This window comes from Microbacterium sp. K24, assembly GCF_004794465.1.
Taxonomy (GTDB): Bacteria; Actinomycetota; Actinomycetes; order Actinomycetales; family Microbacteriaceae; genus Microbacterium.
On sequence record NZ_SSDJ01000107.1, the window covers coordinates 57672 to 106171 of the forward strand.

Annotated in this window: 47 protein-coding genes (1 of these 47 only partly in view); 16 read left to right on the forward strand and 31 right to left on the reverse strand. The window is 68.3% G+C overall.

Annotation, left to right across the window (positions count from 1 at the left end):
- The 5 genes from DW306_RS10160 to DW306_RS10180 form a co-directional block, all read right to left on the reverse strand.
- Nucleotides 1-259, reverse strand: partial view of a PAS domain-containing sensor histidine kinase gene (locus DW306_RS10160; RefSeq protein WP_240747147.1) — the 5' end (the start) only. It extends 1343 nt beyond the left edge of the window; the window shows 259 of its 1602 coding nt (coding positions 1-259); it begins with the start codon at nucleotides 257-259; its stop codon lies beyond the left edge, outside the window.
- Nucleotides 260-462: 203 nt separating this feature from the next.
- The gene (locus DW306_RS10165) at nucleotides 463-1269 is read right to left on the reverse strand and encodes a response regulator transcription factor (RefSeq protein ID WP_136055480.1); all 807 of its coding nucleotides are present in this window, start codon (nucleotides 1267-1269) and stop codon (nucleotides 463-465) included.
- Nucleotides 1266-1748 (reverse strand): tRNA (adenosine(37)-N6)-threonylcarbamoyltransferase complex ATPase subunit type 1 TsaE, encoded by a 483-nt coding sequence (tsaE, locus tag DW306_RS10170; RefSeq protein ID WP_240747148.1) that lies wholly within the window; start codon nucleotides 1746-1748, stop codon nucleotides 1266-1268. The genes DW306_RS10165 and tsaE overlap by 4 nt, the downstream gene beginning before the upstream one ends.
- Complete coding sequence (gene alr, locus DW306_RS10175; RefSeq protein WP_136055481.1) at nucleotides 1745-2851, reverse strand: alanine racemase; 1107 nt, start codon at nucleotides 2849-2851, stop codon at nucleotides 1745-1747. Before alr ends, tsaE begins: the two co-directional genes overlap by 4 nt.
- Nucleotides 2848-3207, reverse strand: a complete 360-nt coding sequence (locus DW306_RS10180; protein WP_136055482.1) for a holo-ACP synthase — start codon at nucleotides 3205-3207, stop codon at nucleotides 2848-2850. The genes alr and DW306_RS10180 overlap by 4 nt, the downstream gene beginning before the upstream one ends.
- Before the next feature lie 254 nt (nucleotides 3208-3461).
- Between DW306_RS10180 and DW306_RS10185 the strand changes: the two genes are divergently transcribed.
- Nucleotides 3462-4292 carry a DUF559 domain-containing protein gene (locus tag DW306_RS10185; RefSeq protein ID WP_136055483.1) on the forward strand — a complete coding sequence of 277 codons (831 nt, stop codon included), beginning with the start codon at nucleotides 3462-3464 and terminating at the stop codon, nucleotides 4290-4292.
- Nucleotides 4293-4427: 135 nt separating this feature from the next.
- Here DW306_RS10185 and glmS read toward each other — a convergent pair whose 3' ends face one another.
- Both glmS and coaA read right to left on the reverse strand, forming a co-directional pair.
- Nucleotides 4428-6275, reverse strand: a complete 1848-nt coding sequence (gene glmS / locus DW306_RS10190; RefSeq protein ID WP_136055484.1) for a glutamine--fructose-6-phosphate transaminase (isomerizing) — start codon at nucleotides 6273-6275, stop codon at nucleotides 4428-4430.
- Between the two features lie 75 nt (nucleotides 6276-6350).
- Nucleotides 6351-7295, reverse strand: a complete 945-nt coding sequence (gene coaA, locus DW306_RS10195; RefSeq protein ID WP_136055485.1) for a type I pantothenate kinase — start codon at nucleotides 7293-7295, stop codon at nucleotides 6351-6353.
- Between the two features lie 36 nt (nucleotides 7296-7331).
- Between coaA and DW306_RS10200 the strand changes: the two genes are divergently transcribed.
- The 4 genes from DW306_RS10200 (at nucleotide 7332) to DW306_RS10215 (ending at nucleotide 11062) form a co-directional block, all read left to right on the forward strand.
- The gene (locus DW306_RS10200) at nucleotides 7332-8276 is read left to right on the forward strand and encodes a Ppx/GppA family phosphatase (protein ID WP_136055486.1); all 945 of its coding nucleotides are present in this window, start codon (nucleotides 7332-7334) and stop codon (nucleotides 8274-8276) included.
- A gap of 35 nt (nucleotides 8277-8311) precedes the next feature.
- The gene (locus DW306_RS10205) at nucleotides 8312-8785 is read left to right on the forward strand and encodes a VanZ family protein (RefSeq protein ID WP_136055487.1); all 474 of its coding nucleotides are present in this window, start codon (nucleotides 8312-8314) and stop codon (nucleotides 8783-8785) included.
- On the forward strand, nucleotides 8782-9510 hold the full coding sequence (locus DW306_RS10210; RefSeq protein ID WP_240747149.1) for a low molecular weight phosphatase family protein: 729 nt from the start codon (nucleotides 8782-8784) through the stop codon (nucleotides 9508-9510). The genes DW306_RS10205 and DW306_RS10210 overlap by 4 nt, the downstream gene beginning before the upstream one ends.
- Before the next feature lie 94 nt (nucleotides 9511-9604).
- Nucleotides 9605-11062 (forward strand): polysaccharide biosynthesis tyrosine autokinase, encoded by a 1458-nt coding sequence (locus tag DW306_RS10215; RefSeq protein WP_136055488.1) that lies wholly within the window; start codon nucleotides 9605-9607, stop codon nucleotides 11060-11062.
- Here the strand turns inward: DW306_RS10215 and DW306_RS10220 are convergent.
- On the reverse strand, nucleotides 11053-12141 hold the full coding sequence (locus DW306_RS10220) for a PqqD family peptide modification chaperone (RefSeq protein ID WP_136055489.1): 1089 nt from the start codon (nucleotides 12139-12141) through the stop codon (nucleotides 11053-11055). The genes DW306_RS10215 and DW306_RS10220 overlap by 10 nt on opposite strands.
- 328 nt (nucleotides 12142-12469) lie before the next feature.
- Here DW306_RS10220 and DW306_RS10225 point away from each other — a divergent pair, with 328 nt between their 5' ends.
- The 3 genes from DW306_RS10225 to DW306_RS10235 all read left to right on the forward strand — a co-directional run bounded on the left by DW306_RS10225 (nucleotide 12470) and on the right by DW306_RS10235 (nucleotide 15149).
- The gene (locus tag DW306_RS10225; protein ID WP_136055490.1) at nucleotides 12470-13366 is read left to right on the forward strand and encodes a helix-turn-helix domain-containing protein; all 897 of its coding nucleotides are present in this window, start codon (nucleotides 12470-12472) and stop codon (nucleotides 13364-13366) included.
- Nucleotides 13367-13563: 197 nt separating this feature from the next.
- Nucleotides 13564-14067: a hypothetical protein gene (locus DW306_RS10230; protein WP_168429281.1), complete on the forward strand. Its 504-nt coding sequence runs from the start codon at nucleotides 13564-13566 to the stop codon at nucleotides 14065-14067.
- Between the two features lie 89 nt (nucleotides 14068-14156).
- Nucleotides 14157-15149: a MauE/DoxX family redox-associated membrane protein gene (locus tag DW306_RS10235; RefSeq protein WP_136055491.1), complete on the forward strand. Its 993-nt coding sequence runs from the start codon at nucleotides 14157-14159 to the stop codon at nucleotides 15147-15149.
- Between the two features lie 6 nt (nucleotides 15150-15155).
- Here the strand turns inward: DW306_RS10235 and DW306_RS10240 are convergent, their stop codons facing one another.
- Nucleotides 15156-16232 carry an acyltransferase family protein gene (locus tag DW306_RS10240; RefSeq protein WP_136055492.1) on the reverse strand — a complete coding sequence of 359 codons (1077 nt, stop codon included), beginning with the start codon at nucleotides 16230-16232 and terminating at the stop codon, nucleotides 15156-15158.
- Between the two features lie 48 nt (nucleotides 16233-16280).
- On the opposite strand from DW306_RS10240, the gene lepB reads away from it, so the two are divergent.
- Nucleotides 16281-16961 carry a signal peptidase I gene (gene lepB / locus DW306_RS10245; protein ID WP_136055493.1) on the forward strand — a complete coding sequence of 227 codons (681 nt, stop codon included), beginning with the start codon at nucleotides 16281-16283 and terminating at the stop codon, nucleotides 16959-16961.
- A 10-nt stretch (nucleotides 16962-16971) separates the two neighbouring features.
- Here the strand turns inward: lepB and DW306_RS10250 are convergent, their stop codons facing one another.
- From DW306_RS10250 to DW306_RS10260, 3 genes are all read right to left on the reverse strand, one after another.
- On the reverse strand, nucleotides 16972-18066 hold the full coding sequence (locus tag DW306_RS10250; RefSeq protein ID WP_136055494.1) for a hypothetical protein: 1095 nt from the start codon (nucleotides 18064-18066) through the stop codon (nucleotides 16972-16974).
- Nucleotides 18067-18098: 32 nt separating this feature from the next.
- Nucleotides 18099-19829: a DUF4012 domain-containing protein gene (locus tag DW306_RS10255; protein WP_168429285.1), complete on the reverse strand. Its 1731-nt coding sequence runs from the start codon at nucleotides 19827-19829 to the stop codon at nucleotides 18099-18101.
- Nucleotides 19830-20032: 203 nt separating this feature from the next.
- Nucleotides 20033-22318, reverse strand: coding sequence for a GNAT family N-acetyltransferase (locus tag DW306_RS10260; RefSeq protein ID WP_136055496.1), 2286 nt, complete (start codon nucleotides 22316-22318; stop codon nucleotides 20033-20035).
- On the opposite strand from DW306_RS10260, the gene DW306_RS10265 reads away from it, so the two are divergent.
- Together DW306_RS10265 and DW306_RS10270 are read left to right on the forward strand one after the other, a co-directional pair.
- Entirely contained in the window at nucleotides 22312-23676 is a 1365-nt protein-coding gene (locus tag DW306_RS10265; RefSeq protein ID WP_168429286.1) for a lipopolysaccharide biosynthesis protein, read from the forward strand. The genes DW306_RS10260 and DW306_RS10265 overlap by 7 nt on opposite strands.
- Nucleotides 23636-24175 carry a GNAT family N-acetyltransferase gene (locus DW306_RS10270; RefSeq protein ID WP_136055498.1) on the forward strand — a complete coding sequence of 180 codons (540 nt, stop codon included), beginning with the start codon at nucleotides 23636-23638 and terminating at the stop codon, nucleotides 24173-24175. Before DW306_RS10265 ends, DW306_RS10270 begins: the two co-directional genes overlap by 41 nt.
- 26 nt (nucleotides 24176-24201) lie before the next feature.
- Here the strand turns inward: DW306_RS10270 and DW306_RS10275 are convergent, their stop codons facing one another.
- From DW306_RS10275 to DW306_RS10325, 11 genes are all read right to left on the reverse strand, one after another.
- A complete protein-coding gene (locus DW306_RS10275; RefSeq protein ID WP_136055499.1) occupies nucleotides 24202-25584 on the reverse strand; it encodes a hypothetical protein in 1383 nt (460 codons plus the stop codon).
- Between the two features lie 77 nt (nucleotides 25585-25661).
- Nucleotides 25662-26435: a HisA/HisF-related TIM barrel protein gene (locus tag DW306_RS10280; protein WP_136055500.1), complete on the reverse strand. Its 774-nt coding sequence runs from the start codon at nucleotides 26433-26435 to the stop codon at nucleotides 25662-25664.
- A complete protein-coding gene (hisH, locus tag DW306_RS10285; RefSeq protein WP_136055501.1) occupies nucleotides 26432-27034 on the reverse strand; it encodes an imidazole glycerol phosphate synthase subunit HisH in 603 nt (200 codons plus the stop codon). The genes DW306_RS10280 and hisH overlap by 4 nt, the downstream gene beginning before the upstream one ends.
- Complete coding sequence (locus DW306_RS10290) at nucleotides 27031-28269, reverse strand: glycosyltransferase family 4 protein (RefSeq protein WP_136055502.1); 1239 nt, start codon at nucleotides 28267-28269, stop codon at nucleotides 27031-27033. Before DW306_RS10290 ends, hisH begins: the two co-directional genes overlap by 4 nt.
- A complete protein-coding gene (locus DW306_RS10295; RefSeq protein ID WP_136055503.1) occupies nucleotides 28266-29411 on the reverse strand; it encodes a glycosyltransferase in 1146 nt (381 codons plus the stop codon). Before DW306_RS10295 ends, DW306_RS10290 begins: the two co-directional genes overlap by 4 nt.
- Nucleotides 29408-30529 carry an N-acetyl sugar amidotransferase gene (locus DW306_RS10300; protein WP_136055504.1) on the reverse strand — a complete coding sequence of 374 codons (1122 nt, stop codon included), beginning with the start codon at nucleotides 30527-30529 and terminating at the stop codon, nucleotides 29408-29410. Before DW306_RS10300 ends, DW306_RS10295 begins: the two co-directional genes overlap by 4 nt.
- Nucleotides 30526-31167 (reverse strand): NeuD/PglB/VioB family sugar acetyltransferase, encoded by a 642-nt coding sequence (locus DW306_RS10305; RefSeq protein WP_136055505.1) that lies wholly within the window; start codon nucleotides 31165-31167, stop codon nucleotides 30526-30528. The genes DW306_RS10300 and DW306_RS10305 overlap by 4 nt, the downstream gene beginning before the upstream one ends.
- Nucleotides 31160-31780, reverse strand: a complete 621-nt coding sequence (locus DW306_RS10310; RefSeq protein ID WP_136055506.1) for a sugar transferase — start codon at nucleotides 31778-31780, stop codon at nucleotides 31160-31162. The genes DW306_RS10305 and DW306_RS10310 overlap by 8 nt, the downstream gene beginning before the upstream one ends.
- Complete coding sequence (locus DW306_RS10315; RefSeq protein ID WP_205814142.1) at nucleotides 31777-32907, reverse strand: aminotransferase class I/II-fold pyridoxal phosphate-dependent enzyme; 1131 nt, start codon at nucleotides 32905-32907, stop codon at nucleotides 31777-31779. The genes DW306_RS10310 and DW306_RS10315 overlap by 4 nt, the downstream gene beginning before the upstream one ends.
- Nucleotides 32904-34691, reverse strand: coding sequence for a nucleoside-diphosphate sugar epimerase/dehydratase (locus DW306_RS10320; RefSeq protein WP_136055508.1), 1788 nt, complete (start codon nucleotides 34689-34691; stop codon nucleotides 32904-32906). The genes DW306_RS10315 and DW306_RS10320 overlap by 4 nt, the downstream gene beginning before the upstream one ends.
- Nucleotides 34692-34862: 171 nt before the next feature.
- Entirely contained in the window at nucleotides 34863-36002 is a 1140-nt protein-coding gene (locus tag DW306_RS10325) for a hypothetical protein (protein WP_136055509.1), read from the reverse strand.
- 71 nt (nucleotides 36003-36073) lie between these two features.
- On the opposite strand from DW306_RS10325, the gene DW306_RS10330 reads away from it, so the two are divergent.
- Both DW306_RS10330 and DW306_RS10335 read left to right on the forward strand, forming a co-directional pair.
- Nucleotides 36074-37438, forward strand: coding sequence for a polysaccharide biosynthesis tyrosine autokinase (locus DW306_RS10330; RefSeq protein ID WP_136055510.1), 1365 nt, complete (start codon nucleotides 36074-36076; stop codon nucleotides 37436-37438).
- A 111-nt stretch (nucleotides 37439-37549) separates the two neighbouring features.
- The gene (locus tag DW306_RS10335) at nucleotides 37550-38971 is read left to right on the forward strand and encodes a polysaccharide biosynthesis tyrosine autokinase (protein WP_136055511.1); all 1422 of its coding nucleotides are present in this window, start codon (nucleotides 37550-37552) and stop codon (nucleotides 38969-38971) included.
- A gap of 14 nt (nucleotides 38972-38985) precedes the next feature.
- Here DW306_RS10335 and DW306_RS10340 read toward each other — a convergent pair whose 3' ends face one another.
- Nucleotides 38986-39429: a GtrA family protein gene (locus DW306_RS10340; protein ID WP_136055512.1), complete on the reverse strand. Its 444-nt coding sequence runs from the start codon at nucleotides 39427-39429 to the stop codon at nucleotides 38986-38988.
- 55 nt (nucleotides 39430-39484) lie between these two features.
- On the opposite strand from DW306_RS10340, the gene DW306_RS10345 reads away from it, so the two are divergent.
- Both DW306_RS10345 and DW306_RS10350 read left to right on the forward strand, forming a co-directional pair.
- Nucleotides 39485-40270: a glycosyltransferase family 2 protein gene (locus tag DW306_RS10345; protein WP_168429288.1), complete on the forward strand. Its 786-nt coding sequence runs from the start codon at nucleotides 39485-39487 to the stop codon at nucleotides 40268-40270.
- Nucleotides 40201-41721: a hypothetical protein gene (locus DW306_RS10350; protein WP_136055514.1), complete on the forward strand. Its 1521-nt coding sequence runs from the start codon at nucleotides 40201-40203 to the stop codon at nucleotides 41719-41721. Before DW306_RS10345 ends, DW306_RS10350 begins: the two co-directional genes overlap by 70 nt.
- Before the next feature lie 85 nt (nucleotides 41722-41806).
- On the opposite strand, the gene glmM is transcribed toward DW306_RS10350, so the two are convergent.
- The 4 genes from glmM to DW306_RS10370 all read right to left on the reverse strand — a co-directional run bounded on the left by glmM (nucleotide 41807) and on the right by DW306_RS10370 (nucleotide 45073).
- On the reverse strand, nucleotides 41807-43165 hold the full coding sequence (gene glmM / locus DW306_RS10355; RefSeq protein WP_136055515.1) for a phosphoglucosamine mutase: 1359 nt from the start codon (nucleotides 43163-43165) through the stop codon (nucleotides 41807-41809).
- 14 nt (nucleotides 43166-43179) lie between these two features.
- On the reverse strand, nucleotides 43180-43665 hold the full coding sequence (gene rpsI, locus DW306_RS10360) for a 30S ribosomal protein S9 (RefSeq protein ID WP_046012472.1): 486 nt from the start codon (nucleotides 43663-43665) through the stop codon (nucleotides 43180-43182).
- Nucleotides 43666-43692: 27 nt separating this feature from the next.
- Nucleotides 43693-44139 carry a 50S ribosomal protein L13 gene (rplM, locus tag DW306_RS10365; protein WP_136055516.1) on the reverse strand — a complete coding sequence of 149 codons (447 nt, stop codon included), beginning with the start codon at nucleotides 44137-44139 and terminating at the stop codon, nucleotides 43693-43695.
- A 181-nt stretch (nucleotides 44140-44320) separates the two neighbouring features.
- Complete coding sequence (locus DW306_RS10370) at nucleotides 44321-45073, reverse strand: MBL fold metallo-hydrolase (RefSeq protein ID WP_240747150.1); 753 nt, start codon at nucleotides 45071-45073, stop codon at nucleotides 44321-44323.
- Nucleotides 45074-45143: 70 nt separating this feature from the next.
- Here DW306_RS10370 and DW306_RS10375 point away from each other — a divergent pair, with 70 nt between their 5' ends.
- Nucleotides 45144-46115, forward strand: coding sequence for a helix-turn-helix domain-containing protein (locus tag DW306_RS10375; protein ID WP_136055518.1), 972 nt, complete (start codon nucleotides 45144-45146; stop codon nucleotides 46113-46115).
- A 15-nt stretch (nucleotides 46116-46130) separates the two neighbouring features.
- Here DW306_RS10375 and DW306_RS10380 read toward each other — a convergent pair whose 3' ends face one another.
- The 3 genes from DW306_RS10380 to DW306_RS21300 all read right to left on the reverse strand — a co-directional run.
- Nucleotides 46131-46799, reverse strand: coding sequence for an endonuclease/exonuclease/phosphatase family protein (locus DW306_RS10380; RefSeq protein WP_136055519.1), 669 nt, complete (start codon nucleotides 46797-46799; stop codon nucleotides 46131-46133).
- 42 nt (nucleotides 46800-46841) lie between these two features.
- Nucleotides 46842-47735, reverse strand: coding sequence for a hypothetical protein (locus DW306_RS10385; protein ID WP_136055520.1), 894 nt, complete (start codon nucleotides 47733-47735; stop codon nucleotides 46842-46844).
- 54 nt (nucleotides 47736-47789) lie between these two features.
- Nucleotides 47790-48500, reverse strand: a 711-nt coding sequence (locus DW306_RS21300; RefSeq protein ID WP_168429289.1) for a hypothetical protein, incomplete at its 5' end; no start/stop codon positions are given.

Genomic DNA, 48500 nt, shown 5'->3' on the forward strand with positions numbered 1-48500 from the left:
GGATGTCGGGCGCGTTCGTGGTGAGGCCGACGGCGAGCACGTCGAGCAGCGGCAGCACCACGACGGCGCGCCGCGGCAGGCGGTGCCAGGGGACGGCGAAGGTCACCAGCGTCGTGATCACGACGAGAGCGAGGCCGGCGATGACGAGGGGCAGTCCCAGCGTCGTCGGCTTGAACGCCGTGATCATCACGGCGATCGCGACGATGCTGCCTGTGAACACTAGCTGCCATCGCCAGATCGACACGGTGCGGATCATCATCGCCCGCCCTCCGGTCGATCCTCAGCTTTGACGCAAGATTACTCAAAGATCGGGTCTTTGCGCTCTTCAGGCGACCCCCGGGCCCTAACATCCTGAGTGGGGGCTGACTCTGCGACTGGGGATTCGCAGGCGCTGGGCCACGCGAGTGGGGATTCGCAGGCACGGAGGCCGCGGCTGGGGAGCCGCGGCCTCACCAGCACTCCCTATCCGGCCGCGCCGTCCGCGGGGGTCAGGCGGTAGCCGACGCCACGCACCGTCTCGATGTAGCGCGGTTTCGCCGAACTGTCGCCGAGCTTGCGCCGCAGATTCGCGATGTGGGTCTCGATGGCACGTTTGTCGGGCTCGCTGACATGCCCGGCGCTGCCAGGAGGAACGCCGCGGAGCCCGAGCGCGAGCTCGGACTTGCTGCAGACTCTCCGCTGTGACGCGAGGAGCGTCGCCAGGAGCTCGAACTCCGTCGGCGTGAGATCGACGCGCTGCTGCCCGACGAGGACCACCCGGGTGTCGAGGTCGAGACTGAGGTCGAGGTGCACGCGACCGCGCCAGGTCGCCACCGTCGTATCAGCGCTTGCTCCCGGCGGCGCGTCGAGAACGACCCGTGGTGCCGCCGCGGCCCGCGGATCCTCGGTGCGCGGACGGCGGAGGAGCGCCTCGATCCTGGCGCGGAGCTCCCGCGGCCGGAACGGCTTGACGAGATACTCGTCCGCTCCGGAGGTGAGCCCGAGCACGACATCCGACTCGTCTGCGAGGGCCGACAGCATGATGATGAAGGTCGAGCTGACCCGGCGGATGCGACGGGCGACCTCGAAGCCGTCGATCCCCGGGAGGTTGATGTCGAGCGTCGTGATGACCGGGCCATGCTCCTCGATCGCGGCGAGGCCGTCGAGACCGGATCCGGCGAGAACGGTCCGGAAGCCGGCAGCACGGAATACCTCGTCGAGGAGCGACCGCACATCGGCGTCGTCCTCGATGATCACGGCCACGAGCGCGCCGGCGGTTCTCTCGCTCACGATGCGCTCTCCCGCCTGATGGTCACGATGCGCGGGGCATCGGCATCCAACTCCGACGGATCGACGTCACCGGCGCCGACGGGGCGTTCCAGCTCGATGTCCCACCACGCGTCGGCGAGCTCCTCGGCCATGCCGCGTCCCCATTCGATGACGACCACCGAACGGGAGAGGTCGAGGTCGAGATCGTCGAGCTCGACGGCCGAGCCGAGCCGGTAGGCGTCGACGTGCACGAGCGGAGCGCGCCCGACCAGCGACGGATGCGTGCGGGCGATGACGAAGGTCGGACTCTGGACCGGTCCCCGGACGCCGAGGCCCTCGGCGAGCCCGCGCGTGAACGTGGTCTTCCCCGCGCCGAGCGGACCCGTGAGGATGAGCAGGTCGCCCGCGTCCAGCTGCTCGCCGATGCGCAGGCCGAGATCCTCCATCGCCTCCGCCGTCGCGATCTCATGCCTTCCGGTGAAGGCGGGATCGACGCTCACGATGTCCGCCGGGGAACGCGAGGGCCGATGCGCGTGACGATCTCGTAGTCGATCGTGCCCGCGGCATCCGCCCACTCTGCTGCCGACGGCACGCCCAGCGTCGGGTCGCCGAACAGCACGACCTCATCGCCGATCGAGACCGGGGTGTCGCGCACGTCGACCACGAACTGGTCCATCGCGACGCGCCCGACGTTCAGGAAGCGCCGGCCGGCGATCGAGACGGGGAGCTTCCCGGAGCCGCTGCGCGGCACGCCGTCGGCGTAGCCGAGCGGCACGAGCACGAGAGTGGTGTCGCGGTCCGTGCGGTGGTCGTAGCCGTACGAGACGCCGGTGCCGGCGCTCACGCGGCGCACGGCGGCGATCGAGCCGCGCAGGGTCATCGCCGGACGCAGCCCGAGCTCGGCGGAGCTGCGGTCGTCGAACGGCGACAGCCCGTAGATGCCGATGCCGACGCGCACCGCGTCGAGCCGCATCTCGGGCAGGTCGATCGCCGCAGCGGTCGCGGCGATATGACGGATCTCCGGCCGGATGCCGAAGGATGCCGCGGCCGCGACACCCTCCTCGAAACGCGCGAGCGCCGCCCTGTCGTCTTCCGGGGAGGTGTTCGAGAGGTGGCTGAACAGTCCGACGATGCGGAGGCGTCCGATCCGTTCCAGCCGCGCGGCCTCGGCGAGCACCCGCGCCCAGTCTGCGGGAGCGATGCCGTTGCGCGAGAGACCGGTCTCGAACTTGAGGTGCACGGCCACCGGGCGATCGACAGAGGCGGCGGCCCCTGCCGCCTCGAGCTGGTCGAAGGACGAGATGCCGACCTCGATGTTCTCGGCGGCGGCCTGCGTGAACCGCTCCCCCGGCGCGTGCAGCCACGCCATGATCGGCGCGTGCACGCCCTGCCGGCGCAGTTCCAGAGCCTCGGGGATCTCGGCGACACCGATCCTGGTGGCGCCGGCGGACAGCGCGGCGACGGCTGACGCGGCCGCCCCGTGCCCGTAGGCGTTCGCCTTGACGACGGCGATGACCTCGACGCCCGTGAGACGGCGGAAGTGCCGCACATTGTCGGCGATCGCGTCGAGATCGATGGTCGCTTCACGGAACGGGACGGTCACAGCGGCGCTCCTTCGGCGACGACGAACGCGGCGGCGAGGCCGGCGTCGTGGGTGAGTGTCAGGTGAAGCGTGAGGATGCCGCGCTCCTCGACGACGGCGGCCGTCGAACCGGAGAGGACGAAGTGCGGTTTGCCCGAGGCCTCCGAGGCGATCTCGATCTCGGTCCAGTGCACGCCGTCCGAGCCGCCGAGCGCCTTGATCAGCGCCTCCTTGGCGGCGAATCTCGCAGCCAGCGACGGGAGGCGGAGCGTGCGTTCCGAAGCGGCGAAGAGTCGCTCCCGCAGACGTGGTGTCCGCTCCATGGTCCGCTCGAACCGCGGGATGTCCACGAGGTCGATGCCGGTCCCGATGATCACCCGTTCAGCCTAGCGAGCATGCTCGTGCGTTGAGCTGTTCGCGTGCGCTGAAAGAGCTCTTCGACCTGCGGGTGTGGCGGTCGGTCGGTTAAGATCACGCCTGCAGGCTGGATCGGCCGTATCCGACCTGCAGATGTGATCTCGACCGGCAAACTGTCGGCGACCGTTTCTGCACAGCCCGCAGTTTGACGACATCCATCCACAACGGGCCGTCGGCGAGATCGGAGCGCGTCCGATTGTCGGATGCTCGGGAAATGATGGATGCTGCCTATCTCCTCGTCCGGCTCGGGGGCATCGCCCGCGGAAGCACCCTCCAGCAGTACGGATGCTCGCGGACGCACCTCGCCGCCGCGACCGCCGCCGGCAAGATCCGACGCCTGCGACAGGGCGTGTTCGCCCTGCCGACCCTGGATGCCGACATCGTGACAGCTGCGGAACACGGCGGCGCCCTCACCTGCGCGGCCGCCTTGCGTGCGCACGGCGTCTGGGTCCTCCCAGACCCGGATGGCCGGATCCACGTCTGGATGGGGCGGAGCGGCCGCCATCACCCGCACGACGGATGCTCGTGCAGCATCCACTACTCGCCCGGATCCGCCGGGCTCGGGCTCGCCCCCGTCGTCGCCTGCCTGATCCACGCGTACCGCTGCCTCGACGAAGAGGCCTTCTTCGCCGCGTACGAGTCCGCCTGGAACATGCGGCTCCTCGGAGCCCACGATCGGGCCAGGATCCGCCGGGAGCTGCCATCCGCGGCTGCATGGCTGCTCGACCTCGCGCAGCCGGATGCGCAGAGTGGGCTCGAGTCTCTACTCAGACTGCGGCTGCACGTCCTCGGCATCCGACTCGACTGCCAGGTGCCCCTTCCCGGCGTCGGCAGAGTCGACTTCGTCGTCGGCGGGAGGGTCATCCTCGAGGCCGACGGCAAGGACAACCACAGTCACGCCAAGCGGCATGCCGACCTGCGACGGGATGCCGCGGCATCTGCTCTCGGGTATGAGACTCTGCGCTTCGACTACGCAATGATCGTGCACGACTGGCCCGCGGTCCTTGCGGCGATCCTGCCCGCCCTCGGCCGCGCCCGCTCATGACGGAGCGCAGATTGCAGGTTCAGATCACGGATGCAGGTCGAAACCGGCATCTCCGACCTGCAGATGTGATCTCGACCTGCAAACTGAGACAGCAGACCGGCAAACGATGACCGGCAACGGCTGACGGCCGAACGTCTACTCGACCGTGACGGACTTCGCGAGGTTGCGCGGCTGGTCGACGTCGAGACCCTTCGCCGTGGCGAGCGCCATGGCGAAGATCTGCAGCGGCACGACCGCGAGCAGCGGCTCGAACATCGCACCCGCGAGCGGGATGTGGATGACCTCGTCGGCGAACGGCAGCACGGCCGCGTCGCCCTCTTCGGCGATCACGATCACCCGGGCGCCGCGAGCGCGGATCTCCTGGATGTTCGAGACGACCTTCGAGTGCACGAGGGCCGAATGCCGCGGCGACGGCACCAGCACGAACACGGGCTGGCCGGGCTCGATGAGCGCGATCGGACCGTGCTTGAGCTCACCGGCGGCGAAGCCCTCGGCGTGGATGTAGGAGATCTCCTTGAGCTTGAGCGCGCCCTCGAGCGCGATCGGGTAGCCCACGTGGCGACCGAGGAACAGCACCGAGCGGGTGTCGGCCATCCAGCCGGCGAGCTGGGTGACGTGCTCCTGCTCGCTCGCGAGCACCTTCGCGATCTTCTCGGGCAGCGCGGCGAGCTCCTCGACGTCGGTCGTGGCGTCGGCGATCGCCCCTCGCACGCGCCCCATGTGCAGGCCGAGCAGCAGGAGCGCGGTGATCTGGGCGGAGAACGCCTTGGTCGAGGCCACGGCGACCTCGGGTCCGGCGTGGGTGTAGACGACGGCATCCGACTCGCGCGGGATCGTCGCGCCCTGCGTGTTGCAGACGGACAGGGTGCGTGCGCCGCGCTCGCGGGCGTACTTCACGGCCATGAGCGTGTCCATGGTCTCGCCCGACTGGCTGATCGACACGACGAGCGTGTCGGCGCCGATCACCGGGTCGCGGTAGCGGAACTCGTGCGCGAGCTCGACGTCGACCGCGACGCGGGCCCACTGCTCGATCGCGTACTTGCCGACGAGGGCGGCATAGGATGCCGTGCCGCAGGCCGTGATGATGACGCGGTTGATGCCGATGAAGAGCTCATCGAGTCCATCGAGCTCGGGGATGACGACCTGGCCGTCCTGGATGCGCCCGCGGATCGTGTTCGCGACGGCCTCGGGCTGCTCCGCGACCTCCTTGGCCATGAAGCTCGACCAGCCGCCCTTCTCAGCGGCGGCGGCATCCCACGACACGTCGAACGGCTCGGCCTGCACGGGTGCGCCGAAGAAGTCGGTGACGGTGACGGCATCCGGGGTGATCGAGACGATCTGATCCTGCCCGATGGCGAGCGCCTTGCGGGTGTGCTCGATGAACGCGGCGACGTCGGAGCCGAGGAAGTTCTCTCCCTCGCCCAGGCCGATCACCAGCGGAGAGTTGCGGCGAGCGCCGACGACGAGGCCCGGGTGGTCCTGGTGCATGGCGAGGAGGGTGAACGCGCCCTCGAGGCGGTTGACCACGCTGCGGAACGCGAGCTGGAGGTCGCCGCCGTTGCCGGCGTATTCGCGGCCCAGGAGAGCGGCCGCCACCTCGGTGTCGGTCTCGCTGCGGAACACGACGCCGTCGGCCAGCAGTTCCCCGCGCAGCGCGGAGAAGTTCTCGATGATGCCGTTGTGGATGACGGCGAGCTTGTCGTCGTCGGCGAGGTGCGGGTGCGCGTTGACGTCGGTCGGTCCGCCGTGGGTCGCCCAGCGGGTGTGACCGATGCCGGTCGAGCCGTCGGCGAGCGGTGCGTCCTTGAGCGAATCGCGCAGCATGGCGAGCTTGCCCGCCTTCTTGCGCATGCCGAGCGCACCGTCGCCATCGATCACGGCGACGCCTGCCGAGTCATAACCGCGGTACTCGAGGCGGGCGAGGCCGGCGAGAAGGATGTCCTGGCTGGGGCGCGGGCCCACGTATCCGACGATTCCACACATGGTTCAAAGATAAGCGCGAACTTTTGCAAGTCGTCCGAACAATCGCGTGGCGGTGCCCGCGGGACAGCGCAGGAGTCAGAGCTTGCGGAGCAGGACGCTCTCGACGGTGTGGTCGGCGCCCTTGTTCAGCACCAGGCGCGCGCGGTGCTTGGTGGGCATCACGTTCTCGACGAGGTTCGGCATGTTGATCTCGTTCCAGTAGCCGAGCGCCGTCGTGATCGCCTCCTCGTCGGTGAGGTGCGCGAACACGTTGAAGTACGACGACGGGTTGCTGAAGGCGCCCTGACGCAGAGCGAGGAACCGGTCGACGTACCACTTCTCGATGTGCGAGGTGTCGGCGTCGACGAAGATCGAGAAGTCGAACAGGTCGCTGACCGCGACGTCGTTCGGCGCGGGCGGCGGCTGCAGCACGTTCAGTCCCTCGACGATCACGACGTCGGGACGACGCACCACGACATGCGCGTCCGGCACGATGTCGTACCGCATGTGCGAGTAGAAGGGAGCCCGCACCTCGGGGGCGCCGCTCTTCACCTCGGTGAGGAACTCGAGGAGCGCGCGACGGTCGTACGACTCCGGGAACCCCTTGCGCTCCATCAGGCCGCGCCGCTCGAGCTCGGCGTTCGGGTAGAGGAAGCCGTCGGTGGTGACGAGCTCGACACGGGGAGTTCCCGGCCAGCGGCTCATCAGCTCGCGCAGCAGTCGGGCGATCGTCGACTTGCCCACGGCGACGGACCCCGCGACGCCGACGACGAACGGCGTCGTGGTGTCGTCCTCCTGCAGGAACGACGAGGTGGCGGCGCCGAGGCGCTTGGTGGAGGTGGCGTAGAGGCTGAGCAGCCGGCTCAACGGCAGGTAGACCTCGCGCACCTCGGTCATGCTCATCCGGTCGCCGATGCCGCGGACCTCGACGACCTCGGTCTCGCTCAGGGGCTGATCGAGGTCGGCCGCCAGCCGTGCCCATTCCGCGCGACCGATCTCACGGTACGGAGAAAGCGGCTGCGCGGAGTCGACGGTGGTCACCCTTCCATCGTATCGGGGCACGAGTAGTCTCTTCCCGTGCGCCTGGGAGTCCTCGACATCGGTTCCAACACCGTCCACATGCTCGCCGCCGACGTCCGCCCCGGCGGTCGCCCGCTGGCGAAGACGAGCGACCGGACGGTGCTGCGCCTCATGCGCTATCTCACATCGGACGGCGCGATCTCGGAGGAGGGCGTGGTCGCGCTCGAGGCCGCGGTCGCCCAGGCCCGTCGCGTCGCGGAGACCGAGAAGGTCGACGAGCTGCTGGCGACGGCGACGAGCGCGGTACGTGACGCGCGCAACGGCGTCGAGGTCATCGCCCGCATCGAGGCCGCGCTGGGCCAGCCCCTGCAGGTGCTCGACGGCGAGACCGAGGCCGAGCTGACCTTCCTCGCGGTGCGCCGGTGGTTCGGCTGGTCGGCCGGGCAGCTGCTGCTCCTCGACATCGGAGGCGGCTCGCTGGAGATCGCGGCGGGTGCGGAGGAGATGCCGGATGCCGCGGCATCCGTCCCCCTGGGCGCGGGGCGCATGACCGTGCAGTTCCTGCCGAACGATCCGCCGGGCGAAGACGACGTCGAACGGCTGCGAGCCCATGCGAAGAAGACGCTCGCGGCCGTGCTGCCGCAGTTCATCGCCCTGCCGCGACCGGATCACGTCGTCGGGTCGTCGAAGGCGATCCGCTCACTCGCCCGCCTCGTCGGATACCCGGCGCCCGGCTGGTCCGGCAGCGACCGGATGCTTCTTCCCCGGGACTCGCTCGGGTCGTGGATCCCGCGCCTCGCACGGCTCCCGGCATCCGCTCGTCAGGAGCTGCCCGGCATCACGCCGGACAGAACGTTCCAGATCGTGGCGGCCGCAGTGTCGCTGCACGCGGCGATGACGGTGCTCGACCTCGAGGAGCTCGAGGTGTCGCCGTGGGCGCTGCGCGAAGGAGTGCTGCTGCGGTACATCGAGCAGCTGAACTGGAGCGGCACCCGAAACTGAGAGCCGCGGTCGGGTGCGCTGGCTACCATTGCGGCATGTCCGCTCCCCCGATCACCCGCGCACGCACCGGCGCCGTGGTGGCGCGGGTGATGCTGGTCGGCTACCTGCTCTTCGTGGGTTTCACGGTGTGGCTGCCGGCGGCCGTCTCGGCGAAGGTCACCGGCCTCGTCGGCATCATCGCCCGCTGGGTCGCGGATGCGGGCATCGCGTCGTACGCACGGAGCGCCTTCGTGTTGGAGATCCTCGCGAACGTGGCGCTCTTCGTGCCCATCGGCCTTCTCCTGGTTCTGGCGTGGCCACGTCTGCGGGTGTGGCAGGCCGTGCTGATCGGCGCATTGATGAGCGTCCTCATCGAGACGGTGCAAGGGGTGATGCCCTCGCGGTTCCCGACGCTCTCGGATGTGATCGCGAACACGACCGGCACTCTCATCGGCGCGCTGATCGTGGCGATCATCCTCTCTCTCGCCGGAGTCGGCCGGCCGGCGACGACGCGTAGGCTGGCGGCGTGAACGCGCACCATCAGGACGGACCACCCTCCGGCATGAGCCGCAGAGAGTGGCGTGAGCAGCAGGACGCGGCACCGGAAGAACCCGCGGCGCTGCCCGATTTCCTCGGGGGGCCCGTCACCGCGGAGCAACCGCGATCGGCTCTGACGATCCTCACTGTGTGCACGGGCAACATCTGCCGTTCGCCGCTCGCCGAGGTGCTGCTGCGCACACGACTGGAGCCGCTCGGCGTGCGCGTGCACAGCGCGGGCACCCACGCCCTGGTCGGTCACGGCATGCCCGAGCCGGCGCTCGAGCTCGCCGTTCAGGCCGGAGCCGATCCTGAGGCCGCCGCCGCGCATCACGCCCGCTACCTGGTCGAGCCGCTCCTGGCCGATGCCGACCTCATCCTCACGATGGCGCGCGAGCACCGGTCGCACGTGGTGAAGATGATGCCGAATCGTCTGCGCCGCACGTTCACGATCCGCGAGTTCGCCCGGCTCGCCTCGACGCTCACCACGGAAGACGCACGCGCCGCTGCGGATGCCGCCGGGGGCTCGCCGCACGAGAGGCTGGCCGCCGTGCTGCGGGGCGTCGTCGACCAGCGCGGCCTGACGGCGTCGACGGCGGACGACGACGATGTGATCGACCCCTATCGCCGTTCTCGCGAGACCTACGAGCGCTCCGCCTCGCAGCTCGTGCCCCCGCTCGACGAGGTCGAGCGGATCGTGCGCGTCGCGATCGGCTGAGCCGAGCCTGCCCACGGCTGGCGGGCGTTCACCGTATGCTCATTGTCGTGTCTGCATCCCGAGTTCCCCACGGGATGCATGAGGGGATGAAGAGTTGGAACTGAGAGACTACGTGCGCATTCTGCGTGCGCACTGGATCGTGATCATCGTCGCCACGATCGTCGGAGCCGGAGCCGCCTTCGGCTGGAGCGCCCTGCAGCCCCGGGTGTACTCCGCCGACACCACCGGCATCGTCACCGCGGTGGGCGGCGACGGCACGAGCGGCAGCGCGCTGGTCGGCAACCAGCTCGCGCAGAGCCGCGTGAAGTCGTATCTCAATCTCGGCTCCTGGCGCGCGGTCGCCGAGCACGCGATCGACGAGCTCGACCTCGACACCTCCCCGGATGTGCTCGTCAACCACGTCACGGTCACGAACCCGGTCGACACCACCGCGCTGAAGGTCACCGCGACGGGCTCGACGCCCGAGTCGGCGCAGGACCTCGCGCAGGCGTGGCTCGACGGCATGGCGATCGAGATCGAGAAGCTCGAGGGGGGAACGTCGACGACGCCGGCGGCGATCTCGCTCATGGTGGGAGACTCGGCGCGACTGCCCACCGATCCGTCCTCGCCGAACACGCGGCTCAACATCATCATCGGCGCCCTCGTCGGTCTCGCGCTGGGTCTCGTCTACGCCTTCGTCCGTCACACCGTCGACCGCCGCGTGCGCCACCCGCGCGACATCGAGCGCGAGACCGGTGTCTCGGTGATCGGCACGCTCCCCCTCGAGAAGTCGATGGCCGACGAGCGTCAGGTGATCGACTTCTCGCTCGAGTCGCAGCACGGCGTCTCTCACCACACGATCGAGGCGATGCGCGAGCTGCGCACGAACCTCCAGTTCATCGACGTGGACAACCCGCCTCGCGTCATCGTCGTGACGAGCTCTGTGCCCGGCGACGGCAAGTCCACCGTGTCGGTCAACCTGGCGTCCAGCCTCGCGGCGGCCGGACAGTGGGCCATCCTCATCGACTGCGACCTCCGGCGTCCGGTCATCGCCGACATCTTCGGCATGTCGCATGATGTCGGCCTCACCGACGTGCTCGCCGGACGTGCCGATCTGCAGGATGTGGCGCACCGGCCGTCGCGCGACGTTCCCCTGGCCGTCGTCGGCGCGGGTCGCATCCCGCCGAACCCGAGCGAGCTGCTGGGCTCGCACCGCATGCGCGACTTCCTGGCCGAGATCAGCAAGTCCGCCATCGTGATCCTCGACTCGCCTCCCGTGCTGCCGGTGACGGATGCCGCGGTGCTGGCAGCCGGCGCCGACGGGGTGCTGATCGTCGTCTCGTCCGGCAAGACGACCTTCGACATGCTGCAGCGCGCGATCGACAACATCACCCGCACCACCGGGCGCGTGCTCGGCGTCGTGCTCAACCGCGTGCCCCGCAAGGGAGCGGAGTCGGCGTACTACGGCCGCGAGTACTACGGCGCCTACGAGCGGTACGCGCAGAACAAGGACGAGTCCGACGCGCAGGATGAGGCCCCGGGCGTACGCCGCCGGGGCGCCGCTCAGGTCTGAGCAGGGCTCTCCTGCAGGAGCCCGTCGTCGACGAGCTCCTGCAGGGCAGCGCGCACGATCTCGCGAGCGTCTCCGGTTCCGGGTTCGCCGTGCTCCGCGATGACGGCGGCGACGATCTCCTCCAGCGTGTGGGCGTGCGCGGCCTCCCAGAGGGTGGGACCGATGCCGTCGAGCACGTGCACCTGCCCACCCGTCGGCATCCGCCGCAGCACGGCCGTGCGGGTGCCGAGAGCCAGCTCCTCCACGATCTCGGAGCGCTGGTAGGCGCCGGGGCGCGATGACGCAGCCACCGGTGCGGGCGAACGCGGCCGGATGGCGGGCACCGGGCGGATCTCCGTGCGCATCAGGCCGTCGATGATCGCGTCGATGCCGGCGACCTCGCGGTAGCGCAGTCTCACCGCTCCGCCCGTCGCCCTGAGGAGGGCATCGATGCGCTGCAGCGGAGCGACGCCGTCGCACAGGTAGCTGGTCTGGGGCCCGAGCAGCTGGAGGGCTTCCGCGACATCGAGGTCCTCGAGCAGCGGCTGCTCGGGGGCGTCGGGTGAGCGATCGAGCACGACGATCTTCACCGCGCGCAGGGAGGCGGGGAGCGAGCGTCCTCCGTCGATGCTCGAGAGCGCCAGCTGCGCCTTGTGCTCGGATCCCGGCTCGATGATCGACAGGGGCTTGCGGTAGGGGTCCACAGCGCCGTCCGCGCCGATCGCGATGGTCTCGTCGCTGACGTAGGCGTATCGCTGCGACAGGTGCCGGGCGGCCGTGGTCTTGCCCGTCCCGGAGGGGGCGCTGAGGACGACCACGCGACCCTCCTCGTCGGCGATGCCTGCGGCGTGCAGCATCCAGACCGGATCCCCTCGGCGGTGGGCGAGGGCGGTCGTGGTCACGTCGGTCGAGAGCATCGACAGCGCGGCCGCGTCGTCGAGATGAGCACGAGCCGCCGTCACGGCATCGGCCGCCCGATCCCCGTGATACCGCGCGTCTGCCCAGGCGTCGTCGGCGCGGGCCCGGAACGCCGGATCCCGGTCTGAGACATCCACTTCGATGACGGCACCGACCGCGCTGACGAGAAAGCGATCAGGCATGGGATCAGCCTATCGATCGGACCGGGCGACCCGCCGAATCGATGCGAAAGCACAATGCGCGCACGTTTGGCGCAAAATGCGCGCAGTTCGTCATTTCGATGTTCGAACTCTCCGGATCGCCCTAGCGTGACGATATTCGGCGTCAGGGAATTGCTCGCGAGGGAAATCCTCTGACTCCAGAAGAAATGCTGGTTCACGGTCCCCGCGACGGTCTTCGAGACGGTAGCGTATCGACCACGCGAAGCCAGCAGTGCAGGTCGATCTGAGGGGGTCGACGAGCTCGAGCCGCTCTGGCGCGCGCTCATTCGGCGGCACGGAAGGGTGGTTCGTGGATCTCGGCATCGTGAGGGAGATCGGTCCGCAGGAGCTGATCAGTCACGGCATCCGCCCCGTCGGAGACCGGGTCTCGCTGCGCGCTCGCGAGCGGACTCCGGGTTCGATCACGCTGCTGACCCTCCGCGGTGCGTCGAGCGAGGTCGCGATCGACACGATGAGGGCCCATCCGGAGCACGCCGTCTTCGCGTTCATCGAGGCGGAGGCGCTCTGGTCGCGAGCTCCGGACGAGCCCTGGCTGCAGATCGAAGCCGGATTGGTGATCGCGGCACCCGGAATCGCCCGCGGCCTGCGGTGCCAAGGGCGCTGGAGCGCCACGCTGGCGCTCGTGCCGCGTGCGGCGATGGCGTCATTCGTCTCCGCCCTCCCCGAAGACGCACAGCTGTTCACCGAGCGCCGCCTGCTCGACCGAGCGATGCAGGATTTCGTCGAAGGACTGCTGGATGCCGACGAGCGGGCGACCGCGATCGAGCGGTACGCCGTCGAGCAGCTGATCGTGGAGATGGGCGGCGCCATCCTCCTCGACCGCGTCGGCGCCGTGTCGGGCCACGGCTCTCCGCGAGCCGTGCTGCGCGATCGCGCGATCGCCGTGATCTCCCAGCAGTGCGGCGATCCCGGGCTGACGCCCACCCAGGTCGCCCGCGAGGTGCAGTCGTCGCTGCGCCAGCTGCAGCTCGTCTTCGCCGAGGCCGACAACAGCGTCGCCGGCGAGATCCGCCGCCAGCGTGCGCGGCTCGCCCGATCGCTCCTGGTGGACAGCCGGTATGACGTGCTGAGCATCGAGCAGATCGCGCAGCGCGCCGGCTTCCAGTCGCCGATGAGCCTGCGCCGTGCCCTCGACGAGGCCTACCGGACGACGCCTCGAGTGCTCCGCGCACAGCGTCGCGCATAGCCTCAGAACCCGCGTTTTCGCTCAGATCGCGCAGGTTCAGCGCACAATGCGCTGACTTCATCCATTCGATGTTTTCGCCCTTCATCGCGCCCCTAACTTGATGCCTACGAAGAGGCTCCTGGGGGATGCAGACAACGTGTCGCCTCTTTGCGACACAACGGGGAACCGTATCTGCATCTATGAGGGAGGGCACTCACGTGACCGAAGAAATCCAGAAGAACAGCGGCTTCTCGCGCCGTACCGTCGTCAAGGGCGCCGCATGGTCCGTTCCGGTCATCGCGGCCGCAGTGGCCACGCCGCTCGCAGCGGCATCGACCGTCGACGTGGGCGCGTTCGCACTCAACGGATCCTGTGGCGTGCTCGGCGTCCTCGGCCCCGGCTTCACGATCACCGCGGGCCCGACGGCTCCGCTGCCCGCTGGGACCACCATCACCATCACCGGCAGCGGCGTCGCGAACATCGGCGTCTTCAGCATCTCCGGCGGAACGGCGAACGTCGCGGTCCTGTCGGCGACCAGCCGTCAGATCACGCTCACCGCGGACCTTCCGGCCGGTGCGACCCTCGCGGCTCGCACCACGCTGTCGATCACTGTCGCGTTCACCCTGAACGCCGCGGCGACGCTGCCGGCCGGTTACACCGCGACGGGCGCGAAGTCGGCCGGCTCGGTGACCTCGACGCTCGTCCTCTGCTCGGCCGCCTGATCGGATCGCAGCAGATCTGAGCAGTCAGACATCAGAGCGGCCGGATCCTTCGGGGTCCGGCCGTTCTGCCGATCCAGGAGGATGAGGGCATGAACGCGTTCATCATCCCGCTGACCGTCTTCGTCGCGGTCGTCTTCGCGGTGAGCGCCATCGGGAAGCTCCGCTCCCCCGACCGTGGTCGCGCATCGTTCGACGCCCTGCAGATCCCGGTCCGGCATCCGGATGCCGCGGCGACCGCGCTGATCGTCGCCGAGTCGCTGGTCGCGCTCGGACTCGTCGCGACCTGGGGATGGGTCTTCCTGCTCTTCGCCGCTGCGGCGCTCGTCCTCACCGCCGGTCTGCTGATCGTGGTGGTGCGCGCGCATCGACGCGGCGCGACCGACGACTGCGGATGCTTCGGGGATTGGCTCCCGGCCGCGATCGGTCCGCGGCTGATCACGCGCAATGTGATGCTGACGGTCGCTGCCCTCGGGGTGCTGGTGTCGTCCGCGGGCATCCTGGCTCTCTCCGATGAGCCCTTCGGACTGCCGCTCGCCCTGTCCTCCCCTGCCAGCTCAGCGAGCACCGCCGGCGCTCTGGCGGCGTCCGCGCTCGTCGCCGCCGCCACGTGGGCGATGGTCCGCGCCACGACGCCCGGTGCGGCCGCTCGGTCCCCTGCTGCTCGGGGAGTCGGCGCCGTGCTCCTTCCCGAGACGTCGGAGATCGTCGATCTCCTGGCCCCCGGCGCACGCGCTCGTCTTCTGATCTTCGTGTCTGCGGGATGTCATGCCTGCGACACAGCCCTGGCGCCGCTCAGGACAGCCCAGGACGACCTCGGCGGCCTCGTGGACGTCTACGTCGTCCAGAGAGCCTCCTCCGGCTCCGCAGACGCGCGCTCCGCCCACGAGCTGCCTGTGAACGCGCGCTTCGTCCTCGACGTCGGCGGGTCGCTCGGCGCGAGCCTCGACACCGGCCCCGCGACTCCGGTGGCCGCGCTCATCGGCACGGACGGCGTCCAGGCAGGACCGCTCGCGATCGGCAGCGAGGAGGCGGTGCTGCTCATCGACAGCATCCGCTCTCTCGCCGCGGCTCCGCCGGCCTGAGCAGCCTCAGCGCTGAGCGGCGCGACGCAGGGGCTTCGGGCGGCCGGTGATCCAGCCCATGACCCATTCCACGGGACCTGTGCCGACGAAGCGCCACCACAGCCATCCGACGAGGATCATGCCGGGGACGATGACCAACCAGCCGGGATAGACGTTCGCCTCGGGGCGGCCATAGGCGTTATTCCAGAGCGCGATGAGCCCCACGTGCAGCAGATACAGCGACAGCGCGACCTGGCCGCAGGCCCGCAGGGGAACGAAGATCGCTCCCCAGACGCGCTCGGCGCGTTCGCGGCGGACGGTCGCCGCGAGGACCGCGCAGACATAGACCGCGAACACGAGTCCGAGGTCTTTGAGGGTGTCGAGGTAGTCGCCGGAGAGCACCGTGCCGAGCCTCTGTCCCACTCCCCAGGCCAGGTATGCGAGAGGCGCCGCAGCGGCGAGCACCCAGAGCAGCCGGTCCCGTTTCAGGCCGTGGCGGATGAGGAGCGCTCCGATGAGGAACATCGGCAACAGGTTCACGACGCGGTACTGCGGGCCGAGGAACATCCATGTCATGAGCTCCCGCACCGGCAGCGGCGCGGTGTAGACCCAGACCCAGGTGCGGGCGAGTGCGAGGAGCGGCTGGCTCACGACGAGGATCAGCACGGTCACGGCGATGACCACGGGAGTGCGCGCGAGCAGGATCGGCGCACCGATGATGATGAGCAGGCCGAGGTAGGAGAGCACCACGGCGACCCATGACCCCCAGGACGCCATCCAGACGCCCAGGACGATGAGGAACAGGCCGCGGAGAGTCTGCTGCAGGAGGGTCGTCCCCACGCGTCCACCGCGTCGCCAGACGAGTTCCGCCGACATGCCCATCACCAGCGCGAAGAGCGGTGAGGCGACGTCGCTGAAGTTCGCGGTGAGGAAGTGCACGGCCCAGGGGGCGTTCGGAACGAAGGACGCCGCATGAGCGATGAGCATCGCGATGATCGCGAATCCGCGTAGGACGTCCGGAACCAGAAGGCGGCCGGATGCGGCCCTCTGACGCAGTCGGGCCTCCGGCGCACGCGTCGCCGTGCTCGCAGAATATTGGTCCATTCCCTGACATTATTGGGTGGACCCCCGCGCGCGCGACCTGGAGACGACATGACCACTGCCGACGCTCCCGCTCCGCGGCGTCGTCGGCTCGGCAGCGTGTGGATCAACGTCGCACTCGCCCTCGCACTCACCGCGATCGTCGTCGCGTTCCTCGGTCAGCCGTCGTCCGGATCGATGTCCCCGACGTTGGAACCCGGTGATCGGATCATCGTCAACCGACTCGCATTCGTCGGATCCGACCCCGCTCCCGGGGACATCGTCGTGTTCCGTCCCGATGAGAGCTGGGGTGAGAAGCCCGCGGCCGGCAACTGGTTCACCGGCGTCCTGCAGTGGGCGGGCGAGACCACCGGCATCCGCCCGTATGTCCTGGTGAAGCGAGTGATCGCCGGGGAAGGGCAGACGGTGGAATGCTGCTCCGCCGACGGGCAGGTGCTCGTCGACGGCGAACCCCTGCACGAGCCGTACGTCGTGAAGGACCTCCCCTTCGTCAACGGGGAGCTCGACTGCGACTCCACGCCGATGTCGACACGGTGCTTCCCCGAGGTGACGGTGCCCGAAGACGCGTACATGGTTCTCGGCGACAACCGGGCGAACTCGGCCGATTCCGTCTTCCTCTGCCGCGGCACCGCCGAGCCGGACGACGGATGCTGGCGCTGGATGCAGCGCGACTCCGTGTTCGGTAAGGCCGGACCCATCCTGTGGCCGGTGTCGCGCTGGGGCGGGCCGTAGGCGCGGCGGATCAGCGTCGACGGACGAGGGCGGACGCTGCTTTGACCACGCGACGAACTCGAAAGAGCGAACGGCTCGCCCACGAGGATCCCGGATCCTCGCCCGCCGCGACGAGCACGTCCGCACTCGGCCAGAGCAGTCGGCCGAGCACGGCCGGGCGCTGTCGCAAGGGGACTGTTCCCAGTGCACGGAGATGACGTCGTGGGGCGGATGCCGTGAGCCGCCATGCCCAGTCAGCCGGAGGCCGCGCGTCGGGGTACGTACGCGCAGCAGCCGGGAACGCTCGCTGCAGCGGGATCTGCAGGGCGTACACCGCGTTCAGACGTTCCGCGAGTTCCACCGTCTCGGATCCGGCGGCCCCCAGCGCCTCGGCGGCCTCCTGAATGCCGGATTCCCCCGCCGGAGCGCCCACGAAAGGTCGGACACTGTGGAGTGCCCAGACGATCGCATGGAAGGGCGTGCGGGGCGTCGCACAGGTCACACCGGCGAAGACGCGTGGCTCGGACTCGGCGAGCGCGATCTCGAAGGCCGCGGAGGGATCGATGTCGATCCCGGGGTATCGGGTGTGCACATCGATCGCGCACCCCCACTCGCCTGCTTCGAGCGTGAGTGAATGGGTGACGCCCGTTCCCGTGAACGGCGACAGCAACGGTGTCCAGCCCCACACCCGCATCGCCTCAGCGAGCCTGATGTCGTCACCGGGGCGCACCCAGCAGTCGACGTCACCGGAGTGCTGACGTGCTCTCAGCTGCTGCGCATGGAGGGTCGGCCCCTTGATGAAGACGACCTGGATGCCCTGCGCCGCGCACACATGGGCGATCAGCGCGTAGACCAACTCGTGGAAAGGCGAGACGAGCCACGACGGCGCGAGCTCGGTCAGCCGTGCAGGGTGGTTCGGATCCGTCGACGCGATACCCATGTCCTCGAGCGTGCTCTGGACCCCTTCGGTGTCGTCCTCACCATCGAGGTTCGAGGGGTCGCCGGAGACCATCGCCCTCCACACCTCGGCACCCCGCCCCATGAGGAATGTCGGCACGCCGGGCTCGACCGGGACGACGACGAGCTCGAAGCCCTCGTCCTCGAGATCAGTCCCTCGAAGGTCCAACGCTCCGAATGCGACTGCGGCACGACTCGGCACTATTCGCACCCCGGGGCATCGATCGTCACCGGAGTCGCCCGTACCATGGGTGAGTTGCGCACGCTGACCGGGCCGTAGGCCTCTGCATCCACACCGGGCGCGCCCTTCATGGACACCGCGAGCGTCGAGGTGCTGGAGGGCGGGGTGACGACAGCGATTCGCAGCACGTCCCTACCGAGATGCATCGTATGGGATGTCGCCGCGTACTCGTTCCCGTCCAGCGTCCAGCTCTCGATCGTCGCGCCGACCGGCGCGTAGACGACGAAGTCCGTCGCGATGTCTCCGGGTGTGTAGTACGGCCCCGTGATGTAGAGAGGGAGTTTCTCGGCATTCTCACGCGTTGTGGAGTTCTGAAGCGTCGCGGTCGTCGTCCATGTGGGTTCCGCCGTCGCCGAGCACTGATCTGTGGCGACGGAGACGGCCGCATCGACGTAGTAGTCCATCTTGGAGCCGGTCGTGTCGTTGAAGTACACGCCGACGGTGGTCTCCTCGTCGTTCTCGACCGGCAGTATCCCGGCCGCAGGGGAGGTCCCGAGGAGCGCCTGCGCAGCCGGGTCCGCGGTCCACACCTTGATGCGCCCTTCGTCGGCCGAGCGGGTGATCGCGTTGACGAAGGCGACGGGATCGGCCGCTCCCTGGGTCATTGCGGCGAACACCGACGAGGTCGCGCCGGCGAAGAAGATGTTCGACTCCACACCCGTGGGATAGGCGAAATACGCACCGTTGAGAAGAAGAGAGACGGCGTTCTCACTGCTGAGGGTCTCACCCGTCGGAAGCGGCAGGGGCCCGGTCGCGACTAGGAGGTAGCTCAGGGCGACGGGGTCGACAGAGATCACCCCATCGATCTGATCCCCGAAGCGATCGACCCACCATGCCTTGGCGAGCGCCGCACTCGTCGGGAAATCCGGAGTCGCCGTGAGATTCGCGATCCAGCGTCCGATCGTGTCCGAATACACCGCCGCGGTCTCGGCATCCAGCGGCATGATCGGCTCCGGGAGGGCGATGTCGAACTCTGTCGCCGCCGCCTCCTTGACGATCGTCAGCGCGCCGTCAGCGACCTGGATGAGGATGAACGATCCTGGTCCCCCGCCGCTCGCGCGCGCCTCCGCGTTCCCCTGGAACATCACCAGATAGTTGCGCGGCCCGGCGGCGCCAAGGGCGTTGGGGAGCACCGAGAGGATGCTCTGCGCGGGTTCCAGCACGCTCTGCAACCGCTTGAGCGTCGAATCGACGTCAGCGACGCCTCCGTCGACCTGGTCGATGAGCGCGCCACGATCGATTCCCTCAAGCGATGTCAGAGAAGATCCGATCGACTCTTCCATATCCGTCACGGTCGACGACAGAGTCTGGAGAGCGGCCACATCGACCCGGCCCTGCGCAGGCTTGAGGACATTCAGATCGAGGGCGCTCGCCGGAGAGAGGACGTCTTCCCCTAGAGAAGACGCGATCTGAGTGACGAGTCGGACGGCGCGAAGATTCTCCGTGAGAGGGATCGGAAGCGAGGAGGCGAAGCCCCACAGTCTTCCGCTGGTCGCTGCCTCCGCCTGCGCGGCCTCCGCCATGAATGCCTCCGCCGCCGCGGCGGCGGAAGCACTGTCGGAGGCCAGAAGCGCGGCCTGCATCTCTTCCGCGTGCGGCATCGCCGCAGTGAGATGTGTGCGCGCATCCTGCGCCTGCGCGTAGACGCGCTGACCGGCCCAGATAACTGCGGCGATGAGAAGCAGAAGCACGACCGAGACCGCGGCCCACACCCAGGGCCGGATGCGGCGCCTCCGTGCGGGGACGGGCTCTCGTGCGCCTTCCCGCACTTGCCGGCGAGAAGGGGACGGTGTCTGAGAATCGGGCATCTGGTCCATGATTACACGGGTTCGGTCCCGGAGCCCGCGAGAGCCGCGGGAACGTCAGGACGAGGTCTCGAGGGATTCACGTCGATCTAGCGGCTCATCAGCCGACGTGCTTCGAACGCCAATGCCCCCAAGCGGGAGCTCCTCGAGACGAATGAATACGGTGACTGCGTGGCACCGAACTTGCGGTAGAACTCCTCGATCGGCTCGAGCATGGATCCTTCGAAGTCGAAAGCGTCAGTGAACTCGCCAGCGGCTTGAATCGCCCGCCAGTGCACGAGGTTGCCCGCCCCGTTCTTTCGGAGTTCTGGATCCGCGCCGGTGACGAGCAGGTACGCCTTCGCCTGATCCCCGACGATGTAGGCAGCAGCGTGCGCACGCCCGCCCGCATCGCGCGCGATCAGAGCACGACGATGCGCGTGACGATGCGCGCTCGCATCGATTCTCCGGAGAAGATCCCGCGAGTAGGGAAGAGACTTCCCCTGCCGCGCAAACGTCATCTCAGCGAGATCGAGCACATCTTCGACATCATCGCTCTCGGTGACCTCGAGGATTCGCTCAGCCTGCTTGACTAGGTTCCGGGTGGTCTTGCTGAAACCGGCCAACAACTGCGCCTGGTCCTGAATCCCGTCGAGCACGTAGCTGTATCGCGTTGTCTGCGAGAAACCGCTCCAATAGAACGGCAACCAGTTGGTCACCTCGGAATGGAAGTTCTGGCGGAAGACATCGTGCGTGGGCAGGCCGGCGATCAGCCGCGAATACAAATCCTTCTCCCGAGCCAGGCGTTTCGAAGACGACTCCGGGATCCGCTCGATCCACGGGCCGAGCGCCTGCGTCAGCGACGGTTGACTCAGGACACGAAGTCCCAGCTTCTTCGTCGCGACGAACGGAAGCCGGGCGACGACACGACCGCCCTCTTCGATCTCGACAGCGTCCCATCGGCCCGGCGCCGTCGCGTCGAGCCACCATGGCTGCTGGAAGATGGAGTAGTGGCCCACGCCGGCGGCGAGATCGCGATCAGTCTCCTGCACCTTCTCCGTCTTCCTGTTCCGCGTCTCCGCACTCGCTCCGCCGGTCGTGATCCGGGCGGGTGGCTGATTCCGCATCACCGGCAGCCCCACTGCCTCGAACGAGGCCATCATCGCGCCGTCGACGTCTTCCGCGACTCGGTCGAGCCCGAATGAGGCGCAGTACCCGCCCGCTTCGTACCCACCCTCGTCGAGGACGTCCTTTGTCGGGAGGTATCCGATCACCTGGTCTGCGCAGCCGACGCACATCACGTGACGAGACGTGTCTCGGTCACGCAGCCGCTGAGCGTAGGCGACGACGACCTCGCCACTCACGGTGTACAGGACAAGCGAATCGCCGATGGCCAGACGACCGAAGCTCACGTCAGCCGCTCCCGGGCCCACGACGAATCGATCCGCTTCCACTGTCACGCGCGATCCATGGACCTCGATCGGACGGATCGGTACCGCCGACCCCACCGCCTTGACAACAAGACTCGCGAGGCTGCCACACCAGGCCTCATACGTCGGCCAGGTCATGTCCTCGAAGAGCCTGCCTGTTGCGAGTTGGCGGAGTCGTCTGCGAGTACTGTGCACCTTCGCGCTCGCGTTCGGACGAACGTCACCGGAGAAGCCCTGCAAAAAGAGGATCGGCATCGCATCGTCGGCGAGCGCCGCGCGCAGCTCCCGACGCACGTAGCCGGGGAAGTGACTGTCGACCCCATTGCGGACCGGCCCGCCGACCGGGTGACACGCGTAATTCCAGAGGATCGCCAGCGGGCGGTCGGAAGAGTCTTTCACCACGACGGCCGTCAACTGCTCGTCTGTCTGCCCCTCCGGATTCGGAGCGTTGACCACGTCATTGATCCGTGGGCGTCGGGCCACGACCAGCTTCTTGCGAAGCCGCCGGTTGATGCTGTGCTCGGCGATCGTCTCCCCCACGGCCAGCGTGACCGGCTGTGGGACGGCGCTCAGGGCCTGCTCGACACCCAGGCGGACCTCGTCGGCAACCCAGCTCATGTAGGCGGGATCGGGCCGACCGAGAACAGGTTTGCTGGCGTCGGTCATGGGTGCGCGATGAGTGTGGCTCGCCGCTACCACGATCCGGTCGGCCGGCAGGGGCGCCGCCGCCGCTTCGACGGCTTCCCGCACCTTTGAGCCGGGGTAGAGCAGGTCGAGAGTCACGATGAGCATCGCCGGCTCATCCGATTCCATCCACAGCGCGAGGACGTTCACTTCAAGATCCGAGACGATCCCCTGCCATGGAAGGGAGCCGGAGTCGGAAGCCCCCAGCGGCACCTGATCGCCCGGCGAGATGCGCCGCGAGACGGCGGCCGCCCGCACCGTTCCAGCAGGGAGAGTTGACATCGTCACGATCCTATCGTCGCGATGGTCTCTCGCCTTATCGTGCTGTGGGCCAGAATGAGATCATGCAATTCAGGCGACTTCGGTTGGGTTCGGCGTCGCGTGGAGTTCTGGCGATCACGTCGGGAACGCTTGTTGGCCAGATCATCGTGGCCGTCGCCACCCCGTTCCTTTCTCGGATTTATCCGCCGGAGGCCTTCGGCGCCTTCTCGACCGCGCTCGCCATCGCCAGCGCTGTAGGCCCGGCGACAGCCCTGAAGTTCGACTCCGCGATCCTGCTGCCCCCGAAGGATGCGGATGCGCGGAATCTGCTCATCCTCGCCATCCTCTCGACCACGGTCGTCGCCGTTCTCTCGGGCGTCGTCGTCGCCCTTGTCGGGCCGCTGGCGCTCCCCTCGATGATGGATGCCATCCCTTTCGCCGCCCTCTGGATCGCGGCGCTCATCCTGACCACGGGGTTGTTCACGAGTCTTGTTCAAGCCGCGCTGCGGTCGAAGAGCTACGGCCTGGTCGGCTGGCGCTCGGCGATCCAATCGATAGGCACTACAGCCGCACAACTGGCGTTCGGACTCCTCAGCCCCTCTCCGACCGGGTTGCTGGGCGGTGCGCTCCTCGGACGCCTGCTCGGTTTCGGAGCTCTGACGCGATCCTTGAAACCCCTGCGAGCGGCACGGGGCGGTGCCTCCATGCGTGATCTCGCTCGCACCTACTGGCGCAGCCCGGCGATCCTGGCGCCTTCGTCTCTGCTCAACTCCCTCGGGAGTCAGTTGCCGCTCATCTTGCTCTCCGCCTGGTTCGGTTCCGGCGCAGCGGGCCAGCTGGGGATGGCGCAGCGCTTGGTCTTCCTCCCCGCCGCGCTCATCGGCGCAGCTCTCGCGCAGGTCTTCGGTGCGGAGATCGCCCAACGGCTCAGGGACGGTGCCGGCTCCTCGCGGGCGCTGTACCTCCGGGCGACGTGGCGCATCACGGCGATCGCCGCTCCGATGTGCATCATCATTCTGGCCGTCGCCCCCTGGGCGCTGCCGTGGATTCTGGGCAGCGATTGGGAGGCGAGCGGATACCTCGCCCAAGGGATGGCGATCTCGGCGAGTGTGAGCCTCGTCGTCTCACCGTTGAGCCAGGTGTACACCGTTCACCAGTCCGTCGCGTCCCTCGCCATCGATGCCTCGCGGGTGGCTTTGATCCTCGCCGCAGGCGCCATCGCGCTGGCTCTGGGGCTCGATGTCATTGACATGGTCTGGATGATGTACGGCGCTCAGGTCCTGAACTACATCGCCACCTGGCTGTACGGCCTACGAATTGTCTCGAGGAAGGTATCGCATGCGGCGCCCGATCAAGATCTACCGCAATCTGAGCTATGAGTGGCCCGACGATGAAGCTGTCCCCGCCCGTTCGCTGGCGATGAAAGACATCGACGCGGAGAACGCGCACCTCGTGAGGGCGATCCGCGAGGATTCGCTTGCCCGCGTATTCGTGCGCTTCTCCGACGAAGGTCGGCATGGCGTCTTCGCCCTGGTCGATGGAGTCCCCGCCGGACACGCGTGGATCACAGCTCCCATCGACCGAGCTGCCGTGGTGAACTCCTACGCACGGTTGGAGGCAGGAGAATGCCTCATCCATTACTGCTTCGTCGATCCGCGACACCGCGGGCGCGGCATCTATCGAGAAATGCTGCACGAGCTGACGGCATGGGCTCTCGACTCGGGAGCCGGCCGCGTGCTCGTCGATACCGGTAGAGACAACATCTCGTCGCAGCGAGGCATCGTGCGCGCCGGTTTCGCCGCACGCCAGGAGACCACCGATATCGTCGTCGCCCGACGACTGGTGTGGAGCCGCCGCCGTCCGTTCAGACGACTCTGAGCGCGTCGCCCGGCAGTCGTCACTGCTCAACGTCTCTGCGAAGCGAAAGAGCGTTCAGGGATCAAACCGGGCAGAACACCGCGCCCCGCGTCACGGATGTCGTAGTCGCGAGGCATGATGGCCAGCAGTACCAGCGCGGCCACCAGGCCATGCGACAGCATCGCGGTGAGTACCGACGTATTCGAGAGCGCGACGGTGGGCATCGTCATGATCACCCCGACCACGCCCACAGGAATTCCCGCGGAAACCCGGTCCAACACCTTGAGGTACAACAAGAGCACGACACCGGCACCGACCAAACCCGCCCAGCCGAAGTTGGCGAAACCATCGGCGAACATGTTCGCGTTTGCTGCCATGGTGGGCAGCCCCGCCATCCACTCTCCGATCACGTAGGGGGGCGTGCGATTGTAGGGATATTCGACGAACCCTCTGAGAATCGAATGGCCCAAGTGAACCTGAGGGTTCTCGGAGAAGAACTCGGCGTACACCGAGGTGAAGACGCCGGGTGTGACGAGGAAGCGGCGCGAGAGCAGGGAGGTGAGAAGAATCGAGTTCGTCAGGTGGTCGACGATCGCCGACAACAGGATCATCCCGGAGGCGCCCCAGATGAGGGCAAGCCCGTCAGCGGTGCGCCGACGTCGACGCAGGAAGAAAGCGATGATCAGCCACGCAGGGATCGCGAACAGCATGCTCTTGAAACCTGTCGTGGAATAGAGGATCAGTTGCCCGATGATCCCCCATGCGGTCCAGAGCTGGCGACGCAGGAACAGACCTCGAGCGACCATCATCGGATTTACTACGTTCGCCTGGATGAAGACCAGATAACTGAGGATGCCGATGCCCTCGAGGTTGTTCGCATACTCCTCGCGCACGTCGTAGACGTCGAGTAGGTCGAGGAATCTGAGGCTGATCCCCTGTGTGAACGCGAGCAGCGCGTACGTCACGACGGAGATGATGATGAGGGCGAGCCAGATCGATGTCGGCGATACTGCGAAGTTCAGAGGCCGGACGGTTCCGCGTACGCCGAGGCAGATGCCGACGAAGACCGCTGAGACGACGACGCCCAGGAGGATGGCCTCGTTGTCCTCACGATACGGCGTGTACGAGGCCATCAGGATCGTCGGAGCGACGGTCACGACGTAGAGCACCCAGAGCACAACGCTCGACGCCCGCTCGATACGACGAGGGAGCGCAAGCGCCGCGACGATCGCAGTGATCAGGGAGATGATGACGGCTTCAGTATGCGGCTCGCGATATCGGTATCCGAGGTAGCCGAAAGGCGGCGCGATGAGGTCGGCGTATACCCAGTGCAACAGGAAGGCGAAAACGATGACGCCCAGCGGGACAAGCACGAACTCACGGCCGGGGAATTTGACAGCACTGCGCAACGAACTCTCCGATGAGGTCATGCTGTCTTTCCGTTCCACAGGGCACGAGCCTACCCATTAAATGTCGCCGAGGCGGGGCACCTCGGTCGTTCGTACGTTCAGTGCTTGTCAATACTCCCCAACGACACGATGACCTCGGGCTGCGGGTATGTGATCAGCACGGCGTCACGTCTGCCGTAGAAGACGAACTGGCTTCCTGCGGCAACCGCACTCGCCCCTGCTCCGAGCGCTGCGACGAAGTCGTCGACATCTGACGCTCCGCCGAGGGCGATCACCGGGACCCGGACCGAGCCGGCGACGAGGCGGAGAGCCTCGAGGTCGTACCCGTTCCGAACGCCTTCCCGGTCGATCGCTGAGACGATGATCTCGCCTACCCCGAGCTCGACCGCTCGCCGGGCGAGGTCATCCACCTGCTCGTTCTCGTCACGGCCCCCCGAAGCGGCTACCGCGACCAGCGTGCCGTCGTGTCGGCGTCGGAAATCGATGCTCGCGACGACGCTTTGGGATCCGAGTTCGGCCGCCATCGACTCGACGGAGGCCGGTGCGGCGAAGAGCGCGGAATTGACGATCACCTTTTCGATTCCGAGACCGACGACACGACGCGCCTGATCGACCGTGCGAAGCCCCCCGCCGTAGGCCACCGGCATGAATGCCTCCGACGCGATGTCGGCGAGGATGTCGTACGCCGGATCACTGAGCGATCGACTGGCCGCGATGTCGACGACGACCAGCTCATCGACCTGCTTCTCGTTGAAGATCTTGACAGCATTGATGGGGTCCCCCAGATACCGAGGGCTGCGGTACTGCCGCGTCTTGACCAGCCAGCCGCCTTCATCGATCTGGAGAACGGGTATCACCCGCGGCCCGATCATGAACGGCTCCACTGATCGAGCATCTGCATGCCGAACGCATGGCTCTTCTCCGGGTGGAACTGGGCCCCGGTGACGTTCTCCCGCTGCACCATCGACGTGAACTCGCCTCCGTAGTCGCTGCGCGCCAGCTCATCCCGCTCATCAGACACGACCACGCGGTAGCTGTGCACGAAGTAGAACCGGTGCCCCGCCGGGAGCGCGTCGACGAGGGCGGCGGGCTTGCGTATCTCCAACTGATTCCAGCCCATGTGGGGCACCCGCATCCCCTGCGAGTCGTCGAAACGCACACTGCTCCCGGGAATCAGTCCCAGCCCAGCCGACACCCCCTCCTCGCTCGAATCGAGCAGCAGCTGCATCCCGAGGCAGATACCGAGCACTGGACGACCGGTGCGCGCTTGCTCATGGATCGCCGCGTCGAATCCCCCGGCGCGGAGTTTCGCCGTCGCGGCGTCGAAGGCGCCGACGCCGGGCAGGAGCAGGCGGTCCGCGCGGGCGATCCGCCCGGGGTCTGAAGAGAGTTCGGCCTCCTGGCCGATGCGCCGGAACATGTTGATCAGCGAACCGATGTTCCCGACCCCGTAATCGACGATCGTGATCATCTCTTCCTCCCTCTGGCGGACTCGGTGCAGCGGACGAGCACTTCGTCGAGCCTCCCCGCCAGCGCGCGGTAGTCGTAATTGGCGATCACGTGGGCGCGGGCGTTGTCGGCCCACCGACGACGATCATCGGCGGCGGCCGTCGACGCCATGCTCACCATCGCCGTGGCAAGAGCATCCGCATCGTCGGCGGGAACGACGATCCCGGCGTCAGCTTCGGAGACCACATTGTTCCGAGCGCTGCTCGCCACCAGGATCGGTCGAGCGGCGGCGGCGTAGTCGAAGATCTTGTTCATGCTCACGCCGTAGCGATACACGTCCAGATCCAGGATGTTGATGACCATTGCGTCCGCACCTCCGACCAAAGACGGAACCTGATCCTTCGGCACCGGAGGCTCGAAGACGACGCGAGCGCTGTGTTCCGACTCCTCCGCCCTCCTCTGGATCGCCCGGCGTTCTGCGCCATCACCGACGATCACCAGACGCATCCGCGGTTCGGCGGCTGCGGCGGATAGGAATCCGTCCACGATGGCCCGCACGCCGTTCGCCCTTCCCACCGAGCCGAGGTACATGAAAACGAACTCGTCGCCGTCCACCGGTGGGGTGCCGTCGAAGTCATGCGCGTCGGTGCCGTTCGAGATCCACACCACCTTCTCCAGAGGAACGCCTTGAGAGACCAGGTATTCGGACGCGAACGGCAGCAACGTGATGACGGCGGCAGCGCGGGAGCAGAGCGTGCGCTCGAGCCGCCGCAGCATCCAGGTCAGCGGCCCTCGAGGGGAAAGCTTTCCCATGTCGATCAATGTCTGCGGCCACAGATCACGGATCTCGAAGATGAAGGGAACGCCGGCGCGTCTCGCGAGGACCGACGCGGCCCAGGCGGCCAGGGGGTGGACGGTGCTGCCGACCACAACGTCCGGGCGCGAGAGGTCTCGGACGCTTGCCTGCCTCAGCAGCGCGGCAGTGAAGACGAGCATGTTCCGCAGGCGACCGACGCCTCCTCGATACTCGGGGCTTCTGAGGAATCGGAAGGTCACGCCATCTCGCACACGGTCGGTGAATCGACGATCCGAGACATCCCTCCGACGCCGTCCTGAAGGGTGTTCGGTGCTCGCGCCGAGCAGGATCACCGTCCAGCCTCGCTGGGCGAGTCCCCGTGCGAGCGAGAAATGACGGGAGCCGGAAGCCGTCTCGTTCGGGTCGGTCGCATAATGGTTGACGATCCAGACGGTCTTCATACGGCGCCCAGCACCCGTCGGTACTCATCGATCATGCGAGCGGATTCAACAGGCCACGTCGGAAGATCGACGTGTTCGATCGCTGCGCGCCCCTCTGCCAGACGGTCATCGTCCATGCTCGCCATGGCGCCGACGAGGGCGTCCGAGCTTCCTTCGATCTTCCAGTCGCCGCCCTCGGAACCGAGCAGATGATCGACCTCCACGAGGTCCGTGTAGAAGAAGGGGATCCCCGCCATGGAATACTCCAGCGCCTTGTTCGGCAAGGACAGCGCATAGGAGAGGCAGGTCGCCTCGATCATGCAGAGCCCGACGTCGCCTCCCGCAACCGTGTCGACGACCGCATCAGGGGCTACGGCCTCGAGGTGATGGATGTTGACGTGCGTGCTCGCCGCCGTCCGGACGAGGTCGGCGAGCGTTCCGCCTCCGATGAACACGACATGGTCTCCCGACGACTCCCGAGCCACGAAGGCCTCGAGGATCTCAGGCACATGACGGTGAGCGACCACGTTCCCGACGTGGACGTAGATCCTGCTCTCGGCCGGGATGCCGAACAGGTGGCGAAGGTCGACCGGTGTCGGATGACTCATCCGGGAAGGCGCGTTGCGCACGCTCGTCACACGGACGCCCGGATACGCCGAGCGATACCAAGCCGCTATCGACTCGTTGACGACGAAGACGGCGGCGCATCGACGAATGTAGCGACGCTCGATCATCCGGAACACCTTGCCCTGGAGGCCCCCCGACGTCGAGGTCTCCGTCTCGAGTTCGTGAGTGTCGTAGATCAAGGCCGCCTTATGGCGGCGGGCGATCGCGTAGCTGACGGGCAGCACGGCCACGGAATGCGCGTTGACGACGCGCACAGCCCGCTTCTTCCAAGCGCGATACGCTGCGACCGACCATGAGATCTGTTCGCGCACGCGTCCGATCAGAGAGCGCGGGCGCGCATCGACCGCCGCACCGACTCGTTCGATCGATCGGTTTCCGTCCAGTCTCTCGGTGTCGGGAAGGCCGCCCGCTCTCTGTCCAAGGACCACCACGCGCTCGAACAGCCCCGTCTCGGCGGCGGCTTTCGTCTGACGGAAGATACGGCTCTCATTGACGATCGGGGCTGGATAGATGTGGAGATTCACGCTGTCATTCATCGCGGATAAAGTCCCAGCCTGCGAAGGCGGTTGACCATCCCGCGGAGAAACTGGACGAAGCCGTAGGAGTTCCGATAGTCGCGATAGCTCGACGCAGGTCGTTCCACGATCTCCGTGAGCTGCGCCGGGGTGAGGGAGAGCTTCTTGAGCAGCAGGATCTCGTCTTCCAATCTCAATCGGTCGCTGTAGTCGCTGTCCGCGACGGCGGCCAGCGCATCGGCTCTGCTGATCTGGCCCGAGTTGATCAAATCGGAGTAGTGACCTCGACGCTTGTCGATTCCGAACTTCCGCGGAAGGTAGAACCCTTGCACCCAGCGCGTGAAGATCGACTCGTAGTGCTTGCCTTCGTAAGGGACCCAGCCGAGCTGCTCGACCAGCTCCCCCATCGCCTTCGACTTGTCGTACTCGAGATAGTTGAGGATCGACACGATTCTCACGCGGCGAACGAAGGTCGTCCACGCGAGAGTGACGAAACCGAAATGAGGATAGGTTCGCAGAGCCACGCGCCCGAATCGACGATGCACGTCGTTCAGATAGCGCCAATCCGAATGACCGTACGACCACGACGGAACGCTGATCGACTCCGTGGCGAAGTTCATGCCCGAGATGATGAACCGCACTCCGTGTTCGCGAGCGACCTTCCACAGCGTGGCCTGGATCGCGTGATCACTCGGGATGTCAGCATCCGGGGTCGACGCCCACAGGAATGAACGCTGCAGATCGTAAAACTCATCGAGCCGCAGAACCTCGGTGTGCAGGTCGATGTCGAGAACCCTCAGGAGACGTTCGATGTTCAGAACGGCCAGCGCGGAGTTCCACCCATTGTCGACGTGGACGGCCAGCGGCCGCAGACCCAGGCGCTTCACCTGCAATGCGACGTACGAACTGTCCACCCCGCCGCTGACCCCGATAATGCAGTCGTACTCCTTGCCTTTTCCTGCGCGTGCGATTGCTTCCACGACCTGTGCGAGCTTGGCAGGGCGCTGCTCGACAGGAACAACGCGTGACTCGAGGAGCGCGTCGTATCTGCGGCAGTGGTTGCACACGCCGTCGGTAAGGACGATGTCCGGGTCGACCGCGGAGTTCATGATGCAGCGCGTACATTCTCGAACGGTCATCGAGCCGGCACTCCTTTCACCGTCGCTCCCGCTGCGACGTCCTTCGTGGCGCACGCCGCGGCTCCCACGGTCGCACCGGCACCGACCGTGAGCCCCTGAAGCACGACGGAGCCCGCGCCGAGAAGGGTTCCGCTCTCGACGACGACGTTCCCCGAGACGATCGCCCCGGGATTCACCGAGACGAAGTCGGCGAGGGTCGCATCGTGACCGATGATGCTGGCAGGGTTGAGGTGCACGTGGTCGCCGATGCTGACGTTGGTGGAGACCTGCACGCCGGAGGTGATCACGACGCCGTCTCCGATCCGTGCACGCGAGCCGATGACGGCACGCGGGTGGATGAGAGTCGTCGCCCGCAGGCCGGCATTCGACAGTCGCTGCGCGACGGCCTCGCGGACGGTCGGCGAGCCGATGGCGACGACGAACCGCTCATCACCGGCCGCCGTCGGCAGCCATTCCTCTTCGGTGCCGAGGTACGCGATGCCGCGCTCGGCCAGGCGGCCGAGGTCGACCTGACGGGGCCCGGTGTCGACGACGCCGAGGAGCTGCAGCGGCTCCCCCGCGGCGATCAGCGCCTCGACGACGTCGAGGGTCTCACGGCCGAAGCCGCCCGCGCCCATGATCACGATCCGCTCAGCCATGGGCCTCACCGAACTTCGTCATGGTCGCGTGCCCTTCTGCCGAGATGCCCTCGCGTTTCACGACCGAGGCTACCGTCGCGATGACGATCCGGAGGTCGAGTCCGACGCTGCGCCGGTCGACGTACCGCACGTCCTGGGCGAACTTGCTCTCCCAGGAGATCGCGTTGCGACCGGTCACCTGCGCCAGGCCGGTGATGCCGGGACGCACCTCGTGCCGACGCGCCTGCTCCGGCGAGTACCGCTCGAGATACTCGACCAGCAGCGGGCGGGGGCCGACGACGCTCATGTCGCCGCGCAGCACGTTCCACAGGCTCGGCAGCTCGTCGAGGCTGGTCGCCCGCAGCCGCACGCCGAACGGGGTGAGCCGATCGGCATCCGTCACCCACCCGCGCGACTCGTCGATCGAGCGCATGGAGCGGAACTTGTACAGCGTGAAGATCCGGCCGTCCCGGCCCGGACGCTCCTGCGCGAACACGACGGGCCGTCCGAGCTTGATAGCGACGAGCACGGCGGTCGCGACGATCACGGGCGACAGCAGCACGAGGGCGACGGCCGACGCGACCACGTCGAGCGCACGCTTGACGATATCGTAGGGGCGGATCCGTGCACTCATCGCGTCAGGAAGCCGCGGATCGCCGCGAGCACGCGCTCGCGCTGAGAGGGCGTCAGTGCAGAGCCGCTCGGCAGCGTCAGGCCGCGCGCGAAGAGAGACTCCGACGCACCGCTCGTCTTGCTGCGGGCACCGGCGAAGACGGGCTGCGCGTGCATCGGCTTCCACAGCGGACGGCTCTCGATGCTGTCCTCCGCGAGGGCAGCGGCGAGCGCCGAGGGCTCCCACCCGGTCGTCTCGGCATCCACCAGGATCGAGGTCAGCCAGACGTTGTCGGCTTCATCGCCGTCCGCCCCGAAGACCTCGACGCCGTCGACGTCGGCGAACAGCGCCTTGTAGAGCTCGCGCATCTCACGGCGACGCGCGATCATCGCGTCGAGGCGCGTGAGCTGCGCACGCCCGAGTGCGGCGAGCAGGTTGCTCATCCGGTAGTTGTAGCCGATGTCCGTGTGCTCGTAGTGCACTACCGGCTGCCGCGCCTGCGTGGCCAGGTATCGCACGTGCTGCGCGACCTCGGCGTCGTCGGTGAGCAGCATGCCGCCGCCCGACGTGGTCATGATCTTGTTGCCGTTGAAGGAGACGACGGATGCGCGGCCGAAGCTGCCGGCCGCACGCCCCGCATGCGTGGCGCCGAGCGACTCCGCGGCATCCGACAGCACGGGCACGCCGAACTCGTCGGCCAGCGCGAGGATCGCGGTGTAGTCCACCGCCTTGCCGAGCAGGTCGACCGGCACGATCGCCGACACCCTCTCTCCCGCGTCGCGGAGCTCGGTGAGCGCCTCGCGGAGCAGAGCGACGTCCATGTTCCCCGTCGCGGGGTCCGCATCGATGAAGTACGGTTCGGCACCCGTGTAGACGATCGCATTCGCGGTCGCCGCGAAGGTCATCGACGACGTCAGGACGACATCGCCGGGCTCCACGCCGAGGGTGAGGAGGCCGAGGTGCAGCGCCGCGGTTCCCGAGCTCAACGCCACGGCGTGTGCGACGCCGAGGCGATCGGCGAGTTCGCGCTCGAACGCGTCGACGTCGGGGCCGAGCGGGGCGATCCAGCCGGAGCGCATCGCGGCCACGACCGCCTGCTCCTCCGCCTCGCCCACGTCGGGCGACGACATGTAGATCCGTTCGCTCACGCGTCGGCCGCCTTGGCGAGACGGATCGGCTCGATGACGACCGTGTCGTTGTCCCGCGGGCTCGCGAACATCCGTGCCATCCATCCCGTCTTGTCCAGTCGCTCCGGCGTGATCACGTCGGCGCGGGTGTGCGAGACCTTCGGGTGGAAGGGACGCTCGAGGTTCTCACGTGAACCCACCAGCTCCTCGTGCAGCTTCTCCCCGGGGCGCAGGCCCGTGAACACGATCTCGATGTTCTTGCCCGACATCGCGACCATGCGCTTGGCGACCTCGAGGATCGACACCGGCTCACCCATGTCGAGGATGAGCACCTCACCGGCGCGGCCGATGGCCCCCGCCTGCACGACCAGCTGGCATGCCTCGGGAATCGTCATGAAGTACCGCGTGGCGTCGGGGTGCGTGACGGTGATCGGACGCCCGTCCGCGATGAGCCGCTGGAAGGTGGGCAGCATCGATCCGCGGCTGCCGATCACGTTGCCGAAGCGCACCGAGAGGTAGCGCATCCCGGTCTCCTGGCCGGCCCACGCCGTCAGCTTCTCGGCGACGCGCTTCGAGTGCCCGAGCACGCTCGTCGGATTGGCCGCCTTGTCGGTCGAGATGTTGACGAAGGTCGACACGCCCACCCGGCGCGCGGCATTGAGCACGTTGAGCGATCCGATGACGTTCGTCTTCCAGGCCTCGTCGGGGTACTGCTCGAGCATCGGCAGGTGCTTGAGCGCCGCCGCGTGGAAGACGACCTCGGGCTGCCGCTCGTCGAAGATGCGGTCGACGAGGTCGACGTCGCGGATGTCGGCGAGCACCACGTCGTTCGTGTCGAGCAGACCGTGCCCCGCCGTGCCGAGCTGGGCGTCCTGGAGTCCGGTCTCGTCGCGGTCGAGCATGATCAGCTCGCGCGGACCGTACTTGGCGAGCTGTCGACAGAGCTCCGAGCCGATCGATCCCCCGGCGCCCGTCACCAGCACGCGCCGACCGGTCACATATCCGGCGATCAGCTCGACGTTGGTGTCGACGGGATGCCGACCGATGAGGTCTTCGATGCTGATGTCGCGGACGTCGCTGATCGATCCCTCCCCCGAGTTCAGGGAATGGAGCGACGGCGTGACCGCGACGCGGAGACCCGCGGCCTCGGCACGGTCGCTCAGCTCGCGCAGGAGCGCGCTGTCGGCGCGGCCGATCGCGATGATGGCGAGCTCGGCGCCCGTGCGCTGCGCGGCTTCCGCGACGTCATGGGTGGTGCCGACCACCGAGACGCCGCGCAGCCGGAGGTTGCGCTTGTCCGGGTCGTCATCGAGAAGCCCGACGGGCCGAATGGGCGAAGCCGGGTCGATCGTCACGTTGGCGAGCAGCTTGTCGGCGATGAAACCCGCGCCGATGATCAGAGCGGGCGTGGCGTCCGCGCCGGGCTTGCGGGCGCGCTCGATGAGCAGGCGCGCCAGATAGCGCACGCCGAACATCAGGAGGAGGACGAACGGGAACGCGAGCAGCAGGGTGCCGCGGGGCACTCCGATGATCGGGCCCAGGGGGATGACCAGCAGCGAGAGCGCGATCGCCTCGATCACGACGATGATGCCCACGGCGCGCACCTCATCGAAGGATCCGTAGGCGAACCGGCCACGATAGAGCGACGTCGCGTAGCCGACGACGATCTGGATCGCACCGGCAGTGAGCGCGAGCAGGCTGGTCGCGATCCAGCCCTGCGCGTCCATCATGAATTCGAACCGCAGGGCGATCGCGAGCACGACGCCGAAGCTCCAGGAGAGTCCGTCGACGATCGCCGCGAACATCCGACGGCGTCTCTGGGTGATGGAACCACCCGAGAATATCGGAATATTGCTCGTCGACGTACTGACGAACTCCTGTTTGGCACTCAAGACTGGAAGCCCCCTCAGACTTACTCACTCCCCTGGAGATATGTTCTCACAGGTATTGCGCAGGTTCGCGTCTGAGTACGCGAGTTACGGCGTTCCCTCACCGTCCGACGTCCCGGGATCCGGCGTCTCCGAGCCGGGGTCCGTCGTATCCGCAGGCGGCGGGGTCTCCTCCGCATCGGTGCGCGGGCTCGACCGACGCGTGCCCTGCTGGCGCTCGATCTCGACCCGCAGCTGATCGGCCGCCACGGCCGCGAACGCGTCGCGGTACACCTCGAGGGTCGTGACGCCCGCCGCTCCCCAGAGACTCGTCGACCCGACCTGGGCCGCAGCCTCGACCAGCGCGGTCTGCAATGCCTCGTCGGCGTCCGGGTACCGGGACGCCGCGGCCTCCGCGTTCCCTGCGAACGTCGCCGCATACGCGGTCACCGCCGCGTCCGCCGGCGGTCGGAGCGCGTCCAGCTGCGTGCGGATCGATCGCATCTCGGTCGTCGCCGCGTCGAGCGCCAGGATCTGCTCCTGCGCGGAATCGATCGCGCTCCCGACCTCTGCCAGCGATTCCTCGTCGATGTCGCCCCGCTCGTACTCGGCGGGCGCCTCCGGCACGACGATGGTCGCGAGACCCGCGGCGTAGGCGTCGACAGCCGCGAGAGCCGTCGACAGCGCTGCGGGGTCCGTCACCTCGATGACGGAGTCGCGGTCGGATGCCGGGTCCGGCACGGTGCTCGTGTTCAGCAGCGCGCCCCGCAGGAGCGCCGCGTCCGCTGTCTGGGATGCGATGTCAGCGATGATCCGGTCGCGGGTCGTGATCAGGGACTGGTGTCCGTTCTGGAGGGCGGCCTCGTCGGCTTCCAGCGCCGTGACCGAGCTCGCCGCCGGGCTCGCCGTCGCCATCTGCACGCCGCCGACGGCGGCGGCCGCGATGACCGCGAGCACAGCCAGCGCCGCGGCCCCCGTCGTGAGCGGATCGACCGTCCGACGTGAACGCTTCGGCGGCGAGACGACATCGTCGACGCTGATCGTGATCGGCACGGCGGTCCTCGCCGCGGCTTCGACGCGGCGGATGAGCGCGTCGGTCTCAGCCACGGGGCGGGCGGGGCCGCGCTGGTCCCTCGGCTCGCCGATCATCTCGCGCAGACGCCAGACGGTGTGATGGTCGTCCCGAGGCGCGCCGGCGGACAGGTCCGCGCGCGGACCGTCCGGAAAGAGATCGCTCAGGGGTGCCATGCTGCCTTCATCGATATATCGGTAGTCTCAGGAGACGATACCGCCGATCCGCGCCGCCCACCGGGAGAGCCATGGAGTTCCACGACTACCTCCGGGTGCTGCGGCGCCAGCTGGTCCTCGTCGTGGCAGGTCTCCTCATCGGGCTCTCGACGGGCGCTCTGGTCGCGATGCTCACCCCGCCGAGGTACGAGGCCTCCGCCGATGTCATGGTGACCGTGCAGGTCAGCGACACGGCCACGTCCTCCGATCGGGCACTCGCCACGAGCTACGCCATGCAGGCGGTCGGGACGTACCGGACGGTCCTCACCAGCTCGCTCGTGCTCAGCCCGGTGATCGAGGACCTGAACCTGTCCACCAGCCCGGAGCGCCTCGCCGGCCGCATAAGCACCGATGCCGCCGTGAACAGCGCGATCATCTCGATCAGCGTCGAGAACCGCAACCCCGGGCAGGCCGCGCGCATCGCGAACGCGGTCACCGAGAGCTTCACCACGGTCGTCACCGAGACGCTGGAGAAGCGCGAGCAGGAGACGGCGTACTCCGTCCGCCTCGTCACCCTCCAGTCGGCGCAGGTGCCGACGGTCCCGGTCGCGCCGAACCTGCCGTTGTCGCTCGTGGTCGGCGCGCTCATCGGGCTCGCGGTCGGCATCGGGGTCGCGCTGCTGCGGGCGACACTCGACCAGCGGGTGCGCACGGCCTCCGATGTGGAGGCGTCCGTCGCCGTCCCCGTCCTCGGTCAGATCCCGCTCGACGCCGATGCTGCGGAGCATCCGCTCGCGGTGAGCTCGGCGCCGCAGGGGCAGCGAGCCGAGGCGTTCCGCGCCCTGCGCACCAACGTGCGCTTCCTCTTCTCTAAAGGCCAGGGCGTCTTCGTCATCACCAGCTCGGGCCCGGGCGAGGGCAAGTCCACCACCGCCGGCAACCTCGCTCTCGCGTTCGCGGACGCCGGTCATCGCGTCGCGCTCGTCGACGGCGACCTGCGTCTTCCGCGCATCGCCGAGTACTTCGGCATCGAAGGCGGAATCGGCCTCAGCGATGTGCTCGCCGGGCGCGTGGAGCTGAACGACGTCATCGAGCGATGGGGACGCAGCGCGCTGTTCATCCTGCCGGCGGGAACGGTGCCGCCGAACCCGGCCGAGCTGCTCGGCTCACGCACGATGGCGCAGCTCGTCGAGGCGCTGACGGCCGCGTTCGACGTCGTGATCATCGACGCGCCGCCCCTGCTGCTGGTGACGGATGCCGCGGTGATCGCCCGCGTTGCGACCGGGGCGATCCTCGTCGCCGCGTCGGGTTCGACGCACGCCGCCCACCTCGCCGATGCGGGCAAGGGCATCGAAGCGGTCGACGCGCGCGTGCTCGGAACGGTCCTCACGAAGGTCCGGGCCGCCGGCGCCGAGAAGAACCCGTACGACGCGCACGCCGCACGCTCGGGAGCCTGACCCACCGGCGGTGGTGCACAGGGTCGAAGCGCCCCATGGGACAATAGCCGGAATCATCATGCGGCTCGTCCTGACGGATGGAGACTGCGAACAACAGGGGGAATCTGCCGCGTGGAACTTCGCGACTATGTGCGCATCCTGCATCGGAACTGGATCCTGATCCTCGTCCTGCTGATCCTCGGCCTCGCCGCCGGCGGCGGATACGCGGCACTCCAGCAGCCGAAGTACGTCGCCTCCACGCAGCTGTACGTCTCGGTGCGCACCGAGGGCGCTGCCACCGGCGACCTCGTGCAGGGCACGACCTTCGCCCGCCAGATGGTGACCAGCTACGTCGACGTCGTCGGCACGGCGCTCGTGCTCGAGCCCGTCATCGACGAGCTCGGCCTCGACGAGAGCGTCGGCGGACTCAGCAGCCGCGTGGTCGCCACGGCCCCGCTCAACACGGTCCTGATCGACATCACCGTGACCGACCGCGAAGCAGACAAGGCGGCCGACATCGCCAACGCGGTCGCCGCGAGCTTCCAGGATGCAGTGCAGGACACGCTCGAGCAGCCCGCTGTCGAAGGCGCCGTCAGCCCGGTGCGGATCAATGTCACCGAGCCCGCTGTCGCCCCGACCGCGCCGACGAGCCCGGACGTGCGGATGCTCATCATCCTCGGCGGCATCATCGGCCTGGCCGTGGGCATCGCGATCGCGACGTTGCGGACGGTGCTCGACAACCGCATCCACACCCTGCAGGACATCGAGTCGCTGACCGACCGCCCGGTTCTGGGTGGCATCGCCTTCGACCCCGAGGCGACGAAGCGGCCGCTGATCGTGCATGCCGACCCGCGCAGCCCGCGCTCCGAGTCGTTCCGCAGCCTTCGCACCAACCTGCAGTTCCTGAACGTCGACGCCGGCCCGCGGATCTTCGTGGTGTCCAGCGCCGGCCCCGGCGAGGGGAAGTCGACGACGACCGCGAACCTGGCGATCGCGCTGGCCGAGACCGGCGCCCGCGTCGCGCTCGTCGACGGCGACCTGCGTCTGCCCCGCGTCGCCGACTACATGGACATCGAGGGCAGCGTGGGCCTGACCGACGTGCTCATCGGCCGCATCGACGTGGCCGATGCCCTGCAGAAGTGGGGCACGAACGACCTGTACGTGCTCCCCAGCGGACAGGTGCCGCCGAACCCGAGCGAGCTGCTGGGCTCAGCCGCCATGGATCAGGTGCTGGCACCGCTCGGAGAGTACTTCGACTACGTGCTCATCGACGCACCGCCGCTCCTGCTCGTGACGGATGCCGCGGTCGTGGGCAGCAAGACGCGAGGCGTCATCATCACGGCGGCATCCGGCAAGACGAAGAAGCAGGAGCTCGCCGGCGCGGTGCGCACGCTCGAAACGGCCGGCGTGAATCTCCTCGGCGTGGTCGTCACGATGCTGCCGACCAAGGGCCCCGACAGCTACGGCTACGGCGCCTACACGTACGGCTCCACCCACACCGACGACCCTGCCCCGAAGCCGAAGAAGCGCAAGCGCGCCAAGGTCTCCGCCTGACTCTTCTCCGGCCGTCAGGACTTCGGGGCGACCCGGAAGACGACCCAGTGGTAGAGCACGAAGCGCAGGAGCACCACGATCACGATGCTCACGAGGTTCACGGCGTTCACCGCGACCGCCCCCGGAGTGCGACCCAGTGACGCGGCCACCAGTTCGACGCCGGCCCAGACGAGCCCGGCGCCGATCGCGGTGCACACGGCATTGGTGCCGAGGAACAGCGCGACCTCGGCGACGCGGCCGCGGCGGTCGCGGTGGCGGAACGTCCACTCGCGGTTGCCGATGTACGCGTTCACGAGTGCGACGAGCGACGCGACGATCTTGGCCGCGACGACATCCCAGCCCCACACGTAGACGAGCAGGTTGAAGACGCCGATCTCGATGAGGGTGCTCAGACCCCCGACGACGAGGAAGCGGCTGCCGACGCCGATGAAGCGGCGCAGTCGGGAGGGAGGATTCATGGCTCAACTAGGCTACTTGCAGAATGCCCTGCGCCCGGCCACCTCTAGGACCCCTGTGACTCTCAGCCATCTCGCCATCGTCATGCCCGCCTTCAACGAGGCCGAGGGCATCCGGGGCTTCATCGACGAGATCAGGGATGCCGTGTCGCCCTTGGCCGACCGGGTCACGTTCCACGTCGCCGACGACCGATCGACGGATGCCACGGCATCGGTCTTCGATGACGTCGCCGACGTGACGGTCGAGGTGCAGCCGGTCAACCGCGGGCATGGTCCGACGGCGCTGGCGGCCTACCGGGCCGGTCTGGCCGCGAATCCGACCGCGCTGGTGCACGTCGACGGCGACGGGCAGTTCTACGGGAGAGACTTCCCCCGCCTCCTCGCCGCGCTGGACCAGGCGGATGCGGATGTCGTGCACGGCGTCCGCGACGGACGTACCGACCCGTGGTACCGGAAAGTCCTCACCTCGGCGGTCGGTCTGCTGATCGCCCTCGCCGCCGGGCGCCGGATCCCCGACGTCAACACGCCCCTGCGCGCCTACCGCCCCGACGCTCTGCGCACCCTGATCGACGCGATCCCCGCCGACGCCTCGGTGCCGCACGTGCACTTCTCCCTCGCCGAAGCCCGTGCCGGCTATACCGTCCGGTACCTGCGGGTCGCCAGCATCCCTCGTCGCGGCGCGTCGACCACCGGCACCATGTGGGGGCGCGGCAACGGCGTCAGCCTGCCGCCGAAGCGTCTGCGCGCGTTCGTGCGCTCCGCCCTCGTGGAGGCATGGACCCTGTCGCTGCGCCCGTCGGCCCCGCTGCGCGGCATCCGTCGGCCGGAGCCCGTCTCGCGATGACCCGCACGCGCACGATCCTGTTCTGGGCGGCCGCGGTCGCACTGCTGGTGGGACACGTGATCGTCGCCTGGCACAGCCTCGTCGTCTGGCGCTTCTGGGAGGACGAGGCGTTCAACCTCACCGTTCCGCAGAACCTCCTCGCCGGACTCGGATACTCGAGCGACGGCGCCCTCTCCGGCTCGACCATCACCCCGTTCGACCCGCGCATCTCGACCGGTCCCGTCGTGCTGCTCCCCGTGACGGTGCTGCTCGCCACGGGCATCGACCCCGTGCTGGCGGCGCGCCTTGTCCCCCTGGCCTACTGGGTGCTGCTGCTCGCCGGGCTCGCCGTCATCGGACGACGGATCGGGGGTCGCTGGGCGGCCCTGCTCGCGGTGGCCGTGCCTCTCGCCTTCACGGCGAACGCCAGCGTCTCACCGATCCAGGGGCCCGCCGACCTGCTCGGCGAGATCCCGGCCGCTGCGCTCCTCGTCTGGGCTCTCATCGTGCTGCCGCGCCGCGCGTGGCTCGCCGGCCTCCTCGTCGGCCTCGCCATCCAGGCGAAGCTCATCGTGCTGCTCGCACTCCCCGCCTTCGCCATCGCCCTCTGGGTGCTGTCGGACGGCAGGGGCTGGGCGCGCGTGCGCGACCTCCTGGGACGCGCGTGGCTCCCCCTGGTGATGGTCGCGGTGCCCACCCTGCTGTTCGAACTCGCCGCCCTGATGTCCCTCGGACTCTCCGGGTTCGTCGACCATCTGCGGAGCCTCGTGGGCTTCGTCCGCAGCGGCGGACAGGGCGATGCTGCCACGTCGGTCGTGCAGAAGCTGGGCACGCTCGCGGAATCGTGGTCGCTGCCGGGAGTGATCGCCGCCGTCGGCGCCGTCATCGCCATCGCGCTCGCGGTCACGGGCATCGTGCTCCGCTGGCGCTCGGCGACCCCCGAGGAGCGCATCGTCATCGCCTACGCACTCGCGGCCTTCGTCGGCGCTCTCGCCTTCGTGGGCTGGTGGGCGACCGCGTCGCGGCTGCCGCTCTGGGTGCGGCATCCGGCGCCGGGCATCCTCGCGTTCTTCCCGATCATCGCGGCCGTGGCGGTCTGGGCCGTGGTGCGGATGCCGCGCGCCCGGGCCATGCGCACAGCGGGGTTCGTCGCAGCATCCGTCGTCGCGCTCGTGGTCGCCGCCGGCGGCGTCGTGCACGTCGCCGCCCAGTTCGCGCCACCGACCCTGATCACGCTGGAGCAGCAGCGCGCCGGTATCGCCCCCCTCGCGGCCTGGGTCGCCGACAACGACGTCGAGTGGCTGGCCGCAGACCCGTGGGGTGCGGCCGTCGCTCCGATCGTCCTCTCGGGCGCACACGTGGGCCTGTTCGACGCCGAGGCGATGCAGGGAGTGCCCCGGCTGACCGGCGGCGTCTGCGCGACCGAGACCCTCGTCGACAGCGGCTATTTCCGGATCTGCGCGGCGCCGTAGCGCGGCGCCGGTGTCACAGGGCCGGAGACGACGAACGCCCCGCACTCCGGCGGGGCGTTCGATCTCGTTCAGAGGCGAGTGATCGTCAGAGCGCCAGACGCTCCTGGACCACTCCGGCCAGGCGATCCGCGTACTCGCGCACCGACTCGGCGTCCGCCGCTTCGACCATCACGCGCACGAGCGGCTCGGTACCCGACTTGCGCAGCAGCACGCGCCCGGTGTCGCCCAGCTCGGCCTCGACCTCGCGGACGGCACGCTGCACATGCTCATCGTCGGCCACGCGATCCTTGTCGACGTCGCGCACGTTGATGAGCACCTGCGGGTAGACGGTCATCACCGAGGCGAGCTCGGCGATGGTCTTCTTCTGTCGTGCCATCTCGGCCACCAGGTGGAGGCCGGTGAGCAGCCCGTCGCCGGTGGTGGCGTACTCGCTCATGATGACGTGACCCGACTGCTCGCCGCCCAGGGCGTAACCGCCCTGGTTCATGTCCTCGAGCACGTAGCGGTCGCCGACCGCGGTCTGCCGCACGGTGATGCCGTGCTCGCGCATGGCGACGTGCAGACCGAGGTTGCTCATCACCGTCGCGACGAGGGTGTCGTCGGTGAGGTGGCCGCGCTCCTTCATCGACACCGCGATGATCGCCATGATCTGATCGCCGTCGATGTGGTTGCCCTGCGCGTCGACCGCGAGGCAGCGGTCCGCGTCGCCGTCGTGGGCGATGCCGATGTCGGCGCCCAGACGCACGACGGCGTCCGCGAGGTTGTCGAGGTGGGTCGAGCCGACGCCGTCGTTGATGTTCCAGCCGTCGGGATCGGCGCCGATGACGGTCACCTCGGCGCCCGCGTCGCGGAACGTCTCCGGGGAGACGCCGGAGGCAGCGCCGTGGGCGCAGTCCAGCACGACGTGGATGCCGTCGAGACGGTTCGGCAGCGAGCCGAGGAGGTGGAGGACGTAGCGATCCTCCGCGTCGGAGAACCGCTCGATGCGGCCGACGCCGGCACCGGTCGGACGAAGCTTCTCGCCCGCCATGGCCTCCTCGATGCGCTGCTCGACGACGTCGGGGAGCTTGCGCCCGCCGCGGGCGAAGATCTTGATGCCGTTGTCGGGCGCGGCGTTGTGCGACGCCGAGATCATCACGCCGAAGTCGGCGTCACGGTCGGCGACGAGGAACGCGAGCGCCGGCGTCGGGATGACGCCCGCCTCGAGCACGTCGACGCCCGAGGAGGCGAGGCCGGCAGAGACCGCGGCCGTGAGGAAGTGCCCTGAGACCCGGGGGTCGCGGGCGACAACTGCGGTGAGTCGCTTGCCTTCGGCTTTGCGAGACTCCGCAGTACGGCCCTGGCCCAGGACGACAGCAGTCGCCTGGGCCAGGGTGAGCGCCAGGTCGGCGGTGAGGATGCCATTGGCAAGTCCTCGCACGCCGTCCGTGCCAAAGATCGGCATCGGAGCAGTGGACCTTAGCGCTTCGAGTACTGAGGCGCCTTACGGGCCTTCTTGAGACCAGCCTTCTTGCGCTCCTTGACGCGAGCGTCGCGCGAGAGGAAGCCGGCCTTCTTCAGGGTCGGACGGTTGTTCTCCTCGTCGATGCCGTTCAGCGAACGGGCGATGCCGAGACGCAGCGCGCCGGCCTGGCCCGAGGGGCCACCACCGGAGATGCGGGCGATGACGTCGTATGCGCCGGTGAGGTTGAGCACCGTGAACGGGTCGTTGATCAGCTGCTGGTGCAGCTTGTTCGGGAAGTAGTCCTCGATCGTGCGGCCGTTGACCGTGATCGTGCCCGAGCCGGGGACGATGCGCACGCGGGCGATGGCCTGCTTGCGACGGCCGACAGCGGCGCCCGGGACGCTCAGCACGGGGCGGGGAGCCGCCTCGACTGCTTCGGTCTCGGGAGTCGACGTCGAGAAGTTCTGCGGGGTTTCGGTGGTGTCCTGGATGTCAGCCACGAGTATGTCCTTAAGTCTTTACGGCGCTTACTGGGCGACCTGGTTGAGGGTGTACGGCTGGGGCTGCTGCGCGGCGTGCGGGTGCTCGGCACCGACGTACACCTTGAGCTTCGACAGCTGCTGACGGCCCAGGCTGTTCTTCGGGAGCATGCCACGGATGGCCTTCTCCACAGCGCGGATGGGGTTCTTCTCGAGAAGCTCGGCGTAGGTGACCGACTTCAGGCCGCCCGGGTAGCCCGAGTGGCGGTAGGCCAGCTTCTTCTGGAGCTTCTGACCGGTGAGCGCGACCTTGTCGGCGTTCACGATGATGACGAAGTCACCCGAGTCGATGTGGTTGGCGAAGGTGGGCTTGTGCTTGCCACGCAGGAGCGTAGCGGCGTGCGAGGCCAGGCGGCCGAGAACGACGTCGGTGGCGTCGATGACGACCCAGTCACGCTGGACCTCGCCGGCCTTCGGGGTGTAAGTGCGCGTCACGATAGTGCTGCTTTCTTATGTCGAACGGAGAAGTTCGTGAATCCCACTCCGGGGTGGTTCTTCCCCAGGGGGAGGAACACGCCAGTGGAGGGCTCACGTTCGGATAGTGCATCTTCCCCGCAGAAGGGAAGGGCACCAAAGAGACAGCATACGCCACCGGACACCCTTCCCCCAAACCGCGTCATCCGATGGCGACCCGCTCCCCTGCCGGGAGCACCTGCAGGCGATCGCCCTCGCCGGCGTATCCGAACATGGCGACGAGCCGTTCCCGGGTCTCGGAGAAGTGGAACCAGCCTTCGGCGTGCACGGGCACGATGACGGCGTCCACGAGGACCTCGGCCGCCTCCAGAGCCGTGCGGGCGTTCAGCGTCAGGTCGATGTCTCCGAAGCGCCCGACGTTCGCGGCACCGGCGAAGAGCACCGCGATCGCGATCGAGGGGAACCGTGCGGCGATCTCGCGCACCAGGTCGACCGAGGCGTTGTCGCCCGACACGTACACGGTCGGGTGCCCCTCGGCCTCGAGCACGAACCCGGTGACGACTCCCGCGAGCGCTTCGGCGCCCTCGGGCCCGTGCAGCGCGGGGACCGCGGTGACGACGACGTCGCCGACCCGGTGCTCCTGCCAGGGTGCGAGGCCGGTGATGCCGGCGATGCGCGCGGCCGACTCCTCGGTGCCGAGCACCAGGGGCACCTCGCCGAGCAGCGCGCGCCCGGCGTTGTCGAGGTTGTCCTCATGCTGGTCGTGCGAGAGCAGCACGGCGTCGATCGCCCCGAGAGCGGATGCCGGAACGGCGGGACCCGTGAGCTTGCGCAGGACGACGGGCCCGTCGTACGAGCCGGGCTCGTCGAAGGTGGGATCGGTCAGGAAGCCCAGACCGGCGTAGGTGAAGTGAAGCGTCGGACCGCCGACGAGGAGAGCTGAGATCTGTGTCATGGGTCGAGTCTCCGGCATCCGCTCCTCCGCGCCCAGTGGCCTGAATGCACACTTCCGATAGGATCAGGCCATGGCTTCCCCCGCCCTCCGCTCACGTGTGGCGGTCCTCGCGTTCCCGCACATCAGCCCCTTCCACCTGTCGGTGCCGACTCTCGTGTTCGGCGGTGCGGGGCTCGACGGCGTGGAGGGCCTCTACGATGTCGAGGTCTGCGCCGAGAATCCGGGCTCGATGCCGACCGGAGCGGGCTACGGCATCCAGGTCGACGCCGGGCTCGAGGCGATGGACGACGCCGATCTCGTGGTCATCCCCAGCTGGCGCGAGGGGACGGAACCGTCGACGGACCTGCTCGAGGCGATACGGCGTGCGCATCGCCGCGGTGCGCGCATCGTCGGACTCTGCCTCGGCACCATCGTCGTCTCGGCATCGGGCATCGCGGACGGCCGCGAGGTGTCGACGCACTGGGCCGCCGCCGACCGGCTGTCGGCGGCTGAACCCCGGATACGCGTGCGTGACGACGTGCTCTGGAGCGATCTCGGCGACGTCATCACCTCGGCCGGCGCCGCCGCCGCCCTCGACTGCTGCCTGCACATCGTCCGATCGGACCACGGGAGCGTCGCGGCGTCGGCCCTCGCCCGCTCTCTGGTCCTCGCCCCGCACCGCACCGGGTCCCAGGCGCAGTACATCCCGGCCCCGGTCGTCGCCGTGTCCGCCGACGACCCGATCGGTCGGGCGATGCTGTGGGCGCGGGAGCGCCTCGACTCCCCCATCGACGTGGACTCCTGGTCGGCCGCGACGCACATGTCCCGCCGCACCTTCACCCGCCGTTTCCGGGACCGCACCGCCACCAGCCCGCAGCAGTGGCTGCTCGACCAGCGCGTCGAATTCGCGCGCACGCTTCTCGAGAGCGGCGACGACACGATCGACCGGGTGGCGGAGCTCGCCGGGTTCGGCAGCGCCGTCTCGCTGCGCCTGCACTTCCGTCAGCGACTCGGGGTGAGCCCCGCCGCGCATCGTGCGGCGTTCCGCACCGGAGCCGCGTGAGCGGCGGGTTCCGCCTCAGTCCGGCCTGACGGTCACCAGGATCGGCATGTGGTCGCTCGATCTCTGCGGCAGGGTCGTGATGCGCTGGATCTCGAAGCCCTTGGAGGTCGCGAAGTCGAAGTGACCGCGGAACACCCGGTACCGCGTGTACGTGTGATCATCGCTCAACGACAGCGAGTAGCCGTGGTCCCGCACGGTCTGCCCGAGGCTCTCCTTGAACAGCGGGTAGTTGTAGTCGCCGACCATCAGCTGGGGAAGCCCCTCGCCGAGCAGGGCGACTTCGTCGAGCGCCGCGCGGATCTGATGACGCCGCAGCGAGTTCAGGGCCGTCAGGGGCGCGGCGTGGAACGATGCGACGATGAAGTCCCGGCCGTGATCGATGTCGCGCACCCGCGCCGCGAGCACGCGCTCGTGCGCCGGCTTCGCGATGCGGTCGTGCAGCGACTTCTTCAGTCCCAGCATCCGGATCCCCTGCAGATGGAAGGTGCTCGCCCGGTAGAACAGCGCGAGCCCGAGCCGGTTGCTCTGGGTGGCGTCCGCCAGCACGAGACCGCCGATCTGCTCGGGGAGCTCGGGCACGTCGCATTCCTGCAGGCACAGGATGTCGGGATCGTGCGCGTTCACGAGTTCGGTGAGCTCGCCCGCCGCCTTGTGCTTGTTGAGGTTGTAGGAGATGACCTTCATGACCCCGCCAACGCTACCGCCATGACCGCGTGCGAGCGTGGATCACTCGTCATATCCCCAGCGGATCCCGAGGACTCCCGGACCGAATCCATGGCGCGCGACGTGCACCGATCCGCTGCGCACCGAGCGCATCGACGAGACGTACTCGTCTTCGGTCTCGAGGTACTCCTCGCACCAGCTGGGCGGCGCGTCCGGATGGAAATGCACCCAGATCAGGGTCTCCCTGGCCGACCGCGACGTCGCATGCCAGGCGGACTGGCGCGGCGGATACCCCGGAGGGAACGACTCGGTGAATTCGAAGAGCGTCGTTCCCCCGGTCGTGATCGGCTCGTCGAGCGCGATCACCACACCGGAGAGCAGGCGGCCGGGATGCAGGTATTCGCGGTCGACGCGCCCGCCGACGACGTCGGAGATCACCGACATGACGTCGGTCTCCTCCGGCGCCACGTCGATCAGCGGCAGTTCGGCGATCACACCGTGCGTCGCCTGGACGAGCGAGCGCATCACGATGCTCTCGACCGCGCCGTCCGCTCCGACGCGAACGGTCAGCTGCGTGGAGAGATCGCGCAGGGCATCCTGCGGGATGGACCGCAGCGCGCTCAGCGTCTCCTCGGTCTCCCGATTCTCGCGCTCCTCGTCGAACGGCAGACGCGGCGGGGCCATCGGGCCGAGCCTGGTGGACGGCCGGAGCAGGGAGCTCAGGTGTCCGCGGGTGAGTCCGAGGCGGTCCTCGATCCCGTCGACGACGCTGAGGGACTGGGCGCCCTCGGGCTGGCGGTCACCCGACCGCCAGTAGCTGAGGGTCGCCATGGACACGACGTTCCCGTCGTCGGCCAGACCCTTCTGCAACCTCGACAGGGTGATGCCGCGCTCGGAGATGGCCGCGCGCAGGGCCCCTGCGAAAGCGCCCGCCCGAGCGCCGAACTGATCCGTCACATTGCCCCTGTCGCTCCGTGAAGAACGTGCGTGGGTTCAGCATACTGATGCGGGTCAGCGACGGCGCCCCGCAGCGGATCGGCGCGATTCCCGAGGGCTCAGCGGATCGTGATACCCGTCGCCCGGGAAGGTCGCGTCGCGGACGGTCTGCCTCTCTCGACGGCTGCGTGCGGCATCCGTCCACCCGAGAACGAACCCCGACACGATCAGGATGCCGCCGGCCCACAGCACGCCGTCGGCGTCCAGCAGCCCGGACTCCGCCCAGGTCACCCCCGTGCCCAGGATGAGCAGCGCAGCACCGAGGGTGGACAAGCCGAACTGCAGCCGAACCACCGCGCGGTTGCCGGTGAGGAGCGGGAGGACGACGGTCGGCGGAACACGTCGCGCTCCCTGAGCCGCCCAGCGGGCCAGAGCGATCTCGCGCCCGAACTGCAGCGCGACCCCGCTCAGCCAGGCGATGACTCCGGCGGCGGCACAGGCGGCGATCGCGATGCCGCTGGAGAGGCTCAGCACGTCGATCCCCGTCTCGACGGGCTGGTTCCAGGTGACCGGGTCGCAGGTGCGGCACTGCTGACGCAGGAAGACCGAGAGCATGAACGCGGCGAGCGCCACGAAGGTCGCCGCGAGGAGGATGTTCGCGACACGCCCCACGGTCCTGGCGCTCGGCACCGTCAGCCATCGCGGGGTCTCCCCCTCGACGGATGCCGCGCGTCGGCGCCCGTCGGAGGTCTCGGCCCCCGGCGCCAGGCGCTCCCAGCGCGACCG

What these genes read in the sequence shown, in the direction of transcription:
- DW306_RS10370 (WP_240747150.1), bottom strand. Translation starts at nt 45,073, where the DNA reads ATGACACAGATCTCAGCTCTCCTCGTCGGCGGTCCGACGCTTCACTTC.
- DW306_RS10340 (WP_136055512.1), bottom strand. Translation starts at nt 39,429, where the DNA reads ATGAATCCTCCCTCCCGACTGCGCCGCTTCATCGGCGTCGGCAGCCGC.
- DW306_RS10240 (WP_136055492.1), bottom strand. Translation starts at nt 16,232, where the DNA reads ATGGACCAATATTCTGCGAGCACGGCGACGCGTGCGCCGGAGGCCCGA.
- lepB (WP_136055493.1), top strand. Translation starts at nt 16,281, where the DNA reads ATGACCACTGCCGACGCTCCCGCTCCGCGGCGTCGTCGGCTCGGCAGC.
- DW306_RS10235 (WP_136055491.1), top strand. Translation starts at nt 14,157, where the DNA reads ATGAACGCGTTCATCATCCCGCTGACCGTCTTCGTCGCGGTCGTCTTC.
- glmM (WP_136055515.1), bottom strand. Translation starts at nt 43,165, where the DNA reads ATGCCGATCTTTGGCACGGACGGCGTGCGAGGACTTGCCAATGGCATC.
- DW306_RS10275 (WP_136055499.1), bottom strand. Translation starts at nt 25,584, where the DNA reads ATGACCTCATCGGAGAGTTCGTTGCGCAGTGCTGTCAAATTCCCCGGC.
- DW306_RS10295 (WP_136055503.1), bottom strand. Translation starts at nt 29,411, where the DNA reads ATGAATGACAGCGTGAATCTCCACATCTATCCAGCCCCGATCGTCAAT.
- hisH (WP_136055501.1), bottom strand. Translation starts at nt 27,034, where the DNA reads ATGATCACGATCGTCGATTACGGGGTCGGGAACATCGGTTCGCTGATC.
- DW306_RS10310 (WP_136055506.1), bottom strand. Translation starts at nt 31,780, where the DNA reads ATGAGTGCACGGATCCGCCCCTACGATATCGTCAAGCGTGCGCTCGAC.
- DW306_RS10325 (WP_136055509.1), bottom strand. Translation starts at nt 36,002, where the DNA reads ATGGCACCCCTGAGCGATCTCTTTCCGGACGGTCCGCGCGCGGACCTG.
- DW306_RS10320 (WP_136055508.1), bottom strand. Translation starts at nt 34,691, where the DNA reads ATGTTCGCGGCGATCGTCGACGGACTCTCCTGGAGCTTCGGCGTCGTG.
- DW306_RS10375 (WP_136055518.1), top strand. Translation starts at nt 45,144, where the DNA reads ATGGCTTCCCCCGCCCTCCGCTCACGTGTGGCGGTCCTCGCGTTCCCG.
- DW306_RS10280 (WP_136055500.1), bottom strand. Translation starts at nt 26,435, where the DNA reads ATGATCGGGCCGCGGGTGATACCCGTTCTCCAGATCGATGAAGGCGGC.
- DW306_RS10305 (WP_136055505.1), bottom strand. Translation starts at nt 31,167, where the DNA reads ATGGCTGAGCGGATCGTGATCATGGGCGCGGGCGGCTTCGGCCGTGAG.
- DW306_RS10330 (WP_136055510.1), top strand. Translation starts at nt 36,074, where the DNA reads ATGGAGTTCCACGACTACCTCCGGGTGCTGCGGCGCCAGCTGGTCCTC.
- DW306_RS10260 (WP_136055496.1), bottom strand. Translation starts at nt 22,318, where the DNA reads ATGTCAACTCTCCCTGCTGGAACGGTGCGGGCGGCCGCCGTCTCGCGG.
- DW306_RS10380 (WP_136055519.1), bottom strand. Translation starts at nt 46,799, where the DNA reads ATGAAGGTCATCTCCTACAACCTCAACAAGCACAAGGCGGCGGGCGAG.
- DW306_RS10350 (WP_136055514.1), top strand. Translation starts at nt 40,201, where the DNA reads ATGGACCCTGTCGCTGCGCCCGTCGGCCCCGCTGCGCGGCATCCGTCG.
- DW306_RS10185 (WP_136055483.1), top strand. Translation starts at nt 3,462, where the DNA reads ATGATGGATGCTGCCTATCTCCTCGTCCGGCTCGGGGGCATCGCCCGC.
- DW306_RS10300 (WP_136055504.1), bottom strand. Translation starts at nt 30,529, where the DNA reads ATGACCGTTCGAGAATGTACGCGCTGCATCATGAACTCCGCGGTCGAC.
- DW306_RS10205 (WP_136055487.1), top strand. Translation starts at nt 8,312, where the DNA reads ATGTCCGCTCCCCCGATCACCCGCGCACGCACCGGCGCCGTGGTGGCG.
- DW306_RS10220 (WP_136055489.1), bottom strand. Translation starts at nt 12,141, where the DNA reads ATGCCTGATCGCTTTCTCGTCAGCGCGGTCGGTGCCGTCATCGAAGTG.
- glmS (WP_136055484.1), bottom strand. Translation starts at nt 6,275, where the DNA reads ATGTGTGGAATCGTCGGATACGTGGGCCCGCGCCCCAGCCAGGACATC.
- DW306_RS10290 (WP_136055502.1), bottom strand. Translation starts at nt 28,269, where the DNA reads ATGAAGACCGTCTGGATCGTCAACCATTATGCGACCGACCCGAACGAG.
- DW306_RS10270 (WP_136055498.1), top strand. Translation starts at nt 23,636, where the DNA reads ATGCGGCGCCCGATCAAGATCTACCGCAATCTGAGCTATGAGTGGCCC.